The organism is Atopobium sp. BS2 (assembly GCF_000565075.1).
GTDB lineage: Bacteria > Actinomycetota > Coriobacteriia > Coriobacteriales > Atopobiaceae > Lancefieldella.
Genome location: NZ_JDFG01000039.1, coordinates 57,672 through 115,342, shown reverse-complemented (window position 1 = coordinate 115,342; position 57,671 = coordinate 57,672). Strand labels below are relative to the sequence as shown.

48 protein-coding genes, 6 tRNA genes and 1 pseudogene (2 of these 55 cut by a window edge) are annotated in these 57,671 nt (G+C 47.1%); 33 read left to right on the top strand and 22 right to left on the bottom strand.

All coding sequences use genetic code 11. From position 1 onward, the window contains the following. From gyrB to HMPREF1492_RS05175, 6 genes are all read right to left on the bottom strand, one after another. A protein-coding gene (gene gyrB, locus HMPREF1492_RS05200) for a DNA topoisomerase (ATP-hydrolyzing) subunit B (RefSeq protein ID WP_035436625.1) crosses the window boundary here: on the bottom strand, positions 1-87 show its beginning. Its footprint begins 1,857 nt before the window's first position; 87 of the gene's 1,944 nt are visible here — the first part of the coding sequence; the start codon lies at positions 85-87; its stop codon lies off the left edge, out of view. Between the two features lie 160 nt (positions 88-247). Continuing rightward, entirely contained in the window at positions 248-781 is a 534-nt protein-coding gene (locus tag HMPREF1492_RS05195; RefSeq protein WP_051479410.1) for a hypothetical protein, read from the bottom strand. Further along, positions 774-1,865 carry a DNA replication/repair protein RecF gene (gene recF / locus HMPREF1492_RS05190; protein WP_035436622.1) on the bottom strand — a complete coding sequence of 364 codons (1,092 nt, stop codon included), beginning with the start codon at positions 1,863-1,865 and terminating at the stop codon, positions 774-776. Before recF ends, HMPREF1492_RS05195 begins: the two co-directional genes overlap by 8 nt. Positions 1,866-1,880: 15 nt before the next feature. Further along, positions 1,881-2,981, bottom strand: coding sequence for a DNA polymerase III subunit beta (gene dnaN, locus HMPREF1492_RS05185; RefSeq protein ID WP_035436620.1), 1,101 nt, complete (start codon positions 2,979-2,981; stop codon positions 1,881-1,883). Positions 2,982-3,214: 233 nt separating this feature from the next. Next, on the bottom strand, positions 3,215-4,744 hold the full coding sequence (dnaA, locus tag HMPREF1492_RS05180) for a chromosomal replication initiator protein DnaA (RefSeq protein WP_035436618.1): 1,530 nt from the start codon (positions 4,742-4,744) through the stop codon (positions 3,215-3,217). A gap of 83 nt (positions 4,745-4,827) precedes the next feature. Beyond that, positions 4,828-5,694 carry an ATP-binding protein gene (locus HMPREF1492_RS05175; RefSeq protein WP_035436616.1) on the bottom strand — a complete coding sequence of 289 codons (867 nt, stop codon included), beginning with the start codon at positions 5,692-5,694 and terminating at the stop codon, positions 4,828-4,830. A gap of 362 nt (positions 5,695-6,056) precedes the next feature. Between HMPREF1492_RS05175 and rpmH the strand changes: the two genes are divergently transcribed. The 9 genes from rpmH (at position 6,057) to HMPREF1492_RS05135 (ending at position 11,030) form a co-directional block, all read left to right on the top strand. Continuing rightward, on the top strand, positions 6,057-6,191 hold the full coding sequence (gene rpmH / locus HMPREF1492_RS05170) for a 50S ribosomal protein L34 (RefSeq protein ID WP_003148884.1): 135 nt from the start codon (positions 6,057-6,059) through the stop codon (positions 6,189-6,191). A gap of 11 nt (positions 6,192-6,202) precedes the next feature. After that, positions 6,203-6,526, top strand: coding sequence for a ribonuclease P protein component (rnpA, locus tag HMPREF1492_RS05165; RefSeq protein ID WP_035431391.1), 324 nt, complete (start codon positions 6,203-6,205; stop codon positions 6,524-6,526). Next, the gene (gene yidD, locus HMPREF1492_RS07435) at positions 6,523-6,759 is read left to right on the top strand and encodes a membrane protein insertion efficiency factor YidD (protein WP_084054989.1); all 237 of its coding nucleotides are present in this window, start codon (positions 6,523-6,525) and stop codon (positions 6,757-6,759) included. The genes rnpA and yidD overlap by 4 nt, the downstream gene beginning before the upstream one ends. 20 nt (positions 6,760-6,779) lie before the next feature. Further along, complete coding sequence (locus HMPREF1492_RS05160; protein WP_035427133.1) at positions 6,780-7,538, top strand: YidC/Oxa1 family membrane protein insertase; 759 nt, start codon at positions 6,780-6,782, stop codon at positions 7,536-7,538. A gap of 89 nt (positions 7,539-7,627) precedes the next feature. Further along, on the top strand, positions 7,628-8,212 hold the full coding sequence (locus HMPREF1492_RS05155; RefSeq protein ID WP_035427134.1) for a Jag family protein: 585 nt from the start codon (positions 7,628-7,630) through the stop codon (positions 8,210-8,212). A gap of 103 nt (positions 8,213-8,315) precedes the next feature. Continuing rightward, positions 8,316-9,074, top strand: a complete 759-nt coding sequence (gene rsmG, locus HMPREF1492_RS05150; protein WP_035431395.1) for a 16S rRNA (guanine(527)-N(7))-methyltransferase RsmG — start codon at positions 8,316-8,318, stop codon at positions 9,072-9,074. 63 nt (positions 9,075-9,137) lie between these two features. Further along, positions 9,138-9,938, top strand: a complete 801-nt coding sequence (locus tag HMPREF1492_RS05145) for a ParA family protein (protein WP_035431397.1) — start codon at positions 9,138-9,140, stop codon at positions 9,936-9,938. Beyond that, positions 9,931-10,791, top strand: coding sequence for a ParB/RepB/Spo0J family partition protein (locus tag HMPREF1492_RS05140; protein ID WP_035436614.1), 861 nt, complete (start codon positions 9,931-9,933; stop codon positions 10,789-10,791). Before HMPREF1492_RS05145 ends, HMPREF1492_RS05140 begins: the two co-directional genes overlap by 8 nt. After that, on the top strand, positions 10,791-11,030 hold the full coding sequence (locus tag HMPREF1492_RS05135; protein WP_035436612.1) for a hypothetical protein: 240 nt from the start codon (positions 10,791-10,793) through the stop codon (positions 11,028-11,030). The genes HMPREF1492_RS05140 and HMPREF1492_RS05135 overlap by 1 nt, the downstream gene beginning before the upstream one ends. 83 nt (positions 11,031-11,113) lie before the next feature. On the opposite strand, the gene rlmN is transcribed toward HMPREF1492_RS05135, so the two are convergent. Beyond that, the gene (gene rlmN, locus HMPREF1492_RS05130; protein ID WP_035436610.1) at positions 11,114-12,232 is read right to left on the bottom strand and encodes a dual-specificity RNA methyltransferase RlmN; all 1,119 of its coding nucleotides are present in this window, start codon (positions 12,230-12,232) and stop codon (positions 11,114-11,116) included. Positions 12,233-12,331: 99 nt separating this feature from the next. Between rlmN and HMPREF1492_RS05125 the strand changes: the two genes are divergently transcribed. Next, positions 12,332-13,291, top strand: a complete 960-nt coding sequence (locus tag HMPREF1492_RS05125; protein ID WP_035436608.1) for a D-alanine--D-alanine ligase family protein — start codon at positions 12,332-12,334, stop codon at positions 13,289-13,291. Positions 13,292-13,302: 11 nt separating this feature from the next. Continuing rightward, positions 13,303-16,320 (top strand): helicase C-terminal domain-containing protein, encoded by a 3,018-nt coding sequence (locus HMPREF1492_RS05120; RefSeq protein WP_035436605.1) that lies wholly within the window; start codon positions 13,303-13,305, stop codon positions 16,318-16,320. A gap of 24 nt (positions 16,321-16,344) precedes the next feature. Here HMPREF1492_RS05120 and HMPREF1492_RS05115 read toward each other — a convergent pair whose 3' ends face one another. Beyond that, complete coding sequence (locus tag HMPREF1492_RS05115; RefSeq protein ID WP_035436603.1) at positions 16,345-17,331, bottom strand: helix-turn-helix transcriptional regulator; 987 nt, start codon at positions 17,329-17,331, stop codon at positions 16,345-16,347. Beyond that, positions 17,321-18,301 carry a helix-turn-helix transcriptional regulator gene (locus tag HMPREF1492_RS05110; RefSeq protein WP_035436601.1) on the bottom strand — a complete coding sequence of 327 codons (981 nt, stop codon included), beginning with the start codon at positions 18,299-18,301 and terminating at the stop codon, positions 17,321-17,323. The genes HMPREF1492_RS05115 and HMPREF1492_RS05110 overlap by 11 nt, the downstream gene beginning before the upstream one ends. Before the next feature lie 189 nt (positions 18,302-18,490). Between HMPREF1492_RS05110 and HMPREF1492_RS05105 the strand changes: the two genes are divergently transcribed. Beyond that, on the top strand, positions 18,491-20,416 hold the full coding sequence (locus HMPREF1492_RS05105; RefSeq protein WP_035436599.1) for a prolipoprotein diacylglyceryl transferase: 1,926 nt from the start codon (positions 18,491-18,493) through the stop codon (positions 20,414-20,416). Positions 20,417-20,499: 83 nt separating this feature from the next. On the opposite strand, the gene HMPREF1492_RS05100 is transcribed toward HMPREF1492_RS05105, so the two are convergent. Next, positions 20,500-22,755, bottom strand: coding sequence for a SpaA isopeptide-forming pilin-related protein (locus HMPREF1492_RS05100; RefSeq protein ID WP_035436596.1), 2,256 nt, complete (start codon positions 22,753-22,755; stop codon positions 20,500-20,502). A gap of 147 nt (positions 22,756-22,902) precedes the next feature. On the opposite strand from HMPREF1492_RS05100, the gene HMPREF1492_RS05095 reads away from it, so the two are divergent. The 11 genes from HMPREF1492_RS05095 to HMPREF1492_RS05045 all read left to right on the top strand — a co-directional run bounded on the left by HMPREF1492_RS05095 (position 22,903) and on the right by HMPREF1492_RS05045 (position 32,117). Continuing rightward, positions 22,903-23,304 carry a Fur family transcriptional regulator gene (locus HMPREF1492_RS05095; RefSeq protein ID WP_084054988.1) on the top strand — a complete coding sequence of 134 codons (402 nt, stop codon included), beginning with the start codon at positions 22,903-22,905 and terminating at the stop codon, positions 23,302-23,304. 471 nt (positions 23,305-23,775) lie between these two features. Continuing rightward, a tRNA-Gly gene (locus tag HMPREF1492_RS05090) sits at positions 23,776-23,850 on the top strand. Between the two features lie 166 nt (positions 23,851-24,016). After that, on the top strand, positions 24,017-25,294 hold the full coding sequence (locus tag HMPREF1492_RS05085; protein WP_035436590.1) for an aminopeptidase: 1,278 nt from the start codon (positions 24,017-24,019) through the stop codon (positions 25,292-25,294). A 48-nt stretch (positions 25,295-25,342) separates the two neighbouring features. Further along, a tRNA-Lys gene (locus tag HMPREF1492_RS05080) sits at positions 25,343-25,418 on the top strand. A gap of 68 nt (positions 25,419-25,486) precedes the next feature. Then, complete coding sequence (gene purB, locus HMPREF1492_RS05075) at positions 25,487-26,833, top strand: adenylosuccinate lyase (protein ID WP_035436587.1); 1,347 nt, start codon at positions 25,487-25,489, stop codon at positions 26,831-26,833. Positions 26,834-26,836: 3 nt separating this feature from the next. Then, on the top strand, positions 26,837-28,048 hold the full coding sequence (locus HMPREF1492_RS05070; protein WP_051479409.1) for a hypothetical protein: 1,212 nt from the start codon (positions 26,837-26,839) through the stop codon (positions 28,046-28,048). Positions 28,049-28,148: 100 nt separating this feature from the next. Next, positions 28,149-28,862, top strand: a complete 714-nt coding sequence (locus HMPREF1492_RS05065) for a response regulator (RefSeq protein WP_035427161.1) — start codon at positions 28,149-28,151, stop codon at positions 28,860-28,862. Between the two features lie 11 nt (positions 28,863-28,873). Continuing rightward, positions 28,874-30,379 carry a sensor histidine kinase gene (locus tag HMPREF1492_RS05060; protein WP_035436585.1) on the top strand — a complete coding sequence of 502 codons (1,506 nt, stop codon included), beginning with the start codon at positions 28,874-28,876 and terminating at the stop codon, positions 30,377-30,379. Between the two features lie 75 nt (positions 30,380-30,454). Further along, positions 30,455-31,351: a phosphoribosylaminoimidazolesuccinocarboxamide synthase gene (locus HMPREF1492_RS05055; RefSeq protein ID WP_035427165.1), complete on the top strand. Its 897-nt coding sequence runs from the start codon at positions 30,455-30,457 to the stop codon at positions 31,349-31,351. Then, on the top strand, positions 31,338-31,964 hold the full coding sequence (locus HMPREF1492_RS05050; RefSeq protein ID WP_035427167.1) for a hypothetical protein: 627 nt from the start codon (positions 31,338-31,340) through the stop codon (positions 31,962-31,964). Before HMPREF1492_RS05055 ends, HMPREF1492_RS05050 begins: the two co-directional genes overlap by 14 nt. A 77-nt stretch (positions 31,965-32,041) precedes the next feature. Beyond that, positions 32,042-32,117 (top strand) — tRNA-Arg (locus HMPREF1492_RS05045). Between the two features lie 674 nt (positions 32,118-32,791). On the opposite strand, the gene pknB is transcribed toward HMPREF1492_RS05045, so the two are convergent. From pknB to HMPREF1492_RS05015, 6 genes are all read right to left on the bottom strand, one after another. Then, positions 32,792-34,717 carry a Stk1 family PASTA domain-containing Ser/Thr kinase gene (pknB, locus tag HMPREF1492_RS05040; RefSeq protein WP_035436583.1) on the bottom strand — a complete coding sequence of 642 codons (1,926 nt, stop codon included), beginning with the start codon at positions 34,715-34,717 and terminating at the stop codon, positions 32,792-32,794. Between the two features lie 100 nt (positions 34,718-34,817). Then, positions 34,818-37,682: an FtsW/RodA/SpoVE family cell cycle protein gene (locus HMPREF1492_RS05035; protein ID WP_035436581.1), complete on the bottom strand. Its 2,865-nt coding sequence runs from the start codon at positions 37,680-37,682 to the stop codon at positions 34,818-34,820. 2 nt (positions 37,683-37,684) lie between these two features. Further along, on the bottom strand, positions 37,685-38,944 hold the full coding sequence (locus HMPREF1492_RS05030) for a Stp1/IreP family PP2C-type Ser/Thr phosphatase (RefSeq protein ID WP_051479408.1): 1,260 nt from the start codon (positions 38,942-38,944) through the stop codon (positions 37,685-37,687). A gap of 7 nt (positions 38,945-38,951) precedes the next feature. Next, a complete protein-coding gene (locus tag HMPREF1492_RS05025; RefSeq protein ID WP_012809422.1) occupies positions 38,952-39,365 on the bottom strand; it encodes an FHA domain-containing protein in 414 nt (137 codons plus the stop codon). Then, positions 39,365-40,489: an FHA domain-containing protein gene (locus HMPREF1492_RS05020; RefSeq protein ID WP_035436579.1), complete on the bottom strand. Its 1,125-nt coding sequence runs from the start codon at positions 40,487-40,489 to the stop codon at positions 39,365-39,367. Before HMPREF1492_RS05020 ends, HMPREF1492_RS05025 begins: the two co-directional genes overlap by 1 nt. Further along, on the bottom strand, positions 40,476-42,272 hold the full coding sequence (locus tag HMPREF1492_RS05015; RefSeq protein WP_035436576.1) for a serine/threonine-protein kinase: 1,797 nt from the start codon (positions 42,270-42,272) through the stop codon (positions 40,476-40,478). The genes HMPREF1492_RS05020 and HMPREF1492_RS05015 overlap by 14 nt, the downstream gene beginning before the upstream one ends. Before the next feature lie 133 nt (positions 42,273-42,405). Between HMPREF1492_RS05015 and HMPREF1492_RS05010 the strand changes: the two genes are divergently transcribed. Continuing rightward, a tRNA-Leu gene (locus HMPREF1492_RS05010) sits at positions 42,406-42,492 on the top strand. 97 nt (positions 42,493-42,589) lie between these two features. Here the strand turns inward: HMPREF1492_RS05010 and HMPREF1492_RS07430 are convergent. Then, a pseudogene (locus HMPREF1492_RS07430) lies at positions 42,590-44,009 on the bottom strand (IS3 family transposase). A 66-nt stretch (positions 44,010-44,075) separates the two neighbouring features. Continuing rightward, positions 44,076-44,294 carry a DUF6724 family protein gene (locus HMPREF1492_RS04990; RefSeq protein ID WP_035436565.1) on the bottom strand — a complete coding sequence of 73 codons (219 nt, stop codon included), beginning with the start codon at positions 44,292-44,294 and terminating at the stop codon, positions 44,076-44,078. Between the two features lie 110 nt (positions 44,295-44,404). On the opposite strand from HMPREF1492_RS04990, the gene serS reads away from it, so the two are divergent. Then, on the top strand, positions 44,405-45,688 hold the full coding sequence (gene serS, locus HMPREF1492_RS04985) for a serine--tRNA ligase (RefSeq protein ID WP_035436563.1): 1,284 nt from the start codon (positions 44,405-44,407) through the stop codon (positions 45,686-45,688). Positions 45,689-45,823: 135 nt separating this feature from the next. Next, on the top strand, positions 45,824-46,150 hold the full coding sequence (locus HMPREF1492_RS04980; protein ID WP_156924106.1) for a hypothetical protein: 327 nt from the start codon (positions 45,824-45,826) through the stop codon (positions 46,148-46,150). 37 nt (positions 46,151-46,187) lie between these two features. Here the strand turns inward: HMPREF1492_RS04980 and HMPREF1492_RS04975 are convergent. From HMPREF1492_RS04975 to HMPREF1492_RS04960, 4 genes are all read right to left on the bottom strand, one after another. Continuing rightward, a tRNA-Arg gene (locus tag HMPREF1492_RS04975) sits at positions 46,188-46,264 on the bottom strand. Between the two features lie 112 nt (positions 46,265-46,376). Next, positions 46,377-46,467, bottom strand: a tRNA-Ser gene (locus HMPREF1492_RS04970). A 55-nt stretch (positions 46,468-46,522) separates the two neighbouring features. Continuing rightward, positions 46,523-47,458 carry a tRNA glutamyl-Q(34) synthetase GluQRS gene (gene gluQRS / locus HMPREF1492_RS04965; RefSeq protein WP_035436557.1) on the bottom strand — a complete coding sequence of 312 codons (936 nt, stop codon included), beginning with the start codon at positions 47,456-47,458 and terminating at the stop codon, positions 46,523-46,525. Positions 47,459-47,460: 2 nt separating this feature from the next. After that, positions 47,461-48,090, bottom strand: coding sequence for a GNAT family N-acetyltransferase (locus HMPREF1492_RS04960; RefSeq protein ID WP_035436555.1), 630 nt, complete (start codon positions 48,088-48,090; stop codon positions 47,461-47,463). Positions 48,091-48,230: 140 nt separating this feature from the next. On the opposite strand from HMPREF1492_RS04960, the gene purH reads away from it, so the two are divergent. The 7 genes from purH to HMPREF1492_RS04925 all read left to right on the top strand — a co-directional run. Beyond that, positions 48,231-49,820 carry a bifunctional phosphoribosylaminoimidazolecarboxamide formyltransferase/IMP cyclohydrolase gene (gene purH, locus HMPREF1492_RS04955; protein ID WP_035436552.1) on the top strand — a complete coding sequence of 530 codons (1,590 nt, stop codon included), beginning with the start codon at positions 48,231-48,233 and terminating at the stop codon, positions 49,818-49,820. 51 nt (positions 49,821-49,871) lie between these two features. Continuing rightward, a complete protein-coding gene (locus HMPREF1492_RS04950) occupies positions 49,872-50,534 on the top strand; it encodes an aminotransferase class IV (protein WP_035436550.1) in 663 nt (220 codons plus the stop codon). A 395-nt stretch (positions 50,535-50,929) separates the two neighbouring features. Then, positions 50,930-54,484 carry a pyruvate:ferredoxin (flavodoxin) oxidoreductase gene (nifJ, locus tag HMPREF1492_RS04945; protein WP_035436546.1) on the top strand — a complete coding sequence of 1,185 codons (3,555 nt, stop codon included), beginning with the start codon at positions 50,930-50,932 and terminating at the stop codon, positions 54,482-54,484. A 148-nt stretch (positions 54,485-54,632) separates the two neighbouring features. Further along, positions 54,633-56,045, top strand: a complete 1,413-nt coding sequence (locus HMPREF1492_RS04940; protein ID WP_084054987.1) for a MurT ligase domain-containing protein — start codon at positions 54,633-54,635, stop codon at positions 56,043-56,045. Then, positions 56,038-56,784, top strand: a complete 747-nt coding sequence (locus tag HMPREF1492_RS04935) for a glutamine amidotransferase (protein ID WP_035436541.1) — start codon at positions 56,038-56,040, stop codon at positions 56,782-56,784. Before HMPREF1492_RS04940 ends, HMPREF1492_RS04935 begins: the two co-directional genes overlap by 8 nt. Before the next feature lie 84 nt (positions 56,785-56,868). Beyond that, positions 56,869-57,492, top strand: a complete 624-nt coding sequence (locus HMPREF1492_RS04930; RefSeq protein ID WP_051479406.1) for a QueT transporter family protein — start codon at positions 56,869-56,871, stop codon at positions 57,490-57,492. A 6-nt stretch (positions 57,493-57,498) separates the two neighbouring features. Then, positions 57,499-57,671, top strand: the start of a protein-coding gene (locus HMPREF1492_RS04925) for a GAF domain-containing sensor histidine kinase (RefSeq protein ID WP_035427189.1). It continues 1,165 nt past the right edge of the window; 173 of the gene's 1,338 nt are visible here — the first part of the coding sequence; its start codon is at positions 57,499-57,501; its stop codon lies off the right edge, out of view.

Here is a 57,671-nt window from a genome sequence, read left to right as displayed (position 1 = left end):
AATATACATACCTGGACGCTTACGAACAGCCTCAAGGCCTTCAAGGATCTTAATCTCTGTACCGTCATACTTATTTTCTTTTGCCACGTAAGTCCTCTCTTCAATTGTGAGCGGAATGATATAGGTATTTTACTATGAAATCGCCAAAATCAACTCGGCACAGAGAAATTTCATTGTTTAAAAAGTAATATTTGGTATCTGAGAGGCTCTGTAAAGAGATTTAAGGACAGATTAGTGACAGATTAGACTAAAGACTCTTTTTTTGTCTAAAACTTGCTTCAATCGCTTTATAAGCCGTTGACTTAAGTGGCTCAGAAAGTCCAGAAACTAACTCAGAAATTTGTAATTTCTCTTCTGGTGTGAGTTCTGGAAGATCTTTTTTCTCTTCTTTTTGGCCCTGTGCTTGCTTTTCTGATGAGTTGGCTTCTTTATCAGCATGTCTATTGTATTTGTCCAGCTTAAATTCAAGGTCTGAGAACTCCAGGCCTTGCTCTGAGAGCCTGGCTCTATAAATTTCTCTTTGTGCAAGAAAATCAATCATACACATACGATTATCTACATAGACTGTAAGCACAGGGAACTCTCTACCAGCAACTTCTCTAACAAATACGCCGGTTGTATGTTCTGTTTCTCTTTCACCATTTGCTTCAACCCACGCAAGATAAGCACGACGATTTTTTGACATGCTTTTAGAATCTCTGAAAGTTCCAAGCAGAGAACTCATTAAATCTTTTGCATTTTCATTGCCACCGCGCGCAGGTGTTTCTTGTTGATTATTCATCACTAAACCTAACTATCTGCGCTTTTTCTAAAACCTCTTCAGAGAAATACCCAAGGTTTGTAGTGGTAATTACTGTCTGAATGTCATGGAATGCAAATTCCATAATGGCTTTTCTGCGGTCTTCATCAAGCTCACTCATAACATCATCTAAAAGCAGCAAGGGTTTCTCACCAAGTATTTCTTCTGAAAGGAGAACTTCTGCCATCTTAAGTGCTAAAACGACAGTTCTAATTTGACCTTGAGAACCAAAATTTCTAGCGTCTTTACCCTCAATTAAAAACTCAACGTCGTCTCGATGAGGTCCTTTTGTACTTTGCTGACGACGAATATCATCCGTGCGAGCTTCACTTAAAGCCTTCAAGAATTGATCAGTAATTTCTTCTCTAGTGGCCTCAAGAGATACCTCTCCAATTGAAGAAATATAGTTCATTTCTAGGTGTTCTCCACCAGAGAGTTCCTGGTAGATCTCACATGTCTTCTTTGACAGGCGCTCAAACAAATGAATTCGTGCATGAAGAAGCGTAGCCCCTCCTCTTGCAAGTGAAAAATCCCAAGCATCAAGCAAGTTTTCATCTGGCCAATCAGATTTAAGCAGCTTATTTCTTTGCCCAACTGTCTTGGTATATGCCGAGAAGACCTTGAAGTAGCTTTTATTTGCCTGGCGGCCAAAGTCATCAAATTCTTCTCGGCGATACGATGCACCACCTTTAATCATTGAAAGGTCATCGGGATTAAAAAGTACCGACATCAGTGTTCCAGAAATATCTGCAGCCTGACATTTCTTGCCATTCTTTAAAAATTGACGGCGGCGTTCTGTAATGGTGCAGGCATTTTCTAGCTTTCTTCCATCTCCTGTAAGAGAAATTTCTATCTTTGCCTCAGAAGTACCTGTAAGAAGGAGTTGTGAAGGTGTGGGCTTTCTAAATGAATATCCAGCAGTAAGGAGTTGTAGTGCTTCAACAGTATTTGTCTTACCTGCAGCGTTCTTTCCTACAAAAATAGTAGTTTGTGCAGATAAATCTATTTCTTTCGAAGAAAAACAACGAAAGTCATACAGCGAAACATGTTCAACTTTAAGTCCCACACAACCCCTATCAAATTAGAGGCGAACAGGCATCAGAAGATACAAGTAGTTAACCCTGCCGTTTGATTTGAAAATAGCTGGCTGAGAAGGACCTTGAAGCTCAAGACGCAGAAGATCCTTAGAAGGAGCAGCATTTACACAATCAAAGACATAGTGATAATTCAAAGCAATTGAAAGAGAATCTCCCTCAATCTGAGCTTCAATGTGCTCGGAAGATTCACCCTGATCTGGTGAGGATGCAGAGAGCTTAACTTCTTTACCATCGGCGTCAACATCAAAACGAACTGAAGGATTTGCTAGTGCAATAACAGAGACACGCTTCAGGGCTGCAGAGAAATCTTCAACGTTGATATCAACTGACGCGGTGCAAGACGTAGGAAGTAGCTGCTTATAGTCAGGGAAATGACCTTCAATCTTACGAGAGATGTGAGTGGTGTTTCCAAACTGGAAGACTACCTGATTATCTGTAGTACCAATCAAGACCTTCTCAGTCATGCTACGCATGGAAAGAACATCATGGAACACTTCACCAGAGATAATTGCAGTAAAAGACTCACCTGCTGGAGTATCTGTGTTGGAATCACAAACAGCAAGACGGAATGAGTCAGTAGCAACAAGACGAATAGTGTTGTCCTCAACAGTAAGAGAAATTCCCTGAAGAATAGGACGAGAAGCTTCCTTAGAAGTTACGCGATACACCTTATCGACCATAGTTGATAGAAGCTGGCTTGGGAGCTCACAGGTTTTCTCAAGATCAAACTCTGGGAACTGAGCCCAGTCGTGAGCAGAAAGAGTATTAAGTCTAAAAGACGAACGCTGACATGTTACAGAAAGTGTGCGCTCTCCACCTTCAAAAGTAATTGCAGCATCAGGAAGATTTTTAACAATGTTCTGGATAACCTTTCCAGAAACAACTGTCTCTCCTTCTTCCTCTACGTTTGCTGCAATTTGATGCTTAATAGAAATAGTTAAGTCGCTGGATTGTAACTCAAGCATGCCATTAAATGCTTTGAGGTAAATACCAGAGAGAATAGGAAGTGTTGTATTAGAACCAATACCCTTAGAAACAATATCAAGTGCCGTCTGGAGAGCGGATTGACTTACGGTAAATTTCATGACGACCCTTTCTATTATTTCTTAGATAAGAATAAAAATATCGTAGTAATAATAAGCTATGTTGAAAAGAAGAAAGCTTTACATTTCTAGAGGTAGAAATATGTTTCTAGAGGTCAGATTTGTTTGCTTATTTTTGACATTCATAAACAAAGTAAAACTCCCCCTCTTAAACTCTCAACAACAAACCACTACTTCTCTTCACCAATTAACATCTTACTAACAGGTTTTAAACACTAACTTTGTTCAAGAATAGTCTTCTTGAGTTGAGAAATTTGATCATAGAAACTTTTGTCTTCTTTGATTCTTTCTTCTATTACCTCAATGCTGTGCAAAATAGTTGCGTGTTTTCTTCCACCAAAATGCTTACCAATATTTACCAGTGTGTATTGGCAAAGGTCGTGAGCAAGATAAATTGCAACGTGACGAGGTTCTGCAATCTCTTTATTTCTTTTGTTACCAACAATATCGCGATGACTAATGCCATAGATATTTTCTACAACTTCTTGGACCTTCTCGATATTTACGGTCTTTGAAACGCGACGCCAGAGCGTGTCTGCAATCTTATCGATTTCTTCCTGTTTAATATTTGTGCCAGATTCTTTTGCTTTAATCTGACCAGTTACACAGCGATTACAGAAGCCCTCAAGTGTTCTAATACTTTGACCGGCCTTGTCAGCCATGTAGCGACGGATGTCCTCTGGCAAATCGTCTGCAGAAAGAGAAGAATTTCTTTCTTTAAACGCACGGTCGCAGAAGACATGAATAAGATTGAGCTTCATCTCGTAGCTTGGAGACTCAATACCAATAACGATGCCACCACTCATACGAGAAGTAATACGATCATCAAAGCCGTCAGATCCCATACCAAGCTGAGCAGGTGTTCTATCTGCGGCAAGAATAATCTGCTTACCTCTATCAATAAGAGAGTTAAAAATATTGAAGAAGAAATTAATAGTACCTGCTTTACCAGCAAGTTTTTGGACGTCATCGATGATAAGAACATCAATGTTTTGGTAGTTATTACTAAGCTCTGTTGCGGCGTTTCCTGACGCGTTTTTACGAACTGCATTTACGTAGTCATCAACAAAGGCATCTGCATCTTTGTAAACACAAACGCGTTCGATATCTTCAGAGTTGATGTAGTTTTGAACCGCGCGTAGAAGGTGAGTTTTTCCAAGACCACTTGCACCGTAAATAAACAGCGGGTTTGCCTTACCTTTTGCGTCGTTTGCAACATTTAATGCATGTTGATGCGCAAGCTCATTCTCGTCACCAACAACAAAGCGATCAAACGTGAGGTTTGAATTGAAAGATGTCTCTTCATAAAGAGGATTACTCTTACGACGTTTTAAGGTCTGTTGTTTTAATTCTTCAAGGCTTTGCTCCTGGGATTCAAAATCTTGAATCTGCTCTGGAACAACTGCTCGTATAGGAGCAGTTGTTTGCTTCCAAGCATTGAACTCTTGAGGAGTCATTGTGGAAGTAGTGGTAACAGGGGTAGAAGACTTTGTAAGAGTAAGGCTCAAAATAATGTCTTCAAAGGCTGCTGCTGAAAGGCATCTCTCAACAATCGGTAGATTTTTAAGGATACGGTTATATGCCAAGCGCATTGGTGTTTCAGCACACAGTGCGTTATCTTCAACTTTAATTGGAGTGCAGGTTCTCAACATAGCGATAAAAGCCTCTGGCTGATTTTCTTCAACCAAGAGGTCAATTGCGTCTTGCCACAGAGCTACTGCGTCTGAATCAATTGATGCATCCATACGTGTCCAATCAAAATGTTGAAAATTGGGACACCTAGTATAGAGGAATGTTGATAACTTTCATCGAATAATGTTGAGAAACTCTATGAAAGGAGAGTTTCTCCAATAGTAGTGAGCTTATATTTCTGCCCAAATTTTCCGATTATTCCTATGTTTAACAGCGATTTTAATTCTCTTGACCACGTTGGTGTTGAAAGTCCATAGGTACTTGTTAACTCTGTTGCTCCAACCCATTCATGTTCAGAAAGGTATTGAAGAACTTGTTTTGCTCGATCTGTAAGTATCAGATTAGGAAGCTGTGCAGCTGGCTGTTGAGATACGGCCTGCTGAGCATGCAAAACTGCCTGTTGGTTCTGATTTACAGGTAATTCTTCAGCTTCTTCTTGAGTTGGAAGCGTCTGAATGTGTGCATCTTTAGAGCGGCGTGTTGACAAAGTAACAATGGTTCCGCCAGAGATATTGTCTTCGAGGGTAAGACTTCCACCCTTCTCAACCATGTATTGTTGAGCATAAGGAAGGCCAAAACCAACGCCTCTAATAAACGATTTCATCTCTTCTGTTGCAGAAGAAGTACCAAACTCAAGAGCTCGATTTTTCTCTTTAATACCAGGTCCCTGGTCTGAAAACCTAATGGTATTTCCATTATCCATGATTGAAATTGTAGGCGCTACAAAACGGGCGTGAATGAAATTTTCCACAATCTCACGCATAACCATAAAAGGAATTTTTCCACCCTGCTCGTGAGCAAGCTGGTTAACGGTAGCTGCAATTTCATCAAGATAAGATCGAACGTTTTTTGGTTCTACGAGAACAACACGAGGTGCTGCGGCTTTATCGTCATACACTGCAATACGTGCAGCATAACGGACGGTGAGAGAATTATCAGAACCAGCGTCTTTTTCATTCTGGTTTGTGTTTTCCTCAACAAAAGGAAAGAAATCTCTTGCCATGACACCTCCTTTTCAACAATTGTTAAACAAATGAAGAAAACTTTTCGTTTTCTTTCACGATAAATGAAAGTTTTCAACAAGTGTTAAACATCTGTAGATAACTTTATATCTTTGTGAAAGACGTACTGAATGATAGTAGCATTTAACGGACATATTTCAGCTTGCAGAAATATTCCTTTCAACAAATTTCTTCACTTATCACAAGTGAAATTTTCAAAATGAAAGGTTTTCTCGCTAGATTTTTGAATAAAAAAGAGAAAAAGTTGAGGTATTTGCGTAGAAAATTTGACAGGTAACCATAAACGCGAGTACAATCTGTAGGCTTTTTAATCGATACTGTACCCGTTCGGGAGGAAATAGCTATGAAGCGTACCTACCAGCCAAATAAGCGCAAGCGCGCAACTACCCACGGTTTCCGTGCACGTATGGCAACTAAGAATGGTCGTGCCGTTCTCGCTCGTCGCCGCCTTAAGGGCCGTAAGCGCCTCACCGTCTAAGGAATGTTTCTGTGAAGACCATTAAATCTCGTTCAGAGTTTGAAAGGGTCTTCTCTGCGGGGAAGAGGGCTCAAAGTTCTGTTCTTCGTATACGAGTAGCACCATCCACTGAGGCACATCCTTCCGAGGTAGCCTTTGTAGCTCCAAAAAGATTAGGTAACGCCGTATTTAGAAACAGGTGTAAACGCGTTCTGCGCGAAGCAGCTCGAAAGAGCGGTTTACCTGTTGAGGGATACGGCATTATTCTCTTTGCGACTAAAGATACACACAGCACTAATCCTGCTGATATAAGCGTTTCTTTGGATGCTTTGTTAAGAAAGACAGGGGTCAAATGAGCGAGAAAAGACATGATTCTTTTTTCGCAAACTTGTTCCTAGGTGCTATTCGTTTCTATCAAAGAAACATTTCTCCCCTTTTTAAGCCTCACTGTATTTATCGGCCCACTTGCTCCGAATATGCAGTTCAGGCCATACAAAAGTATGGTGTTAAAAAGGGAAGTTGGCTTGCTCTTAAGCGTATTGCTCGCTGTCACCCTTTTCATAAGGGAGGATACGATCCCGTTCCGTAAAGGAACGCACCGGAGGAAATATGTGGGATTGGATTGTTAACTTTCTATACACAGTCTTAGCGGGACTTCAATCATTCTCGGGAGACTGGGGTATGGCAGTTATCCTGCTTACCATCATCATCCGTATTATCCTGGTTCCAATGACCAACAAGCAGACGGCCTCTATGGCTCGTATGAGCGTTGTTCAGCCAAAGCTCAAAGAAATCCAGGAGCGCTATGCTGATGATCCAGTAAGACAGAACGAAGAAATGCGCAAGCTTTACGCAGAGATTAACTTCAATCCACTCGGTGGTTGTCTTCCTCTGCTTCTGCAGTCCCCTATCTTTATTGCACTCTTTACCGTTGCAAAGATGGTTCCGGTAGACTCTCGTTTCTACAACATTCTTCCTTCTATCGCACGAGCAACGTCAGACATTTTTGCTGTTGATGGCCTTGTTGCTGCTATCCCTTACATAATTTTTGTTCTTCTATTTGGTCTTACAACCTTCCTTTCTATGGCAGTAAATGCTCGTACAAGCTCTGGTGAGCAGCGAACCCAGCAGTACATGATGGGTGGCATGATGACCCTCATGATGCTCTGGTTTGGTTGGACTGTGCCAGCAGCTGTTCTTCTCTACTACGTTACTTCTGGTATTTGGCAGCTTGCTCAGCAGCAGCTTATTACCAAGCGCATTATGGAAAAAGAGAAGCTTAAGGCTGAGGCTCAGATGGCTAATAAGCCAATCGAGGTTGACGTGGTGAGAAAAGAAAAGAAGCCACGCCCTCACAAAAAGGCTTAGTAGCTGGGCTTAAACAAAATAACTTTTGTTTACAAAAAATTTTTACGGTAGATTAATAGTTAAACTTTTTATATTGACTGGAGGACGACATGGAGGATGAGACTTTCGTTTCTGAGCCAAACGCTCTTAATGAGTCTCCTGTCGTTGATTCACAAGACGAGTTTGTTTCAATTCGAGAGCATTTTGAAGCTGGAATTCAGCTTACTGATGCTGAGATGAATAAGATTGCTGATACCGCTGTCTTTTATCTAAGAGAGCTTCTCTCCTTCTTTGGCGAGAACAGCTGTGCAATTGATGAGTATGATGGTGAAGATGGAGAGCTTATTCTTGATGTAACCGGCGGCGATCTTGCAATTCTCATTGGTCGTCACGGTAATACGCTTGAGGCTCTTCAGATGGTTCTTTCGTCTTTGATGAGCGCTAAGCTTCACTTCCACTATCCAGTATCTGTTGATGTAGAAAGCTACAAGAGCCGCCGCCGTAATAAGCTTCAGGAGATGGCGCTCTCTGCTGCTGCTCGTGCTAAGAAGACTGGTAAGGTTTCTCTTGCTCCAATGAGTGGCTATGAGCGTCGTATCATTCACATTGCACTTCGAGATAATCTTGAAGTTACAACTCACTCTGAGGGCGATGATCCATACCGTCGCGTTGTTGTTACAGCTATTAACAGCTAAGAATTTTTAACAAGCTTTACTAATTTGATGAGGAAGGTTTACGCCTTCCTCTTTTTTTGTGACAATTCTTCTTGTTACAAGAAGTTTTGTCACAGGAGAAGCAATGTCTGAATCAGAGAAGTCGTTATACGATTCAAAAGAGAATGTACTTAAGGAACTTCTCCTTACCTATGGAATCAATTCAACTGAGACCCAAAGAAGACAACTCCTCAAGCATATTGAATTGCTCATCGAGATTAATAAAAACCTCAATCTCACAAGAATCACTTCAATTGATGATGCACTGGTTCTTCATATTCTTGATTCTTTATTACCACTCAAAGTATGTAATGAGTTTATATCTGAGGCTCAAAACTATATTGATATTGGTACCGGTGGAGGCTTCCCTGGACTGCCTCTTGCAATCATGAGCGATAACAAAACATTGCTTGTTGATTCAATTGGAAAAAAGATCAGTGCCGTACAGTCAATGATTGATGAGATTGGTCTTGGTGTGAGAATAAGAGCTGAAAAGCTTCGAGCTGAAGAAATTCCAAACGACTATAAGCAGAAGTTTGATTTTGTTACTTTCAGAGCAGTTGCAAAGACAAATATTCTTTTGGAGTACGCAGAGCCTTTCTTAGCTCCACAGGGTACCCTCATAGTAATGAAGGCCAACGTTGATGAGATAGAGCTTCAGGACGCCTCTCAGGCAGCCAAAATTTTTGGGTATGAAAATGTTTCACGTGAAACATTTGAATTGCCAAACGATCTTGGTCATCGCGAAATTCTTCTTTATAAAAAAGTTGCAAAAAGCAAAATTAAACTACCGAGAAAAACAGGAATGGCTAAATCAAATCCGTTTGTTGCAAGAAGAGACTAATTGTGGAATGTTTCACGTGAAACATTCTGTATTATTAAATAAACTTGGTCAAACGGAGGATAAATGAGCTACAAAGACCTTTCGAGGGGATTTCAAGATAGAGATCCTAAAGTACTTGCTGTAATTAATCAAAAAGGCGGAGTTGGAAAATCAACTACCGTAATAAATCTTGCAGCAGCACTTGGAGAAACAAAAAAGAAGGTTCTAATTATCGATTTTGACCCACAAGGTAATGCAACAAGTGGATTTGGAATTGATAAAGAGGAACTAGAAGCAGATATCTATGATGTTATCCTCAACGAAACGCCACTTGAAGACGTATTACAACAAACAGTTCAGAAATACGTGACTATTGCTCCTGCTACCATTCAACTTGCTGGTGCAGAAATTGAACTCGTTTCCGTGAAATCAAGAGAAAACATATTAAAGCAGGCAATTGACCAGGTTAAAGACTATTTTGACTACATTTTGATTGATTGCCCACCATCACTAGGTCTTTTAACAATTAATGCTTTAGTCGCAGCAAACAGCATTCTTATCCCAATTCAGTGCGAATATTATGCACTAGAGGGCGTAACTAAGATTGTTGAATCAATGAAGATGGTTCAAAAACAGCTCAATCCGGATCTTGATATCTTTGGTGTAGTAATGACCATGTTTGATAGCAGAACTTCCCTTTCTAAGCAGGTAGTTAATGAAGTATCTAACTACTTTGGTAACAAGGTATTCAAGACACTTATTCCAAGAAACGTCAAAATTGCTGAGGCACCAAGTCATGGTTTGCCGGTAACCATGTATGCACGAATAAGTATGGGCGCACTTGCATATAACAAACTTGCAAAGGAAGTGAATCGTCGTGGTTAAAAAATCAGGACTTGGTAAAGGCCTTAATTCGCTCTTTAGTGAGGTGGATGCAGAGGTCGGTAATAAAAAAGAAACTACCACGCTGCCTTTGAAGAAGATTAAGCCGAATAAAGACCAGCCTCGCAAGCATTTTGACGAAGCTGAGCTCACTGAACTCAGTGATTCTATTAAGCAAAACGGTATTCTTCAGCCACTTCTTGTTCGCGAGAAGGGCGACCACTACGAAATTGTTGCTGGTGAGAGACGTTTCCAGGCTGCAAAACTTGCAAAATTAGAGGAAGTACCTGTTGTAATCAAAGCAATTTCTGACGAGGAAGTATTCAAGCTTGCTCTTATTGAGAATTTGCAGAGATCTGACTTAAGCCCAATCGAAGAAGCACAAGGTTATAAGCAGTTAATTAAACAGGAGAACTTAACTCAAGACGATTTGGCCAAGGTTCTCTCAAAATCAAGATCTGCAATCACAAATACCCTACGCCTTCTTGACCTTCCAACTGAGGTGCAGACTTTGATGGTAGAAGGACGTATTAGTGCTGGACATGCTCGTGCAATTCTTTCCGTTAGTGGCAAAGAAGGAAGAATTAAACTTGCTCAGAAAGTGATTGAAGAGAACTTGTCTGTCCGCCAGACAGAAAACCTTGCTCCACTATTTTCTGTCACTACTGTAGAGAAACCAAAAAGACAACCAACTCCACAGGCATATAAGCGTGCGGCAAGGCAATTAAGAATTGCTTTGGATACTCCAGTCAAAGTGCGAAATGTTCGCGGCAAGAATAAAATCGAAATCGAATTCAATGATGAGGAAGAGCTTGCTGCTTTAGTTGAAAAACTATCAAACGGTAAAGAAGCATAATGAAGATAAAATTTGCAATTATATCCACAGTTTCATTGATTGGAATAGCTTTTCTCGCTAAGCACACCTTGTTGACTAAAGAAGCACAAAGAAGTTTTCTCCACGCAATGAGAAGGTCGAGAAGGGCACTTGATGCAATTCTCGACGATTATTCAGGTGGTATTGATAGAAAAACTTCAAAAAACATTCTCTCTCATCAAGCGAGAGTAGAAAAAGAATGGCTCAAAGCAATTAATTAGAACAAATGTTCTATATATGAACTAAAAAAGAAGGGACTCGAGAGGGTCCCTTCTTTACCTGTAATGTGTAGGGTATATCGCGTTTAACGTGCGTTTCTCTTCTGGAAGAGCTGTCCACAAGCAGCATCAATGTCAGATCCACGAGAAAGACGGATGGTTGCTTCAACGCCAACAGAGTTGAGGCTGTTTACAAACTCCTGTGCGCGGGCAGGGGATGTTGGATGGAACTTAGAGCCCTCAATCTCGTTAAGCTGAATGATGTTAACGTGGCAGAGCGTTCCTCGACAGAAGTCTCTCAAAGCTCCAAGCTCATTGTCAGAATCGTTAACGCCTTTGATCAGCGCATATTCATACGTTGGACGACGACCGGTCTTATCGACATACTCACCCATAATGTCATACAGGTGAATCAGTGAGTATTTACGAACTCCTGGCATGAGGGCGTCTCGCGTCTTTTGTACCGCAGAGTGAAGCGAAACAGCAAGTGTAAATTGCTCTGGTTCAGAGGCAAAACGCTTAATCATAGGTATAACACCGCAGGTAGAAACCGTAATATGGCGTGCACCAATGCCAGCTCCGTCAGGGGAGTTAAGACGTCTCATTGCCGCAAGAGTAGCGTCGTAGTTCATGAAGGGCTCGCCCTGTCCCATAAGAACAACGCTGGTAACGCGCGCGTCAAAATCGTCGCGGACGTGCATAACCTGCTCGTAAATCTCGCTCGCAGAAAGAGAACGGGTGAGACCAGCAGCGCCTGTTGCACAGAAAGCACAGCCCATGGCGCAGCCAGCCTGTGTAGAAGCACAGACCGAAAGCTTATTGCCGGTTGGCATGCCAACGCACTCGACAGAAGTACCATCAGGGTAGCGAAGCAGGTATTTACGGCTTCCGTCTTCAGAGACCTGGCGAACAATTTGTTCAGCACCAGCAAGCGATACCTGCTTAGATAGCTCTTCTCGCAGCGTTTTTGGAAGATTACTCATCTGATCAAAAGAGGTAGCGCCTTTAGACCAGATCCACTCCTCAATCTGCTTTGCGCGGAATTTTGGCTGGCCAAGGGAGGCCACCAGTTCAAGAATTTGCTCTGATGAAAGGCTTCTGAGGTCAGATTTGACGGCAGCCTTCTGTGGGCGAGAATCAAGCGCGGAGATGTCTGCGCCGTCAGCCGTGGTGTTTGTGCCGTCAAGAGTATTATTTGATTGCATTTTTGTCCTTCTCCAACTCTTCTAAGCTATCTGCGGTATCTTAGAAGAAATACGTTTACTAGAGTTTACCCTATGGGAGACTTATCTGAAGGAGCGGAAATGACACGTGAAGAGCTAAAAAAGCTTCATGTAGCAGTTGTTTCAGGTGGCTGGTCAGACGAGCATGAGATTGCAATGGAGTCTGGCAAGCAGTGTGCAGCAGCACTTAAAGAAGCTGGCTTTACCAGTGTTGACCTGCTTGATGTTGCAGAAAAAGACTTTGTAGTTACCCTTGCTCAGGGCGGTTATGATGTCGTGTACGTTGCTATGCACGGCCGCTTTGGTGAGGATGGTTGCATCCAGGGTCTTCTCGAGATTCTGCACATTCCTTACACGTTTTCTGGCGTCCTTGCGTCTGCTATGGGAACCGAAAAAGAGCTGTCGAAGCTCATGTATAGGCAGGCAGGCGTTCCAACTCCTAAGGGAATTGACGTTGCTGCAGGTACCGTCTTCACAGATGAACAGGTAGACAAGCTTATTGAGGACCTCGGACTCCCTATGTTTGTAAAGCCTTCTGGCAACGGCTCCAGCTACGGCGTTACGCGCGTTACTTCGCGAGAAGAGCTTCCCGCTGCACTTGAACTTGCAGGCGAGCAGGGCGAGCGCATCCTAATCGAGGAGAGCATTGAGGGAACGGAGATTACCGTTCCTGTTATTGGCAACGAGGACCCAACAGCTCTGCCAATCGTTGAGATTGTTACGGGCGATGAGTTCTACAGCATTAAGACAAAATATGAGCCAGCATCCCTGCACCATGTGATTCCAGCTCGTCTTGAGCCTGCAGTATATGCACGTGCTCAGGAGCTAGCTATCAAGGCTCACAATGCACTTGGTTGCCGCGGCGTTTCTCGTAGTGACTTTATTGTTACGAAGGACGGCGTCCCAGTGGTACTGGAGACAAATACCATTCCTGGTATGACTGCCCGTTCTTTGCTGCCTGATTCTGCACGTACCGGCGGCATTGATTTCCCTGAGCTCTGCACTCGCTTTATTGAGTTTGCACTTGAGGATCGCCAGTAGATTTGTAGGTTATGACCAGCACTAAAAGCGCTACGCAAAAACTAGAAGAACTCATTCTTCCAGGTACCCCCTCTGCGGTTTGCAAGAAGTATTTAGAACTTGCAGAGAGGGCGGAGCATGAGTCGTTTGATGTCTTAGAGGACGACATTGTTGTTTTGGATACCGAGACAACAGGTTTGTCCTTTAAGAAATGCTCCCTTATTGAGATTTCTGCTGTTAAATTGAGTGGCAGAGAGATTGTGGAGCGCTTTCAGACTTTTGTTGATCCAGGGTGTCCAATTCCAGAAGAGATTACAGCTCTCACTTCAATCACCGATGAAGACGTTAAGGGCGCACCAAGCGCAAAGGAAGCCGTTGCTGCACTTGCAGAATTTGTCGGCGGTCTTCCGGTTTTGGCTCACAACGCCACCTTTGACCGTACGTTTATTGAACGGGTGCCCGGCGGAACTTCTGTCTCCGATACCTGGATCGATACGCTGTCGCTCTCACGCATAGCGCTACCTCGACTTTCTTCACACAAGCTTTCCAGCATGGCAGAAGCGTTTGGCACTATGAAGGTTACGCACCGCGCAAGTGACGACGTAGATGCTCTTTGTGGCATGTGGCGCATCTTGCTTTTGGGACTTATGAATCTGCCTCGCGGTCTTCTCGCCAAACTGGCGTCAATGCACGACGGAGTGGAGTGGACGTTTAGGCCAATCTTCTCGTATTTGTCGCAAATGAAGGAAGAAGAAGCAGTTCAGCGCGGTGTCGCAAAGAAAGATGCAACAGGTGCCGAACTTGCAGATGCAGAGATCTCGGGCACGTTTTTCTCGCTCAAGGACATTCGCAGCCAGCTTGTCGCTGACATAAAAGCAAAGGCGAGAAGAGACGCGGATGACCCAGAGACGCCTGCCATGCTGCCTATTTCCAAAGACGAGATTCACAGAGCGTTTGCTAAACCGGGCATTGTCTCGCAGATGTATGACAAATTTGAGGCACGCAACGAGCAGGTTAGCATGTCCGTTGAGGTCAGAAACGCGCTGGTAACTTCTTCGCATAGAGAGCTTGAGGCGGGGACTGGTATTGGCAAGTCGATTGCATACCTGCTGCCTGAGGTGCTTTTTGCGCAGAAAAATGACGTTACCGTAGGCATTGCCACAAAGACAAACGCCTTGACTGACCAGCTAGTTGCTCATGACCTTCCGGCTCTTGCACGAGCGTTGCCAAACGGATTGAGCTTCTGCAGCTTAAAAGGATACGAGCACTATCCGTGCCTGCATCGCGTTGATAGGGCCGCTCTTGAGGAACTTCCACTGACGCTGCTTGATCAGGAAGGGCGCTCGAGCAATAGTGTTGCGTCTGACATGCTGACCGCAATTGCGGTGATTTATGCCTACGCGTGCCAGTCGGCTGATGGCGATTTGGATGCGTTGGGGATTCGCTGGCGCTCGGTTCCACGAGAGATGGTAACTATCAAAGCAGCGGAGTGCCTGCGCTCTAAGTGTCCGTATTACCCTCATGAGTGCTTTGTTCATGGAGCTCGTAAACGTGCGGGATCTTCGGATGTTGTGGTAACCAATCACTCTCTGTTACTGAGAAACGTTGCTGCTGACGGAAAAATTCTGCCACCTATCAGACATTGGGTGATTGACGAGGCTCATGGCTTTGAGGCTGAAGCTCGCCATCAGTGGGCAGTAGAAATTTCTGCCAAAGAGATGAGAAACGGCTTTGAGCTGCTTGGTGGAATTAAGTCCGGAGCCATTCATGCTGCTATGGTAGGCGCCGCTAATCTTGAGGACTCTACGCTGCTCACCGGTCTTCTCACGCGCTCTGCTGCCGCAGTTCAGCGAGCCATGGCAGCAATGGGCAACCTTATGGCCACCGTGCATGAGCTGGCTCCATTGGCCAAAAGCGACGGCGGCTATAACTCCCTTCAGCTTTGGATTAACGATGAGGTAAGAGAGACAGAGGAATGGAAAGAGGTCTTGGAGACCGCTTCCGTTGCTCTTTCTGCTCTTGAAGAAGCAACGCTTCGTATAGGAAAAACCACCGAGGCACTCATTGCATCAGCTCCAAACCTTGCAAGCAACTTGAGCGAGGCGGGGGTGTTCTTGAGCACCCTTTTGGAGTCTCTGAAGCTCATTTGCGAGGGAACGGACAAGAGTTATGTCTATTCAGCAAAGTTGACTCGACTGAAGCGTGATATTGGCTCTGAGGCTCTTGTGGCTGAGAAGCTTGATATTGGTGCAGAGCTGGCAGAGAAGTGGCTTCCTGAGACGCACTCCGTTGTGTTTACCTCGGCGACCATTGCTGTTGGAGATGATTTCTCGCATTTTGAGCACGCTGTTGGCCTGGATAGAGGCGCCTTTGAACACAAGAGTCTGCACTTAGAGTCAAGCTTTGACTACGAGAATCATATGGCTGCCTTTGTGGCCGAAGACATGCCTGCACCAACTGATCCAGGTTACCTAGACGCTCTGGAAAAGCTGCTATACGACGTTCATGTTCAGATGGGTGGCTCAGTGCTGACGCTCTTTACCAACAGACGCGATATGGAGCGCCTCTATGAAGCGTTGGAGCCACGCTTGAGTGAGCAGGGCCTTAATCTTGTCTGCCAGGAGCGCTCTTCTTCTGCACGTCGTGTTCGTGAAAAGTTCCTAGCCGAAAAGAACCTCTCGCTGTTTGCTCTTAAATCGTTCTGGGAAGGCTTTGATGCTGCGGGAGACACGCTTAGGTGCGTAGTAATTCCTAAGCTTCCGTTTGCAAGCCCTAATGAACCGCTGGTCAAAGAGCGTGAAGCGCGAGAAGATCGTGCGTGGTGGCGTTATTCTCTGCCAGAGGCGGTAATTGCAACAAAGCAGGCTGCTGGTCGCCTTATTAGAAGCGCTGAGGATAAGGGCGTTTTGGTGCTTGCCGATTCCAGACTGGTGTCCAAGCGATATGGCAGCTCGTTCTTAAAATCGCTGCCTAACAAGAACTACCAGCGTGTTTGCACAAAGGACATCTCCGAGCAAATTGCCAAGTGGCGAGAAGAACACGACGCGTAGCAGGGCTGCAATCACCTGATTGGCTTAGAGCTGCTCTTCTGCAGCAAGCAAAGACGCAGCGTAAGTGCGCATTGCGTGCATCACGGCCTTGTCTTTGGTTGTTACTTTTCCCTTAAGGGCAAGCAACCGCTGTAGCAGCCATGTTCCGCCGTAGTAGGGGATAGTTGCTTTAATTTCTACAGCATTGCGCTGGCTTCCAACTGTTTTAAGTCCCGGCCACGAATAGTGCGTAAGAGCGGTTTTATCAAAGAAGGTAAGCTCTACCAGCTGAGACTTTTCTTGCATAGCAGAATCTTGCACGCGTTCCGCAAGCTTTCTGTGCTCAAATGAAGCGGATTGCGTTTCAATGCAGCTCATTCGATTGACCCTAAAGACCCTTTGCTGCTCTAGGTTTAAATCAACCCCCTCGATAAGCCACCCATTTTCTCCGTATGACAGCTTATAGGGAAGAACCTCTCTCTGGCTAATTGCAGTATCTCTATCACCGCGAGCTTCTGCAACAGACGCCTCAGAGCGATAGTCGAATGAAATAACTTGTGATTCTGCAATTGCATTTGAGCAGGTGAGGAACGCATCTACTTCTTTAGAGTGACTTTTGGAGACAAGAGAGACCGAAGACCCGTCCGGTGAAGAGCTTTTTGTATATGGAGGCTTCAAGAGGCTCCAAAATACACTTTCTTGGGGCAAAGCGAGAGCGGTAAAAGCCTCTTTAAGTGCCAAGGTTTCTTCATCCGTTAAGACAAGCCTGCGAGCAGTAAAGGGAGACTCTCCAACAAGTGTCAGAGTATCTTGGTCTCCCGTAAGGGGGAGGGGAAGATAGCCATTCTCGTCCGTGAGCTGCAAAAGCTCCATCAGAATAGCAGCCTCTTCAGAGGAGATGGCAAATCGTGACTGAACCGCGCTTAGCTCAACTGCGTCAAAAGACTCCCTCAATGCAGAAGCAAGCAGTATGAGCTTATAGACAGCTGACGATATGTTTTTTCTTCCAAAAGAGGTGTTTTTAACAGCCATTGGCAACCTCGCTTAAAGACTCTTTCCACTTTGCGAGAAGAGACTCTGGAGACCTTGGAATTAATCCATGAGCAAGAATCCAAGATAAAGCGGTGTCTTCATGAGCGTAAGTAACGGTCCACAAAGCGCCATTAGAGAGGAGCTCAACATCCCCTTGACCTTGCGAGAAATGTTCAAAAGCAGCGAGTATATTTTTGGGGACAAACGCGGTAAGCGTGTCTGCTTGCAATCCGAGCTGGAAATCAAGGAGTTTATAGTCTTTTGAATCAAACTCTTCTGGTATGGAGAAGGACTCATTTTTAAGAATCGCGGCATCTAAAACACGGTCAACGCGAAAAGTTTTGATGGAAGCGCTCTCAGTACCGGATGAAAAATCTTGGGCCACAAAGTATAGAAGTCCCTGTGAAACAAAGAAGTCCAGCACGCCCAGATGTTTTTGCTTAACTAGGTCCTGTGAGTTTGTGTAGGTGATGTTTACCAGTTGTTTAGAGCTGAGTGATTCGTATAGAACAGGAAAGACTTTGTTTTGGGAAGAAGCGCTGAGTTTTTGGCTGTCTGACTTACCTGAGTCCAAGGAATAAAAGTTACCCACAATTTTAGAGAGCGCGTTTCTCAATTCCTCTTGGTATACAAACGTTGCGTCAGTGAGAATTGCACTGCAGATTACAAGCAGCTGATTGGCATCTTCAGGGCTTAAGTCGTACGAGGAATTAAAGAAATTCGAGTCCGAAAGATAGAATGACTTTTCTTTTCCCGTTTTTACCTCTGTAATTGCAAATCCAAGCTGTTTCAAAACAGTGCGATCTCTTGAAAAAGTTCTTAAAGCAGAATCGGTAGATAAATCTGAGTAAATCGCTGCATATATTTCTGCCGAGGGTAGAGGTCCCTTTTGAATTAGCAGCATAAATAGCGAGAAAATCCTCCAGGCACCAAGTTCATTATTACCTAGAGTTTGATTGTTTGGAGCCATATCCACCTCCCGCTTTTTGCTAGTTGAACTCAAATCTCTCTAAACATATACGAAAGTTTTTGATATTTAGTGCAGAATTTCTAAATTTGGACGTAAAAATACACTTTAACCGCTATATTTCGATATAAGACGTATACTAATGACGTATATATGAAACCTGTCAGAAGACATGCCAACGAAGGACGTAGTATGGCCATCACACATGACTATGTTGACTATCTAGACGAGCAGATTGATATTGCTCCTGCCGGTAGCCAAGAGGAGCTTCAGGCTGCTCAAACCATTGCTGAAGAAATGAAACTTCACGGGCTTGAGGCAACCATTGAAGAATTTGACGCTAAGTCTATTAAGAGTCTTGGCTACTCAATCTATCTAATCCTCCTCTTCATTGGCGTTATTTTTGCAGGCACTGGTAATGCAGCACTCATTGCTTTTGGCGTTCTGCTTGTCGCTGGTTTTGGCGCACTTACGTGTCTCAAGTATTTTGGTAATGACATTCTTGGCTCATTTGGATCTTCTATTAGAAGCCAGAACGTTGTTGCTAAACACGAAGCCACTGGTGAGCTTGTCGCAAAAGGCAATCGTCCAATCGTAATTGTTGCTCACTATGACTCTCCACATACAAACTTCCTTGTTGAGTCTCCTGTAGCAAAGTACGTACCACTTGTACAGAGGTATGCGCGTTGGTGTGTAGTTGCCGTGTTTGTTGCTACGTTTGTTCAGATTCTTCGTTTCCTTCCTGATCCAGTTCGTGTCCTTTTCTGGATTGTTGGTATTCTTGCAGCTCTTCCACTTGTTGCTCTTTCTGTCGCAACTATTGCAGAGCGTTTTGCACCTTGCACTATTGGCGCAAACAACAACAAGTCTTCAGTTGCAGCACTTCTTGGTATTCTCGAGAATGTCCGTCCTACTGGTCATCGACCCGAGGTTGTTCATCATTTTGCAGGAGATGCAGCTGCACTTATCCCAGAGCCTGATGAGGTGGAAGGCGTCCGCCACGGCGAGGAAGTTCTTAATTCACTGGGCATTCTTCCTGAGGATTGCGAAGTAAGCTACGTTGCTTATGACACTACTGGTGCAAGCCAGACTGCATCTCTCGAGGATGTTGCAGAGGCTGTAAATGCAACAACAGAAGAAGAGCAGACTGAGGATGCCTCTGCTGACAACACCGTTGCGTATGATTCTGTTGACGATGAGCTCAATGCAACTATGAAGCAGGTTCACGAGTCCGCTGATGCAGATGCAACGCAGGTACAGCCTGAAGCAACACATGAGCTCCATGCTAAGAACGATTTTGCTCGTCGGGCATCCCTCTTTGATCTCCCTGATCCTTCTGGCGACGCCGTTGATCCACTGGCTCCATCTTCTGAGCCAGCTCCTCACTATGTTCCAGCTCCAACATCTGCACCTTCTCCAGAGGTAGAAGACGAAGAGAGCCCATTCGACACCATTTCGGCTGATGAGGGTCTCACAGAGGCACAGGACGCAAAGACTCCTGAGGCAAAGCGCCGTTCCTTTAGACTCTTCGGTCGTAACGACGGACCATCAGATGACTGGAAGGGCGGAGCAGCTCCATCTGCAGAGAATCGTGAAGATGCTGACTCTGAGGATGCATCTGTTGTCTCTGAGGATGATCTTCGTAATGCTGTTCTATCTCTCTCTGATGACGAACTCATTGCACATGACATTTGGTTTGTTGCGCTTGGAGCATCTGACTTTGATCACGCAGGCATGAGGGAGTTCCTCGCAAAGCATAGAACTGATATTCGCGGTGCTTTTCTCATTAACCTTGATTGTGTTGGTGCTGGTACGCTCTCCATTCTTAAGAATGAGGGAATTGGCAACGTTCGCCGCGCTGACCGTAGAATGACTCGACTCCTTTCTACTATTGCAACTGATCTTCATATTGATGTTGAGCAGCGTGCATTTGACTGGGACACCACTGATGCAACTCCTGCAATGCAGAATTCAGTTCGTTCTGTTACCTTGATGGGCTTGAATGAGGATGGACTTCCTACGCTTAGCCGCACCGCTGCCGATATTCGCGAGAACGTTAATGCTGGTCAGTGTGCTGATGCTGCAGCTCTTGTTACTGAGCTTATTAGACGCTCATAAACGAACAAGAAACTAGTACAAATTTTTAAGAAAGGGCAGAGAGTTCTGCCCTTTCTTTTTTGCGCCAAGACAAGGTTGCTCAACTAAAAGGAGCGTCTTATTTTTGCTGCAAATAAGTGGACACATCCAATAAGTACCGATCCTGCCAAGGCGAGTAAAAGGGGAACTGCGTAGGCATTGTCTGCCGTGCCCGGAAGATGGGGCCTAGGCGTCACACGAATAGTTTGTGCTTTAGAGTGACTATCGGTGTGCGAAGCAACTTTCTCACCATCTTTTGAGATGGTTTCGTAGGCGGTAACTTCTTTACCTTCAAGTGAGGCAGTCCTTACAGAAAAAGGAACCGCAGCTTCTCCCGATGAGGTAGGAGCTTTGAAGCGGACAGTTCCGCGAGCAACAGGTTCTGCCGTACCTTCTTGGAGCTGCTTTGTTTCATAGAGCTCTCCGGTAATTTCGTACTCTTCTCCTGGGGTAAGACCCTCGTATTTAATGTGATCAACAAGATTGAGTTTCTCGGCATATTCAGGATTTTTTGACCCTTCAGCATCCACAAGCATTGTTTGTAAAGAAATTCTTTCATCAATGAGCTTGGGTGCTTCTACAGTCTCTTCAGAAGTAAGAGTGACCGTTGGGTTCCATTCTTTGTTAAGAGAGTATCCCGCTGGAGCCGTAACCTCTTTAAGTGAATAGGAGCCAAAGGGAAGGTCTTTAACCGCCGCTTCTCCAGATTCGTCTGTTTCTACTGTGGTGACAACTTCGTGAGGAGCAATCCATTTTCCCTGGTAGAAGATAGGTTGAGCAGAGCTATTAGTTAGCTCAATTTTGGCGCCCTTAAGACTTGGCATTTCACCTACTTCAGAATAACCATCAGGTGAACTTAGAGAAGTATGCCCGATTTTCTTAACTCTAAGATTTCCTCTTATTACCTCGTCTTTGAAGGTAAAGGAGTGCTCAGACGAGGAATTCTCTTTTCCGCTAGAAAGATTTGTCCAGATAAGATTGCCGTCTTGGCTTGATAGCTTCCAGGTTTGAAGTGAATGTTCTGGAAGTTTATAGCCTTCAGGTGCTTGAATTTCTTCGATTTGGTAATACCCCAGAGGAAGCCAGGGTTTCTCGCCAAGAGTAAAAAGATCATCTCCAGAAACCTTATGCTCTGCGTCAAAAGAAACAAAACCGTGAGCATCTGTCGAGAAAACCCATGTTCTTATTATTGTTTCAGCAGAGCCGCTATAGGTCACTTTAAAAAGTGCACCCTGTAGCGTTGCGTTTCCTTGGGGAGAAGCGCTTTGCTGCTCAGAACGAGCGTCTTCGTCGAGGCTAGTGCTGTGGTCAAAGTCTTGTTTTGAAATGCGTAGATCAAACTCTCCAATAGGAGTATCGGTAACCGTGAGAGTGCTCTCTTCCTGGTTTGTTATTTTTACAGCATGAACCGATTGGTCAAGAAGAAAGCCCTTTGGTGCAGCGGTTTCTTTTACATACACCGTTCCAACAGGAAGATTGTCGAGCGTTGCAGACCCAGATTTATCAAGGGTGAGACTGCCAAGAAGATTGGTACAACTCTCATCGGAATATACTCCGTAGACAGCGCCTTTTAGGGTGTAGTGCTCGTTATTGGAGGTGACATCAGGCAATAAGGAACTTTTGGTAATTTTGAGTGAGCCAGATTGCTGTCCAAAGAAAAACAGAACCTGTTTGTCTCCTGTGGGTACAAAGAGCTTGGCAACTCCGTTTTCTGGACTGCCGCCGTTGGTTTGAGCATAGTTCATAGCATCGGAATAGAACTGCTCAATAGGCTGATGAAGTTCTGCCTGAGGAACACTTACCGCAAGTGCATGGGCTTCACCGCGCATAACAGCCCACAGTGTAAACTGCGTGATGGCTCGTGCCTTCCATCCCGTATATCCATACACGTCCTTTTCTTGGGACGCAGTAGCTCCGTGATAGATGATGTAATCAATAGCTCGAAGCTGTTCATTTGTATACGTTCCACCGCGAGCGCCGTTGGCTGAGGTGAGCTTTGTATAAGATTGCGGGTCAACCACACTTCCCGTTGCTCCTGGCCATGCACCATAATGGTTAAATTCATCTCCACAGTAAAGATAGGTACCATCGCTAGCAGTCCACATGGGAATTTGCTGTCCACCAGGAAAATCTTCTCTTTGTGCAACGGTAAATGAGGGTTCTTGTGCAAAAGCAAGCCTATGGGCAGGCTTTAGGAAAAAATGGCTGAGGAGAAGTGCTCCAAGTAACAGAGGAATAAACCAGAAGTGAAAGACAGAAGAAGGGGTTTGTCTTCGTGCAGCTGTTTCCTTCTTAGGTTTTGAGGATTTTGTGATAAACATGCGTGCCTCCAAACTGAAAAATCAGAGGTAGATTGTGTATATAGAGATATTTGGTAATGCATAAATGTGAGCTTTTGTTGCAACATATAGACAATTAGTGTTAACGTATTCAGTAATCAGTAACACTTACTAATTAATGAGGTTATCGTGCGTTACAGCAAGCAACGTGAGGCAATTCGTACTTATATGGAAGGTCGCCATGACCATCCAACAGCAGATAGTGTGTATGCAGCAGTAAGAGAGGAGTTACCAAACATCTCTCTTGGAACTGTTTACCGTAACCTTATGCAGCTTGTTGACGCAGGCGAGCTCCAGGTTGTTAATACCGGCGATAATATCTCTCGTTTTGATCCAACCACAACCGAGCATGCACACTTCCAGTGTCATGAGTGTGGCCGTGTCTTTGATGTTGACGGACCAGTTCTGAGGGACCTTACCAATCTCACCAAGGATTCTTGCGGCGAGGTTGACTCTTACGCTCTGTGCTTTACGGGTATTTGCAACGAGTGCCTAGCTAAGAACCCAGCGCTCCATCACAGCGTTAACTAATGTGTTGCAACAAAACAGCCTTCTTTAAGACCGGTGTTTCACCGGTCTTTTTCTTTATGGGGGAGCCTCAGGTTTGCGAGAAAACCTGTCTGCTAGACGCGCCCGCAGGCCCGCATGTCCTACGGAAGGGAAGCTGCTTGGCATGACGGGATCTCCGCCAAGCAGCTTTGCCCGAGGAAGGCGGAGTTGTCGGGTGGAGAGCAGGCGCCTATAAGAGGCGGGATAGTGGTGTGCGGGGGTTTCTCGCCAGAAGTACTTTTGCATAGCGCTCCTTTCGTTGGAGAGCATGCTAAAGAGTGACTTTGTGCCTATTCTGGCCAGCGCCTGTCCAGTTTCTGACGGAGAAAATTTGTGTGGGTGCATATTTGTTGTATATGCGCAGCTAGGCAGAAAACAACTCATCAAACTTTTATCTAGTTGCTGAGCAAGCGATTAAAAGGCAAAAAATACTGTGATAAAATCTACACAATTGCGGGTATCGCCAAGTGGTAAGGCAATGGCTTCCCAAGCCATCATCCGCGGGTTCGAATCCCGTTGCCCGCTCCAAAGACATACAAGAGCCCTTCGGGGCTCTTTTTATGGACAAGATTGAAATTTGGCGTTGTGAAGAAGGTTGTTCGGGTAGAAGTTGAGCGGAAATATTTTGGATATATCTTTGATAGAGCGTGCTTAAGTACTCGAATTACGCGGACTGATGGTTGAAGGGAACAACATGGCACAAATTCCTATGACAGATCAAGAGGTAAAGATTGCTCTTGATGCGCTGTCTGATCAGATTGATAAATACGCAGAGCTTCTTGTTAAGAAGGGATGCGCAATTTCTGAGGGAAGTCAGCTGGTAATTAACGCTTCAATTGAGATTGCTGATTTTGCCCGTAGGGTTCAGCGAGCAGCTTATGCGGCTGGCGCAGAATTTGTCACAGTTATTTGGGGCGATCAAGAGTCCTCAAGAATTATGTACGAAAACGTTGACCTAGCGCGTCTCTCTAAGACACCAAGCTGGAAGATTGAGCAGCTTAACTCCCTTGCAGAGCAGGGTGCAGCATTTTTGTTCCTCTCGTCTGATGATCCAAATGGTCTAAAGGGAATTGATCCAGAAAAGCCAGCTGCTGTTTCTCGCGCAAGAAACTTAGAGTGCGACGTCTTTAGAAACGGTATGGACTTTGGTAAAAACGTTTGGTGTATTGCTGGTGTTCCTGCAGCTGAATGGGCAAAGGTAATTTTCCCAGAGCTTTCTGAGGCTGAGGCAATCTACAGGCTTTGGATTGCAATTTTGGACGTTGCTCATGCAAGTGGAGAAGATCCTCAGAGTGCTTGGGAGACCCACAATGCAACATTTGAGAAAACCAAGCGCTTCATGAATTCTCATCAGTTTGAAGAGCTTCGCTATGAATCTTCAAATGGAACTAATCTGACTGTTGGTATGAACCCAGGGCATCTTTGGGAGGGCGGCGCTGGAAAGACTCAGGATGGAACGTTGTTCTTCCCTAACATTCCTACCGAGGAAGTCTTTACAACGCCAAACTATCGCAAGGTAAACGGCACTGTTCACTCTGCGTTGCCTCTGATTCATGCCGGCCAGATTGTTAAAAACTTCTGGTTTACCTTCAAAGACGGCGAGGTTGTTGACTACGGCGCTGAACAGGGCAAAGACGTTCTGACTTCTATTGTTTCTCAGAAGGGCGGCAAGTACCTGGGAGAATGCGCTTTAATCTCTAAAAACACACCTATTCGCCAGAGCGGCATTCTGTTCTACGATACCCTGTATGACGAGAATGCTAGCTGCCATTTAGCACTTGGAATGGGCTTCCCAGAGTGCCTGAAGGGCGGCCTTGAAATGAGTCCAGAAGAGCTTTTGGCCCACGGCGTTAATCAGAGCACTACACACGTTGATTTTATGATTGGTGCAGACGATTTGAACATTTGGGGAATTTCTGCCGATGGAAAAGAAACACCAATTTTCGTAAATGGACAATGGGCATGGGAGTAAACTGCTACACTATCCTAGTTGCGTGGTAAAATTGCCACGCCCGATAATGGGCCGTTAGCTCAGTTGGTAGAGCAGGGGACTTTTAATCCCAAGGTCTAGGGTTCGAACCCCTAACGGCCCACCAGGTAATTCAAAGGTCGGGTACCATAGTGGTACTCGACCTTTTCTTTTACGAGCAGAAGGAGTCTCATCGTGGTAGATCGCTACACCGGCAAAGAAATGGGCCACATCTTTTCTTTGGAGAACAAGTACACCGTTTGGCAGGAAATTGAAGTCCTTGCGTGCGAAGCACAGGCTGAGCTTGGTGTTATTGGCATTTCTCGCGAAGAGGCAGCTTGGATTCGAGAGCACGCTGCGTTTAACCGCGCTGAGGTAGACGAGATTGAGGCCGTTACCAACCACGACGTCATTGCCTTCCTGACCAATATGGGCTCCTACATTGATGCCAAGGTTCCAGAGGGTGAGCTTAAGCCAAGTCGCTGGGTTCACTACGGCATGACCTCAACGGACCTGGGCGACACCGCCCTTTGCTATCAGCTCACCCAGGCGTGTGACCTGCTTATTGCTGCGGTTCGTCGCTGCGCTGCTATCTGCAAGCGTCGCGCGTTTGAGGAGCGCGATACCCTCTGCGTTGGTCGTACTCACGGCATTCACGCCGAGCCTATGACCTTTGGCATGAAGTTTGGTAGCTGGGCATGGGAGTTTAAGCGCGACCTTGACCGCTTGAAGGATGCTCGCAAAAACGTTGCCTATGGTGCTATTTCTGGTGCTGTTGGAACTTACTCTTCCATTGATCCTTTTGTAGAGGAGTATGTTTGCGAGAAACTCGGTCTTGTCCACGACCCACTTTCAACCCAGGTAATTTCTCGCGATCACCACGCGTACCTTGCTGGTGTTCTGGCAACCGTTGCTGCTACCTGCGAGCGTATTGCAACTGAGATGCGTGCGCTGCAGAAGACCGATACCCTCGAGGCTGAGGAGCCATTCCGCAAGGGCCAGAAGGGCTCTTCCGCTATGCCTCACAAGCGCAATCCTATTACTGCCGAGAAGATCTGTGGTTTGTCCCGCGTAGTTAAGGCAAACGCACAGGTTGCTTTTGATAACGTTGCTCTTTGGCACGAGCGCGATATCAGCCACTCTTCCGCTGAGCGCGTTGCCCAGGCAGACAGCTTTATTGCTCTTGACCACATGCTGTCAAAGCTTGAGTTCCTGCTTGATGGCATGGTCCTGTATCCAGAGCAGATGATGGCCAACCTCAATAAGACCCGTGGCATGCTCTTCTCGTCAAAGGTTCTTCTTGCCCTGGTCAACACTGGTATTACTCGTGAAGAGGCATACAAGATTGTTCAGTCCAACGCTATGAAGGTCTGGGCAGATATTCAGCAATGCAAGGAAGGACCATCCTACCAGGAGCTTCTTGAGGCAGACCCAGCCTGTACGCTGAGCCATGAGGAGCTTGAGAAAATCTTTGACCCTCGCGCATTCCTTACCCGTTCAAACGTTTTGTTTGACCGTCTTGAGCATCTTGAATTGGACTAAATCGTGTCACTGTTTGGGAACATTTCTCGCCGAAACTTCTTTAAGACGGGAGCGGCTGGTGTCGTAGTTGCGGGTGCAATTAGCATCGCGTCTGGCTGCTCTCATCAAGAAGGCTCGGGAGATGCAGGAAAACCGCTGGTACTTGACGAGTCCTCTGGCACAAATGTGCTGGACTCCTATAGCTCAGCGGAGTATTCTGCCCAACCTAGCCAGACTTGGACTCTTCCTTTGGGAAGCGTGCTGCATCCAGCCGATGGAAATTGGATTCCCGTTACCACGGCCGGAGCGTCTGCTACGCCAATGGTAAAGGGCTCTGCTCTTTCGCTGACGTCTGGCCAGGTTGTTGACGTTGTTCCTGCGGCTCAGATGAACAATACCACCGCCGTAATTTACGACGTTCGCTGCTCCGACTCCGTTTATGCATGGGTTGAGGTGGATACCACAACCTTTGACTGGGAGCTTCTTGCCGCACCATTTTCCGACGGCAAGCTTACTGGAGATGCAAAGGTCCTCTACAAGGCCGATAAAAACTGGGATCCGGCTCCGTTTGCCTGCGGAGACGATAAGGTGGTTTGGCTAGTCCAACCAGCTTCTTCTGGCGAGAAAACCCGTGAATCTTCGCACTGCTACGTGTGGCGTGTGGGGGATTCTGAGGGAACGGACGCCGTTGAATCTCCAGGTAGATTTGCTACTGCACCGTCTATCTCAAAGGGCGTAGTTACCCTTACTCCTCGAGTTCGCGCCTCCGAAGGCACTTTCTATGGCGTTACAGCATACCTGCTGGGAGACAACCTTAAAACCAAGGTTGACCAGCTTGTTATGCCTCAATCTGTTAAACCTTTTGCAGCAAGTCGCGTAGACGATAAGTTTATTGTGTCAGTTGAAGCAAGTTATGACTCGGGCGGTCTGTTGGGCAAGATGGGAACATATATCCTGCCTGCTTCAGGCGAAAACCCTTACGTCATAGAGCGTGAACCTTATGCAATATCGGCAGGTAAAGGTAGTCTTTACATAGTTAAGAGCCGTGCCTCTTACGTGCTTGTTGATACGCAAAATCAAACGGCAAACTGGCTCTATTCAATGGATAGAAGCGTTGATTACGGAGAGTTTCCCGCTCGAGAAGGCAACTGTGATTCTTTTGTAACCTACTCAACTGTTAAGGATCCTACCAGCGGATATCCGGCTTCCGTGACAGTTCGTGTTTTTTCTTTGTAGATTATTTGTAGGTATAGAGATAGAATGAATACAAATAATTAATGAATAATCGTAATGTGCCATACGCACATACATGCAGGGCAAAAGAAAAGGGGAGACAATGGCTTCCGACGAGAAGAAAATTCTGATTGTCGAAGATGAGAAAGTCATCCGTGACGCCGTCTCAGCATATCTTGAGCGCGAAAATTACGTTGTTAAGGGCGTTGGCGACGGTCAAAGTGCAGTTGAAGAGTTTGAAAAGCACGCATTTGACCTGGTGATTCTCGATCTTATGCTCCCAAAACTTTCTGGAGAGCGCGTTTGCCGTGCAATTAGAGATACCTCTAACGTGCCTATCATCATGCTTACCGCAAAAGGTGAGGTAGAAGACAGAATTATTGGTCTTGAGCTTGGTGCTGATGACTATCTTGTTAAGCCTTTCTCGCCGCGCGAGCTGGTGGCACGCGTTCGCGCATTGTTCCGCCGCACGTATTCTGAGCCAGATACTGCTGTTGACGTGCTTGATTACGGCACTCTTACTATTGATATTTCTGGTCACAAGATTCTCATCAACAACGAGGAAGTTGACCTGACCGCTTCAGAGTTTAAGCTGCTCACCACCCTTGCTCGCTATCCTGGTCGCGTGTACACACGTATGGAGCTTGTCGAGAAGGTCCTGGGTTATGACTTTGAGGGCTATGAGCGTACTATTGATTCGCACGTCAAGAACTTGCGCGCAAAGCTCGGCGATGATCCTCGTAATCCTCGCTGGCTGTTCACCGTTCACGGTGTTGGCTATCGCTTTGAGGCTGGCAACGCTAGCCACGAGTCCTAAGCTTTAGAGCTTTGGCGCTCTTCAAGAAACATCACTCAAATTCTCTTAAGAACCCTCCGGAAACTGAGGGTTCTTATAAAACTATTAAGCCCGATCCCGTGGGCACTCAAAGCTTTACCACCCGCATGGCGGCGTTCTTTGCGCTGACTGCGGTCATGACGGTTTTGGTGCTTATTTCTGTCTTGGGTATTGTGTGGGAGAGTCGCTTTACTGCTTATACCAGGGAGAACCTACAAAACACCGTTGATACTACCGCGCTCAATATGTCTCAGGCGTACGCGCGCGCAGAAGGCTGGAATGCCGACGTTCTCTCTATTGCACGTCAGGCCTCTGCAACCAATTCCGATATTGGTATCCAGGTCTTAGATGTTTCTGGCGTGGTTCTGTATGACGACTCGGCACCAAATGCTCGCCGACCTGGTGGAAATAGTGCATTATCTGGCCCTCAGACGGGTGACGCCGTGGTTTATGCAGTTGTCCAAAACCTGCAAGGTGAGCCTGTGGGCAGCATTAGAATTTGGACGTTTGGTTCTGAGCCGTTTCTGACCCAGCGAGACATTGCGTTCCGTAATGGTTCTTACCAGGCAATTAGTCTTGCTGCAGCCATTGCAATTTCGCTTTCTGGACTGATTGGTATTTTGGCTTCACGTTCGCTTACCAAGCCGGTGCGTCGTATTACCGAGACAGCTGTTCAGATCAGAAGCGGCAATCTTGCGGCTCGTTCAGGCATCCGTGGCGAGAATGAACTGGGGCGTCTGGGAGAAACCTTCGACGATATGGCGTCTTCACTCGAAAGAGACATTAAGCTTGAACGCCGTCTGACCAGTGACGTTGCACATGAGCTCAGAACTCCACTTATGGCTATCATGGCCACCGTTGAAGCAATCCAAGACGGTATCTTACCCGCAGATGAAGAGCGCTTGGAAAACATTGTGTCTGAGAGTAGACGTCTTTCTCGCCTGGTAGACGCCATGCTCCACCTCTCAAGGCTTGAGAATGGAAAGACAAAGTTCAACCCAGAAAGCGTCAATGTTGTGGCTATGGTGGCGAGTCTCGTTGCGGTACAAGAAACACTCTTTAAGGAGAATAACCGCACGTTGACCTTTGTGGATAAGACACCCGAGGGTAATTGTTTTGTTGATATTGATTCGGACATGATTCGAGAAGCCCTGACCAATTTGCTGAGCAACGCTATCCGCTACACCAATGATGGAGGCCATGTAGCCATAACCGTATCGATTGATAATACCGATGCGGTTATCTCCGTGACTGATGATGGTATGGGAATTGCTCCTGAGGACATTCCACAGACCTTCTCGCGATTCTGGCGCGCTGAAGAAAGCCGCGAGCGCGCTTCAGGTGGTCTTGGTGTAGGTTTGGCAATTACAAAAGAGATTATGGACCGTCATAACGGCACTATCTCGGTAGAATCCGAGCTTGGAAAGGGCACGACCTTCTCGCTGCACCTTCCTCTGCTTGCCCAAAATAATATCTCTGTAACAGATACTTTGTTGTAGGTCGATTTTTGGACATTTTGCCGTACAATCAAAAGTCCTGCAATACAACGCGCTTTGCGCAGAAGTGAGGTCATTGTGGCTGGAGCTGAGCTTCGTCCCGATTCGCACGGTAAGGTTCGCGATATCTACGATTGTGGCGACAAACTTTTGATGGTTGCGAGCGATCGCATTAGTGCTTTTGACTTTATTCTTCCTGACGAGATTCCTTTTAAGGGAGAAATTCTGACACGTATCAGCGCTTTCTGGTTTAATCGCTTCAAGGACCTTCTGCCTAACCACATGATTTCTGTTCTGCCAGATCAGACTCCTGAGCAGTTTGCAGATTACACTGAGTATCTTGCTGGTCGCGCAATGCTGGTAAAGAAAGCACAGACCGTGCCAATTGAGTGCATTGTCCGTGGTTATCTTACTGGTTCTGGCAAAAAGACCTATGACCAGGACGGTACCGTCTGCGGCATTAAGCTGCCTGATGGTCTGACTGAGGCATCTAAACTTCCTGAGCCCATCTTTACTCCTTCCACTAAGGCTGAGCTTGGCGATCATGACGAGAATATCTCGTTTGAGCGTTGCTGCGAGATTGTTGGTGAGGATGTTGCTACTCAGCTGAAGGAAGCCTCGCTTGCAATTTATAAGGCTGCTGCAGAATATGCTGCAACTCGTGGAATTATTATTGCGGATACCAAATTTGAGTTTGGTTTTATCGACGGAAAACTTACACTTATTGATGAGTGCCTTACACCCGATTCAAGTCGTTTTTGGCCTGCTGAGGGTTATTCTGAGGGACATGTTCAGCCAAGCTACGACAAACAGTATGTACGCGATTGGCTGAAAGCCCACTGGGACATGCAAGGAGAGCCACCTCATCTTCCAGAAGAGGTTATTGAGGGTACGTCCGAGCGTTATCGTACGGCATTCCAGATTATTACGGGAACTGAGTTTGTACCACTGAAGGAGACCAATGTCACTGCGTGACACCATTACAGGCGCAACCAAAGAAGCGCGTGAGGCCACCGCAAGCCTTTCAAAGAAAGAAACCTCTGAGGAGACTGAGCGTCCTTCGTATTCCGCTTTTGGTCGCAAATCTGCTGCTACTGCTAAACCAGTACGAGAGGCAGCTGCATCTGTACGTGTGAGTGGCTCTGGCTCTGGCTCCAGCGCTCCAAAGAGCAAAGAGGAGAAGCGTGCTGCACGTGCTCGCCAGCGCGAGCGCGAGGATATTCGCAGCCGTGGATTTGAGGCTATGCTGCGCGCGGATCCAGACTATCATCGTGCCGAGCGCGTTTGGTGGGTCTTCCTAGGTCTTGGCTTTGTTGCAACCATCATTACACTGGTGCTTTCGTATATGGTTCCTGAGTCCAGGGACCTGAACACCGGCGTTGGTATGATTTCTGCCATCATGCTGGTCTTTGCTTACTTCTGCATCTTTGGCTCGGTTGTCTACAGCTTCTTTAAGATGCGTCCTCTTCGCAAGAAGATCGAGGCTAAGGTTGCTGGCATGACCGATAAGAAGCTCAACGATTTCTACCTCGAGCGTCAGGCTGAGTACGACAGAAAGAGGGCCGAGCGCAAGGCTCGTCGCAAGTAGCAGCGGCTCTGCTGCCGGCGCCGCAAGCCTTGGTGAGATTTGCGTACGCGAGCCTACGTGAGTAGAATATCCCACATGCCTTCGTAGCTCAGGGGATAGAGCACCGCTCTCCTAAAGCGGGTGTCGGCCGTTCGAATCGGCCCGGGGGCACCATTGATTTCAAACCGGCGGCTTCGTGCTGCCGGTTTTCTTTGTTACGGCGTGTCAGCGTCGGCTTCTTAGGTTTGGTGCACAAAAAGTGCAGCTTAGCCGCGCCCCGCTGAAGAATCGACTGGCTTTTAATCAAGATAACCGGACATCTGGGCTCAATGTCTGACATTTAGAGAGCCTCAATACCTGATATACATTTCTATGCATAAACTTCAATTAATATGCTGAATAATGAATAGATATATATAAGAAATTTAACTATAGGTAAATTCCGTATCTATGGAACACACCTATGTCAGATAATCTGTCCAATTGCGAGCATATTACACACCTAATGAAGATATTCTGCATGTCTTAGCTATTTTCAGCGTCATGTATACGTCTTTTTGACAGATTATCCGACATAGGTGTGTTCGGCCATCAGCAAATGGATCCGATCGGCCGTATTCCGAAAAATGATGCAAGTAAGCCTTGGTCATTCGAAGATGTTTTATTGCTGGAAACAGTCGTGATAATCGCGGCAATAAAACGCTCGCAGCGCTGAAGCGCTTGCGTCACCGGTTCCGGCGACGACACGTGCCGCTGTCGAACTATTTCCGTGGCAGCAAAAAGCCCTGCAACCGCATTCGGTTACAGGGCCTGAACGTACCGGTTAAGCACATTGTACGCCGCAGCGATTACGCTGATGGGCGAGGTCCGCTAGAGACGCGGATGGTGATAGTAGCGCCAGCTGCAGCGCTTGATGGTGTCTGACCAACTACGTTTCCAGTTGCAACGTTATCATCGTAGACCCAAACCGTGTTGACCTGGAAGCCCGCGTTTTCCAGCGTGGACTGAGCGGTTTCAAAGTCCTTGCCAACAACGTTTGGAACAGATCCGCTCTGAGCACCGGAAGAAACAACGATGGTTACCGTGGAACCCTTATCTGCCTTGCCGTTAGCTGGAGACTGGGAGATGACACGGCCCTCAGGAACGCTCGACGAAGGCTGTTTCTGAGTATCTACCTTGAAGCCTGCATCTTTCAAAACATCGGACGCACGCTCGGCAGTCATCTCGGTGACGTCTGGAACATCTGCCTTACCCTTGCCAGTAGACAGGTGATAGGTGATGGTGTCGCCAGCTTTAGCATCGCTACCTGCGGCTGGTTCCTGTGTTGCAACATAACCAACGGTTACGTCGTCCGACTCAACCGAGTCACCATTTCTTGCTTTGAGGCCAACAGCAGCAAGAGCAGACTCAGCCTCTGATGGACTCTTGTTGGTAAGATCAGGCACCTTAACTGCAGCAGCAGGTTTAGCGCCCTTAGAAATGACAAGGTTAACCGCGGTTCCTTCAGAAGCCTGTTTGTTAGCGCTTGGTGTCTGATCAATGACCTGACCTTCAGGAGCAGAATCACTGTAGCTTTCTGTAACAGTTCCCAGCTTAAAGTGGCTATCAGAAGCATTTAGTGCCTGAGTAGCCTGGTCTTTTGTCTGACCAACAAACTGTGGAACCAGATACTGCTGGGAAGAGTTGCCGAGCATCTGTGCAATAGCAAAGCCCGCAAGAGCCAGGACAACCAAAGCGCCTAAAACGCCGAGAATAACGTTGCGCTTGTGACGCTTATTCTCGCGCTTGTCCAGCTCATCAGCCTCTTCGCGAGAATGGACGCGGTTCAAGCGACCAGTGTCGCCACCGCGCGTAATGTAGGTGTTGGAGCCGTCGATGCCGCGACGATCCAACCTGGAAGTTGGCTGAGGTGGCGTCACAATGCGGGGGCTCACGGTGGTGTTGCTTGGAATAGTGGCGCGACCAGCAATAAAATCGCGCAGCGCACGAGCAAGCTCGTCAGCACTCTGATAGCGGTCAGCTGGGTTTTTCTCCATACAGCGAAGAATGATTGCCTCGAGTGCGGGGTCAACGTTGGGGTTGATCAGCGATGGTGGCTGAGGAGCCTCGTTGACCTGCTTCATAGCAACGCTGATAGCGTCGTCACCAACAAAGGGAACGCGGCCAGTTGCAGCCTCGTACATGACAATGCCTAGGGAATAGATATCGGTGGTTGGTCCCAAAGGCTTGCCCGTACTCTGCTCTGGAGAAACGTAATGGGCGGTGCCAAGAACAGAGTTATCGGTGGTTAGACTGCTGTTCTTTGCACGAGCAATGCCAAAGTCCATGACCTTGATGTTGCCATCTGGCTGGACCATGATGTTCTGTGGCTTGATGTCACGGTGAATGATGTCGTGACGATGTGCTACAGAGAGCGCCTGAGCAATCTGAGAGCCAATCTGAGCGACCTTACGGGAATCAAGGGCTCCATGTTTGCGGATGCCACTCTTAAGGTCTGTACCGCGCAGATACTCCATGACAATGTAGTAGGACTCGCCGTCCTTACCCCAGTCGTATATCGAGACAATATAAGGACTGGAGAGCGCCGCTGCGGCTTGTGCCTCCTGCTTGAAGCGGGCAGCAAAGGAAGGATCGTTTGCGTACTGCGGCAGCATCATCTTGATGGCAACAGTACGACCAAGAACCTGGTCCTGTCCGCGGTAAACGGTGGCCATTCCACCGGTACCAATTTTGTCTTGAACCTGGTAACGCCCACTGAGCATTCTACCTGGCATAACTCAACTCCTATCAAGCGTGCGATTTTCTCGCCACGTCACTTACTATCTTAGAACACACCCAACTACTTGGGGAGAAGACCGTGCGGTGTTTTAGGCGCTACGAAGCAGCTCCCAAAGCCTGGATGTTCAGGCACTGCGCAAGAACACGTCCGCCAACTTGAGCACCGTAACCTAAAACGTTCTCACCGTTGCCTTCGATGACAACAGAAACAACAAGGGTTGGATGGTCGTAAGGCGCAAAACCGATGAAGAACGAGTTAAAGTTGCCGTTCTCGACGTCTGCCGTACCTGTTTTTCCTGCAATCTTGACGCCCGGAACGCGAGCTCCCATACCAGTGCCAGATTCAACAACGCCCAACATTGCCTCTCGGACCTGCGCGGCGGTATCCGCAGACACTGCCTGTCCGAGCGATTTTGGTGACGTTGTAGAAACAACAGCTCCCTCTGGCGAGAGAACGCGATCAACGATGTAAGGGTTCATGACCACGCCGCCGTTAGCAATTGCAGCCGCAACAACAGCGTTTTGCATGACGGTAGTCTGAGGACCTGCAGGGCTTGCATGCTCTCCAACAGGAAGGCCGCAAGACGCCCAACCAAGCTCCCAGGTGGTCATCTCGGCAGGATTTGGCATCAGCGATGGTGTAGTGGAGAAGTCCTGGCCAAGCGCTGTGCCATAACCAAAGGCACGTGCATAGCTGACCAGGTTGTCTGCGCCAAGTGCTACGCCAAGCTGCGCCAACGCCGTGTTAGAAGAGCGAGCAAATGCCTCACGCAGAGGAATAGTGCCCATGTCCTCGTTGGCGTAGTTGTGGATGGTTCCACCGCCAAGCTCCATAGTTCCTGGAGCTGAATAGGTGGTGTCCAGCGTGGTGGTATGTGTGTCAATTCCAGCAGAAAGCGTAATGGTTTTAAACGACGAACCTGGGGAGTAGAGCGCCTGGGTAGTTCTGTCAACCAGCTGACTGCCGGTACCAGACTCAATAACAGTGCCCAGATCAGCGTGGGTGTATGAAGGGCTTGAAGCCTTTGCAAGCACGGCTCCGGTGGCTGGATCCATAACAACAATGGAGCCGGAATATCCCTGGAGTGCAGCTTCTGCTACAGCCTGCATCTGGGAATTGATGGTCAAAACAACGCTTGAACCAGCGGTATTAACGCCTGCCATCGAGTACAGAGCGCTTCTCCAGTCGGAATGATCTGCGTGTCCGGTGAGCGTCTCGTTCATGGAGGACTCGATACCTGCAGTTCCGTACTGGGTAGAGATGTAGCCAACGGTGTGAGAAGCCATGCCGTCGTGTGGATAGTTGCGCACGTAGGTGCCGTCGTCTTGCTTGACGCTCTCTGCCAGAGTGACGCCGTCAGAAGTCATGATGGCGCCGCGCTGAACATATGCGCTCTTAGCAATAGTGTGGTTGTTGGTAGGGAGCGCCTGAAGTCTAGGTGCGTCAATGACCATCAAGAAGGTCAAGTTGCCGAGAAGAACGGTGAAGAAGAGGGTAAATACGGTAACCAAATTGGTCAGACGTTTTCCAAGAGCAACACGTCCCAGAACACCGGATTCCTCAGACTGCAGGCCAAAGCCTCCACGGATGTGGCTGCCATGCAAAACGGAAGAGGCGTGAGCTCCACCAGAAGAAATTTCAAGCCTCTGGGAGTCAAGTGTTTTCTTGCTTGGTTCAAGCTCTGTCTCGCGACCAGTTCCCTCGTCACCTGCCCTGAGCAGCAGAGCAATAATGATAAAGCTGGAAAGAAGAGAGCTACCGCCCTGACTCATAAAGGGCAGGGTAACGCCGGTTAGAGGCATGAGCTTAGTAACGCCTGCAACAATGAGGAAGGTTTGGAACGCCAAAACACTGGTAAGACCAGCAGCTGCAAAAGCAGATGAATCGGACTTTGCACGAGCAGCTGTTGCAAGACCGCGCACAGTAAGGAGCAGGAACAGGGTAATAATTGCCGCTCCGCCAAAGAGTCCCAGCTCCTCAGCAATGGCCGAGAAAATAAAGTCAGACTCAACAATAGGGATAAGCGTAGGCATTCCCTTATCAATTCCGGTGCCAGCAAGGCCTCCATCTGCGATGGAATAGAGGGACTGGACAATTTGGTAGCCGTCTCCAGCGGGATCTTTGAAGGGGTTAAGCCAAATGTTGACACGAGTCTGAACGTGACCAAAGAAGTGATAAAGCACCACGCCGCCAATGGCCAAGAGCGCAATACTGACAAAAACGTAGCTTGCGCGACCTGTTGCTACATAGAGCATGATGACAAAGAACACGAAGAAGAGCAGAGCGCTACCAAGGTCGCGTTCAAAAATAACAACAATCAGGCTGATGCCCCACATGACAAACAGAGGAAGCAGCATTTTAAAGCGAGGAATGCGGAAAGGTCCAAAAGAACGCATGGAGACCGATAGGGCTTCTCGATTCAGTGCTAGATAAAATGCCAGGAAGAGCGTAATGGCAATCTTTGCAAGCTCGCCAGGCTGGAAGGTGAATGCGCCAAAAGAAATCCAGAGTTTTGCGCCGTAGCGATCCTGGCCAATAACAATTGGCAGAAGAAGCAGTATGACGCCGAGAATACCAATGGAGTATTTGTAGCGTGCTAACGCGTCAAGATTTCTAATGACCGCCAGTACCACAATCATCACAACAACAGAGATAAAGAGCCAAATGGTCTGGTTGACTGCAAGATTTGGTGCAAGTCTGGTGACCATGGTGATGCCAATTCCCGAGAGCACAAACACAATGGGGAGAATGGCGGGGTCTGCTGCGGGAGCAAGGAACCTAATAGCAATGTGAGCCACGGTAAATGCTGCAAAGAGACCAATAGGAACGGCCATTGTCTCAAGGCTGAGCGTTGAGCGAGCAGTAATCATGTACATGGCGTACAGCAGAAATACAGGGATTGCTCCTACAAATAGTAAGAAGAGCTCTGTATTACGCCTTAGTCCACCTGCTTTTTCCATTCCTACTCACCTCCCGAACTTGTTGTTGACGTTGTTGTTTCTGTTGTGGGTGTTCCGCCAGACTGAACGTCTTCTTTCTTTTTGACCGCTTTAGTGTTGGCGTCGTCAATTTGTTTGCGGTAATTCTCGACGGTGCTATGTGCTTCATCCTCGTTCTTAACGCGAATTCCGTCTGCAAGAGAGTCTTGAACTGCGTCAGGCAAATCTTTTATTTCAATCGACGTAGTTTCAACAAGCGAAGACATGTTTATGCCGGCAATTGTTGTAGGAATACCTCGATAAACGCCAACGGTAGTTCCGTTAATTCCTAAGTACCACTCGCTGCTTACAAACAGGAAGAACACCGCAACAGTGGCTGCAAAGAGCGCAAGGAACGAGACAAACGTGGCAATGACGCCACGAGTAAGGTGTTTTCTGGTTTGATCGGCTATGCCGTCGTCCAAGACATCGATGACAATAACGGTAATGTTGTCTGAGCCGCCATAGGTAAGAGCTGCGGAAACAAGGTTATCGGCAGCCTTTTGTGGCGTGACGTTAGAGACAGCAATGGACTCAATCTCATCGTCGGGCACCATGCCAGAGAGACCATCGGAGCACAAGATGATGCGGTCACCATCAGATACTTCAAGCGAGAAATGATCTGCATACATGTCTGGATCAGAGCCAAGAGCTCGCGTAACTACCGAGCGAGAAGGGTGTGTGCGAGCCTCATCAGCGGTAATCTGACCAGAATCAATGAGCTCCTCAACATAGCTGTGGTCATGAGTAATGCGGACCAGCGTGCCATGATGGAGCAGGTAAATGCGAGAGTCTCCAACATGAGCAACGGCCATCTGATTGCCCTCAATGAGGACAGCAGAGGCAGTGGAGCCCATGCCAGGTTTGCCAATACCCTTTGCAGGGGCATCAATAACTTCCTGGTTAGCAGCCTCAATTGCAGCGCCAAGACGGACATCGTCTGCGGTACTTGGCGCCTGTTCGGCAATAACCTTAACAGCAATGGAGCTTGCCACCTCACCGGCGGCGTGACCTCCCATACCATCGCAGATGGCAAAAAGGGGAGTGCGCAAAAGGAACGAGTCCTCGTTATGCTCGCGAACTAATCCCACGTCAGAGCGGGCGCCCCAAGAAATAAAGGTGTTAGAGCCAGAAGCTGCCTCTGCGTCACAGCGACCATCAAGTGGCAGCTCGCAACGACCAGGAGCACTCACGGGCTCTTGTGTAGGTGTATCAGAAATATGTGTTGTATCAGAAGAAACCATGAGCCTCTTATCGACGTCCAACACGCATAATCACATCGCCGACCTGGACTTCGTCTGTGTCGCGAAGGGTAACAGGCTGCTCGATGATGTGACCATTAACCATGGTTCCGTTTGTGGATCCAAGGTCTTCAAGTACCAGAGCAGGGCCCTGGATAGTAAAGCGGGCGTGTGAAGCAGAAACGTAAGGTTCGTCAATCACAATGTCAGACGAAGGGGAGCGTCCAATAACAACAGGACCCAAGATGTCTACGTGAAGACCACGTAAGGACTTGACGCCCTTCTCGACATCAACGGACCAAATAGCTCCGTCTTTGCGCTGACCGCGGACAAGACCAATGCCCGTGCGCATGACCGAGAACAGGAAGATGTACAACAGGACAACAAGCAGAACACGTCCTGCAAAGAGAATCAAATCAATCATTAGTTCTCCCGGAACTGAAGATCCATAAGACCAATGGTAATGAGGTCTCCGTCGCGCAGAATTACCTCATCTACGTCGATATCGTTGACAAGCGTTCCATTAGTGGAGTGCAAATCAGCAATGTGCCAATCGTGACCGTCATAGGTCATCTCGGCGTGACGTCTTGAAACGTTAGGATCGCGCAGAACAACGTCTGCCTGAGAGCGCTCGCGACCAATGATGGCGCGAGGAGCCTCAACGCGATACGAACGACCGCTCTGGCGATCAATCAAAATGCAGGTAGCATCCATGTTTGCGCGTGGCGTGCCCTGCAGATTGCGAGAAGGACGTCCGCCCACGCCGTTTAACTGGGTATCAAGTGAAGGTGTCACACGACGCTGTGTCATAGGGACAGGAGCCGCTGTTGGGATAGCTCCGTTAACTGGAAGGTCTGGAAGCCCGTTTGAGCTAGGAAGAACAGGCATAGGGGTAGACTCAGCTGCAGAAACAACAGGAATTGCGCCTTGAGCCTCAACAAAATCTGGTGGCATTACCGCAAGACCAGCGTCTGTACCAGCAAGATCGCCCAAAACCTCCGGGGTTGCATTATCTGCAGAAACGGGTCTAACTACGGACAGAGGATCTGGCTCTGGCTGTAGTTCTGGCTGAGCAGCAGCGCGGGAATTGTGCTGCTGAGGCATTTGAGCTGCAGCTCCTCCAACACTGGAGTTTCCACCCAAGAAAGCACGCTCTTCGTTGCGTAGCTGGTCAAGCGTATTGCCGTCAACGTTTTCTGCAAAGACAGCAAATTTTCCAGGCTTCAGAGATGGGTCAACCATAAAACGAACAAGCGGCTGACCAACAAATACATAATCTTTTTGCTGAGCCTGAGCAGCCACGAAGTCAGAAACCTCTGCAGTTAGATCAGCATAAAGAGGACGCATCAGTGAATCGTCTTGAGGAGCAACTAAAACGGTATACAGGGCAGGCGCAGTGTCTACACCATCAATCTCATACGTCTCACGTTCCATCTCTTTAGCTGCGCGTTTGGCAAGCTTCTTAAAAGAGAAAGGCTCTGCGTATCCCTGAGGTGCGGCACCAAAGACCGAACCAATACGGTTTTCAAAGTCACTAAGAAAGCTCATCTAATTCCTCGCCTTCCTGATCCGCGTCAAGTGGACCTATCAGGACAATTGCAATACATACAAGTACACATAAGAATACCGTAATTAGTACCGAAACTATACTTTCAACTACCCAAAAATTGGGATTCTCCATCCAAGCTGCCCATATAAAGCCACTTGAAAGCAATGCAGCACAAATAATTTGTCCAAAAACCATCCACCCACGGCGTCTTTTCTGGCTCATAAGCGAGCCTAAAAGAGCAGATAGGGAGCATGCCCCAAAGCGAATCCAAAAAGGAAGTCCTGAGGTCAGCGAGGTGTAGTCATAAGCAAGAGGCGTTGCCGCAAAGCCTAAAGATATGCCTCTTGCAAACAGTGTCCCAAAAAGATAGCTAAAGGCTCCTGTTAAAACCGCAGGTAGTGGATGCATGGTGGCGGAGACAAGCGCTGGTGCTGAAACAGGAGCAGGTAATAAAGCTCCTAATAAGCAGTTGATGCTGCTGAATTTTGAGACCCTTCCTGCAAAGGCCCACCATATAACGCTTACTAAGGTTACAAGCGTTGCAAATGGGAATGAAGTGCTGGTAGGGCTAATACTTGCCAGGGCATATACCGCGCATGCAATGACAAGCGCAGAACCCAACGGAGTCCAAAGAGCAGCTGCCGCAGCTCCTACAAGAGAACCCACCACAATAAACGTGAACGATTCTGGAGCAATAAGCTGGAATAACTGGGCGAGAAGAATACCGGCGACCAGGGCTGATACGCCACGCACGGTAGCCGAGGGCAGCCAGGGGAAGCGGATTGAGAGCGGAAGATGCTTGACATCCCAGGTCTCGGTTTCCTCTTCTTCTGACTGTTCCACCAGGGATTTGAGGCTTTTCTCGCCCTGCTTTTCGCTGCCAAGAGGAGTCACAATTTCTTGTGCAAACTCCAAGACGCTTCCTTGTCTCATTGACGGCTCAGGGGAAAGTGCCTGCGTCAAGGCGGCGTCTACAGCAAAGGGAACCTCGGGATCTTGTTTGAGCAGAGGAATTTTTGGGCCCTTGTAGATGTGATCAAGGGATTCTTTAGCCGTTCTGCCCGCAAATACATTGACGCCCGTTAGAGCCTGCCTCAGAACAACAGCAAGCGAGAAAATATCAGCGCGCTCGTCAACAAGCATGCCTTCAACCTGCTCGGGAGGCATGTAGCCTACCGTACCACCACGAGCGCCGCCATAACCAGCAGCTGAAGCAAGTGTTGCCATACCAAAGTCGGCAAGTTTTACCGTACCCTGGCGGTCAATCATGATATTTGTTGGCTTGATGTCCAGATGGAGTACGCCGTTTTCATGAGCATAGTGAAGCGCCTTTGCAAGTGAAGACACCATGTGAGCTGCTTCGGCATAGGTGAGGTAGCCACCCTCAACGCGAGCCAAGAGCTCCGATAAATTAAGACCATCAACAAACTCCATGACCAAATAGGCGTAATCGCCTTCAATCTCAAAGTCATGAACAGTCACAATGTTGGGATGAGCCAATAAGCAGGCAGTTCTTGCCTCAGAAAGAGCCTCGTCAACAGTTGAAGCAAACACTCCGGTAGTTTCGGAAGCTCCCAACAGTGGCATACGCTTAATGGCTACGCGTCTCTGCAAACGAGTATCCCAGCAGGTACAAACGGTGCCAAAGCCTCCGTTACCCCTGCGAGCAAGAACGCGATATCGGTCCAGCAAAATTTCTGGCTCAGCCGCAGGTGATGCATGCTGAGCAGAAGGTGAATGTAGATATGCAGTCTGCGTGGTCTGTGACCGCGAGTCACTCACGGCAACCTCCTGTGTTTAAAGTGTGTTTGTCGGCCGTGACTGTCTATATTCTACCGCTGAAAAGAATTTTCTTATATATCTATTGTTTTTCCATTAGAAGAAAACAAAATGTTGTAGTATTATTCCCTAGCACGCGGGTGTGGCGGAATTGGCAGACGCGTACGGTTCAGGTCCGTATGAACGCAAGTTCATGGGGGTTCAAGTCCCTTCGCCCGCACCATTTACATTTAAAAAAGCCCCTTCACGGGGCTTTTTGATGTGACCCCCAAAAGTTAGACTTTTTTAGCGTAGCAGTTTATATGGCTGCTACGTTATTTTTATGCAGCCAAGAGTCTAAGCCTGTATTGCACTGGACTTAACCATCCTAGTCTTTCTTTAATTCTTTGTTCGTTGTAATACTTTATGTATCGTTCGATTTCTGACTTTAGCTCATCATAGCTATAGTAAATAACGCCATAGTAGATTTCTTGTTTAAGCAATCCAAAGAAGTTCTCCATAACGGAGTTATCATGACAGTTTCCCTTACGAGACATACTTTGGAAGATTCTTTCTTCCTTAAGACGGTGGGAGTATGCTTTCATTTGGTAAGCCCAGCCTTGATCCGAATGGAAAGTTCTTCTGTATTTGCAATCGGATGTTATTGCAATAGCCTGTCCCAATGCATCCATAACATTTTTTGCTGAAGGGTGTCTGTCAATTCCATAGCTTATAATTTCACCATTACACATATCCATGAATGGATCTAGATAAAGCTTATGCATTGTCATGTGACCTTTAGCAGTAATCTCATAATACTTAAACTCTGTAGTATCTGTTGTGATCTTCTGGTGTGGTATATAGGTATTAAATCGTCTCCTTATGCGATTAGGAGCAACCGTTCCAACTTTACCTTTGTACGAACTGTATTTACGGCTTTTTCGAATGAAAGAAGTAACCTGTAGACCAAGCTTCTGCATTATACGTTGTACTTTCTTTTTGTTACACAGTAGCCTTGATTTTGTAATTCTCCAACCATTCGACGATAGCCATAATCCTTGTGAGTCTTTCTGATTTGAAGAATCTTCTCATCGATTTCTTTGTCAGGGTTTTCTCTATCGAATCTTTTCTGCCAGTACATATATGTTGCTTTAGGCATACTTATATAAGAGAGAAGGTCTTTTAGTTTGAACTCTCCTCGGAGGCTATTGATGACGAGCGCCTTTCTCTCATTTTTGCCTCGTCCTCTAAACGCAGCCTCCTCAGTTCTTTTAAAAAGGCATTTTCAATTCTTAACTTAAGCAGTTCATCTTCTAATTCTTTAATATGCTCTGCACTGGTATCAACTATTCTTTCTTCTGCTTTTTGAACTTCACTATCTATCTGAGGTTTATCCAATGTTTTCTTTCGACCTTTCCTGCGAGTTTTCAAGGCGTCAGGACCGGCAGCACGAAAGCGATTAACCCAGTTAGCAATCATACTCGGATTGTTTATACCTTCTTGAATTGCCAAGTCTTGATATGAAATTTCACTTGATAGATATAGTTCTACAACAGAAATCTTCTTTTCGAAAGAGTATTTTGTTTGTTTACGAGAACGCATTAATCCTTCATCACCGAACGCATTGTATGCATTAATCCATGTGCGTAGCTGTGAATCAGAACCAAGTCCATATCTTTTAGAAAGATATTTCACTCCACCTTTGCCATCTAAATACTCTAAAACGACTTTCTTCTTGAATTCGAAACTATGTTTTGCCATAAAAATACCGACCTCCTAATCGTTAGATTTTGGTCTAACTTTTGGGGGTCGGTACATTTTTGTTACCTATTTGTTATCTGATTCAAAGTCAGACCAACCCTCTTGGTCGTCGCCAAAGAGATCCCAGTCGTCTTCAGTCTTTTTATGGTTGAAATACATCTTTTTAGTTTTGCGCTCCAGCACAAAGGAAATGACCAAAAAGAGCAGAATTCCACCAAGTACGAGGAACAACACACCGGTCTTATCGCCAAAAAGCCAGCCGACAAATGAGTTAATTGCGTCCATAATCTAGCTCCAGAACATGTGAAGGGTTAAGAATCTGAATACAAGTATATACTTGGTAAGCTATAAGAAAAAATGCACTGCTAAAAAGTGTTGATTCAAGGAGAAGCTGCATGCTTGATATCAAATTTGTGCGCGAGAATCCTGACCTCGTAGATAAGTCTTGCGAGTCCAGGCAAAACGCCCATTGGGATCGCGAGAAATTCTTTGAGCTTGACGAGGAGCGCAGAAGCGTAATTGCCGAGGTTGAGTCTCTTCAGGCAGAGCGTAATGCTGTTTCTAAGCAGATTGGCCTTCTTATGCGTGAGGGCAAGAAGGAAGAGGCTGAGGCAGCTAAAGAGCAGGTAGCAGCTAACAAAGACCGCATCGCAGAGCTTGATCAGCGCCGCGGAGAGGTTGAGGAAGAGCTCACCGCCCTTGTTGCAGCTATTCCAAACATTCCTGACGCATCCGTTCCTTATGGCAAGGATGACTCCGATAACCCTGAGGTTCGCAAGTGGGGAGAGCCAACTCAGTTTGATTTTGAGCCAAAAGCACACTGGGATCTTGGCCCTGAGCTTGGCATGATTGATTTTGATCGTGGCGTAAAACTTGCAGGAACTCGCTTCTATCTTCTTGGCGGCATGGGCGCTCGCATGGAGCGTGCGCTTATCAACTTCATGATTGATACACATAACCAGGCAGGCTTCAAAGAGTGGTGGCCACCAGTTATCACAAATCAGGACTCTCTGTTTGGCACTGGTCAGCTCCCTAAGTTTGAAGAAGATCTCTATCACGTACAGCCTGACCTCTACCTCATTCCAACTGCTGAGGTCCAACTCACAAACATCCATCGTGACGAGATTCTGGACGCATCTCAGCTCCCTCTGCTCTATACCGCATTCACCCCATGCTTCCGCGAGGAGGCAGGTTCAGCTGGTCGAGACACCCGTGGCATCATCCGCGTCCACCAGTTTGACAAGGTAGAGATGGTCAAGTTTGCAAAGCCTGAAGACTCCATGAATCAGCTTGAGTCCATGGTTCAGGAAGCCGAGAAGATCCTTCAGCTTCTGGATCTTCCTTATCACGTGGTTACTCTCTGCACTGGTGACATTGGCTTCTCTGCATGCAAGTGCTATGACATTGAAGTTTGGCTCCCAAGCTATAACGCATACAAGGAGATTTCTTCTTGCTCTAACTGCTGGGATTTCCAGGCTCGTCGTGCAAATATCCGCTATAAGGATCCAGCAGAGTTCAAGGGCACCCGTCTGGTTCACACGCTTAACGGCTCTGGTCTGGCAGTTGGCCGTACCATGGCTGCAATTATGGAGAATTATCAGAACGCAGATGGCTCCGTTACCGTACCTGAGGCGCTCCGTCCTTACATGGGTGGCATCGAGGTTATTCGACCAGAATAGTTTCTCTTTTTAATCAAAATTGATTCAATCTTAGAAATGGTCTTCTACTGAATTGTGAAGACCATTTCTTTTATTGATTTATAGAACATATGTTCTATAAATTTGCTATACTGAGATTAGTAAAGGAAGAAAGAGGTGGCTATGAAAGGTCTGGTAGAGGTACAGAAAGAAATTGTATTAAGGCAGTTTGTTCAGGGTAGTGCGGCAAAAATTGGATTTGGTCACAAGGAGTTTTATTCAGAGATCCATATTGCATCAGAGCAACTTGCAACTTTAAGAAAGTGGATTTCAGACCAAGGTAGAGTGGGTTTAAAAGATTTAAGCCCACAAGAGTATCTGGAGGTTATTATGGCAGAAACATGCATGGCTGAGGTAATGGATGAGCTTGATGAAGCCGGTGTTTCTTATCAGTATTTGTATGCAAATTCGTCTGGTGAAGTAGCTTTAAGACCAGGTAGATAATAAAAAAAGAGCTCCCGAAGGAGCTCCTAAGTTCAAGTGGTGCGGCGTATAGGATTCGAACCTATGACGCCCTGATTCGTAGTCAGGTCCTCTATCCAGCTGAGGTAACGCCGCGTGCAAGTAGATAGAATGCCATTTTCCAGTTGAAAATGCAAGACTAATCTTAGAAAAAGTTCTTCTTGGTAAGAAAAAAGCTCGTTGCAGAGATGCAACGAGCAGAAAATTCTGGCGGAGAGCTGGGGATTCGAACCCCAGATGGGCTTGGGGCCCATACTCGCTTAGCAGGCGAGCACCTTCGGCCTCTCGGTCAGCTCTCCAAAATGGGTGCTTGAGAATGATACCCCGAACTGGCGTCACTCACAATAAGACATTTTACAAAACATGTGAAAAATGCTCAACAACCACGTTTTTTCGGTGAGCGCGAAGTACATCCCATGAAAAGCGATTGGCAACTTGTACTGCAGAAAGAGGCTCTTCTTTTTCTGCAAGACCTATGCAATAAGCCAGAAAGCCAAGAATCTCTTCTGGTGTTTTTCCTTGGTCTCTCAGAACACCAAGATCTAGATCGTGATTGCGTTTAGAAAGTCTCCTGCCATCAGGTGCAACCAGTAAGGGGAGGTGAGCATAGATGGGATGAGAAAAACCAAGCACGTCTTGCAAATAAAGCTGTCTGGGAGTAGATGAAAGAAGATCTGATCCTCTAACTACTTCAGTTACGCCCATGTCAGCATCGTCAACTACTACAGCAAGTTGATAGGCAAAGACGCCATCTGCACGCTGGACAATAAAGTCTCCGCATGATTCAGCAAGGTTTTGTGATGTTTGACCATAGACCTTGTCTTCAAACGCGTAGGTCTTATTAGCAACTCGTATGCGAGTTGCTGGAATTTTATGTTTGGAAAGCTCTTCACGCTCGGATTTGCTCAGGTCGCGGCAGGTTCCCGCATAGACATATGCACCATCGCTGGCATGAGGGGCTTGTGCAGCGTGTAAGTCTGCTCGGGAACAAAAGCAAGGATATAAAAGTTTCTGTTGTTTCAATTTCAATAGAGCGTCCTGATAGAGCTCCGCACGCTTGCTTTGGTAATACGGATCTTTGTCCCAAGTTAGTCCCAACCACTGTAAATCATCAAGGAGGAGGGAGGTGTATTGAGGATTATGAGCACGAATATCCAGGTCTTCGATGCGAAGAATAAAGCTGCCATTTTGGGAACGAACGCTGGCCCAAGCCATAAGCGCTGAGAAAACGTTGCCTAGGTGCATCCTTCCAGAAGGTGTGGGCGCAAATCTTCCAACGCAAGAACTCATTCTTAGAAATCTCCCGCATAGATATAGGCAAATCCATAGTCTTTTGTTGATGACTTAATAGCTGCCTTATCTTTACAGGTGAGGCCTTTGTGCTGATAGAAACCAAAGTCGCAATCGTCATCAGTTGCAAGGAAGTAATGCTTAGCTCCTTGCTCTTTCATAAAGTCCAGAACGTAGGAGAAGAGCATGCCCCCAATACCTTGGCTCTTTATAGCGGGGTTAACGCAGAACAGAGTAATTTCCCATTTGGCATCGTTAGTGTTTGTGTTCCAATAATCATGAACAAGATGAGATTCGACATCACCAAAGATCTCGTAGTCCTTAAAGCGAGCTTCACTTAATAGTTTCTTAGCTTTTGCTGTTGTTTCGTTTTCTAACTTCTGCCATTTTTCAAAATCTGCTGGAGTTTCTCCGTTTGAGCAGAAAATAAGACCAAGTATTTGACCATCTTGCTTTGCTACAAAGCGATGAGTAGAAACGCCAATAAAATAGGCGATATCAATAGTTGCAAGTGAGCGACTTTCATCTTTTGATTCATCGCTGTCCAAGTACCAGACACGTTCAACGATTGATATAAGTTCTGATAAGTCAGTATCTTCGAAGGGGACTATGATTGAAGTATCGGCAGACATATGAAATAGTTCCTTTCAGGTGTTTTACAGCGGAAGATTATAGAATAGTTTCAAGTTTGTTTACATCTAGTACGTAGTGTTTCACAGCTGATAGGCTGTAAGTGTTTCTGATAGTAAGTGTCGAACACAAAGGAGCGGCAATGGCTGAGGCCCCTATCAAACGTGCGCTAATTTCGGTAACAGACAAAACAGGTATTGTTGAATTTGCACAAACGCTTACTAAAGAGTTTGGCGTTGAGGTAATTTCAACAGGCGGAACCGCAAAAATCCTCGAAGAGGCTGGTGTGCCTGTAGTTCCTATTGAGTCTTATACCGGATTTCCAGAGATGATGGACGGCCGCGTTAAGACGCTGCATCCTCGTGTTCATGGTGGTCTTTTATGCCGTAGAGACAATCCCGGTCATGTCGCAGACGCAGAGAATAATGGTATTGGCATGATTGACCTGGTCTGCGTTAATCTCTATGAGTTTGAGAAGACTGTAGCTGATCCATCAGTAACTCTTGAAAATGCAATTGAGCATATCGATATCGGTGGGCCTTCAATGCTCCGCTCTGCTGCAAAGAATAATGATTTTGTTACGGTTGTTGTTGATCCGGCAGATTATGGTCGTGTTCTTGATGAGATGCGTGTCCATGACGGTGCAACTACAAGGGCTTCTCGCCAGCAGCTGGCTTTGAAGGTATTTAAGACAACGGCTGCATACGATGGCGCTATTGCCGCATACCTTTCTGATGTTGTTGAAGCAGAGCAGAGTAAATTCCCAGAGACTTTGCTGGTAAAGGCAACAAAAGAACAAGATCTTCGTTACGGAGAAAATCCTCAGCAGTCCGCAGCGTTTTATAAGATGCCTGGAGCTCCTGCACACTCTCTGGCAAACGCTCAGCAGCTTCAGGGTAAGCCCTTGTCTTACAACAATTTGCTTGATACTGATGCAGCCTGGGCTGCTGTTCGCGAGTTTGATGGGCCATCGGTCATTATTTTGAAGCACCAGAATCCTTGTGGATCTGCTACGGCAGAAAATGTTGTTGAGGCATATGATCGAGCATTTGCTTGCGATCCACTTTCTGCATTTGGTGGAATTATTGCAGTAAACAGAGAAGTTCCGCTGGAGCTTGTTGAGCACTTTGCAGACATCAATAAGCAGTTTGTTGAGGTTCTTATTGCACCAAGCTTTACAGAAGAAGCTCTTGAGCGCCTGTCAAAGAGAACAAACCTTCGTGTATTGGCTACGGGTGGAATTGATAGAAGCCGCGAGCTTGAGATGAGAACTGTTGACGGAGGTCTTTTGGTACAAGACCTTGACCACGCAGACGAGGCTGCAGATAGCTTTGAGGTTGTTACTAAGCGCCAACCAACTCCAGAAGAGCTGAGCGATTTGGTATTTGCTTGGAAAGTTTGCAAGACCGTTAAGTCAAATGCAATTTTGGTTGCAAAAGATCAGGCTGGAATTGGTATGGGACCAGGTCAGCCTAATCGTGTTGACGCCGCTCTTCTTGCGTGTGAGCGTGCAGAGGCAGCTTGTGAGCGCATGGGAATTGATTCAAAGAATCTTGTGGCAGCATCTGATGCCTTCTTCCCATTCCGAGATAACGTTGACACACTAGCAGCTCATGGCGTAACGGCTATCATTCAGCCTGGTGGATCAGTCAGAGATGATGAATCTATTGCTGCTTGTGATGAATATGGCATTGCAATGGTGTTTACAGGCAAGCGTCACTTTAGGCACTGATCTGCTAATTCGGGAGTAGCAGTTCATTTAAAAAAGTTGGGGGAGGACACTGTGGACCAGGAAGAGCTAGAAGCAGCTCAGAAGTTTGAGCTTGATAATCCAGAACTTGTTTGTCGTTGGAGACTGGCTGGAGGTGTCCTCCCTCTTGATAACAGGCACTTACGTGCGCTGAGCAAGCGAGTTGTTGCGCAAAAAGAGGTTTCTCCGCACTTGATTGCTTGGGCTAAGCAGCACATTGAGGGAACACTTAAAGAAGGGTCACAAGAGTTTCCAGATGGCGTTCTTATGATTTTGCTTGAGAGCAATGGACAGGCTGCTATGACTGTTGGACCTTACCAGTCTTTGGAAGAGCGTTCTGTTCTGTCTCTTGCGGGACGCGCAAGGATTTCACAGCGAGAAGAGCAGCAAACTCATTGTGCACCAGAGGTGCTTTGGCTGGTAAAAGACGGAAAGCTTATTGCGGGCGTCTCGGAAGGAAGCGTTCGATCGGGAGTCACAAGTTTAGTGTTAGACCTGGCACAGACTCTTCATGAGCCAACAGAGTTTAATCCAGACGTTATTGCCCAGGTATTTGATGGAACCGCCGAATTTGATGAAGCTTTCCTTACTTCAGATGAACATGGAATCGTATGTGCTTCTGATGCTCAAGGCGAGATAGGAGAGCGTTTCTTATTTGGTTACAAGAAACTTTGTGAAATCAAAGCTGCTAAGTAATCAGATAAGTACGATATTTAAGGCTCGTCCAGCAAAGGGTACGCAATGCACGATAAAGTTGTCGCACGTTGAGCGCCTACGTAAAAATCTGTCTGTTTTTCAGACAGATGGCTGCTTGTGTACTTGAATATTTTGTCGATTTACAAAAAACTTGCACTTTAGTGTTATGTTTATTTTGTAATTCCGCAGGTAGAAATTCCTACTTAAAAATAGGTATTTGTCAGCTTGTATTTCTGATTTGTTTCATTGTTTTTTTGCGCAATAATAAAAGCATTATGCGACCGCTGCCGGCCGAACTATGAAACATGTTTCCGTAGTCACCCAGGGTCTACAGCTTTATTTTGGATCGCACAGACGCATACTGTGAGAAATCACAGATTAGGCAAGGAGAGGAAATGGCAAGAAAGTTTAAGTCCATGGACGGTAACAACGCCGCGGCTTACGTGTCGTATGCGTTTACCGAGGTAGCGGGCATTTACCCAATTACCCCATCAAGTCCAATGGCAGACTATGTTGACCAGTGGTCAGCCCAGGGTGTAAAGAACATCTTTGGTACAACCGTCAAGGTTGTCGAGATGCAGTCCGAGGCTGGCGCAGCTGGTGCTGTTCACGGTTCTCTTGGTTCAGGCGCTCTGACCACTACTTACACCGCTTCTCAGGGCCTCTTGCTCATGCTTCCAAACATGTACAAGATTGCCGGCGAGCAGCTTCCTGGTGTTTTCCACGTCAGCGCACGTACCGTTGCAACCCATGCACTGAACATCTTTGGCGATCACTCTGACGTTATGTCCGCTCGCCAGACTGGCTTTGCACTTCTCGCAGAAGGCAACGTCCAGGAGGTTATGGATCTGGCTCCTGTTGCTCACCTCGCAGCAATCAAGGGCAAGGTTCCATTTGTTAACTTCTTCGACGGCTTCCGTACTTCTCACGAGATTCAGAAGGTTGCTGTTTGGGATTACGCTGATCTGGCTGAGATGTGTGATATGGATGCTGTTCAGGCATTCCGCGATCACGCACTGAACCCAGAGCATCCATCAAGCCGTGGTTCCCACGAGAACGGCGATATCTTCTTCCAGCACCGCGAGGCGTGCAACGAGGTTTATAACCAGCTGCCAGCAGTTGTTGAAGACTACATGAACCAGATCAACGCTAAGCTTGGTACTGACTACGGTCTGTTCAATTACTACGGTGCAGAAGACGCCGACCGCGTTGTTATCTGCATGGGTTCCTTCTGCGATACCCTTGAAGAGGTTATCGATTACCTGAACGCTCATGGCGAGAAGGTCGGTCTGGTTAAGGTCCGTCTCTATCGTCCATTCTCTGTAAAGCACTTTGTTGACGTTCTTCCTGAGTCCGTCAAGAAGATTGCTGTTCTCGACCGCACCAAGGAGCCGGGTTCCGTTGGTGAGCCTCTCTACGAAGACGTTGTTTCTTCCCTCTATGAGGCTGGTCGTACAGGCATTAAGGTTGTTGGCGGTCGTTACGGCCTTGGTTCCAAGGACACCCCACCATCATCCGCATTCGCAATCTTCGAGGAGCTCAAGAAGGATGCTCCTCAGCGTGAGTTCACCGTTGGTATTGTCGACGACGTTACTAACCTGTCTCTCCCAGAGGATCCAGAGGCTCCTAACACTGCAGCTGAGGGCACCATTGAGTGCAAGTTCTGGGGTATCGGCGGTGACGGTACCGTTGGTGCTAACAAGAACTCCATTAAGATTATTGGTGACCACACCGATAAATATGTTCAGGCATACTTCCAGTATGACTCCAAGAAGACCGGCGGTATCACCATCAGCCACCTGCGCTTCGGTGATCACAAGATTCGTTCTCCTTACTATGTCACCAAGGCAGACTTTGTTGCATGCCACGTTCCTGCATACATCATCAAGGGCTACAAGATGGTCCGCGACGTCAAGCCTGGCGGTACCTTCCTGGTCAACTGCCAGTGGGATGCAGAGGAGTTTGCACACCACCTGCCAGCAGAGGCAAAGCGCTACATTGCTAAGAACAACATCAATGTTTATCTGATCAACGCAATTGACCTTGCCAAGGAAATTGGTATGGGCAAGCGCACCAACACCATTCTTCAGTCTGCATTCTTTGCTCTTGCAAAGGTTCTTCCAGAGGCAGACGCACTTCAGTACATGAAGGATGCTGCAACTCACTCTTACCTGAAGAAGGGCCAGAACGTCGTTGATATGAACCACAAGGCAATCGACGCTGGTGCTACTGCATTTACTAAGATTGAGATTCCTGCTGATTGGGCTACTGCAGAGGATGCTCCAAGCACAATCACCCTTGAGGGCCGCGAGGCTCTGCTCAAGCAGGTTCGCGACATCATGACTCCAGTCTCTCGTATGGAGGGTGACGCACTGCCTGTTTCCGCATTTAAGAACCACGTTGATGGACAGTTCGAGCTTGGTGCTGCTGCTTATGAGAAGCGTGGCATTGCTGTTGTTGTTCCTGAGTGGAACGTCGAGAAGTGCATCCAGTGTAACCAGTGCGCTTATGTCTGCCCACACGCAGTCATCCGTCCATTCGTCCTTACCGACGAAGAGGTTGCTGCTGCACCAGCACAGTCTCAGTTCAAGGATGCCGTTGGTCCTAAGGCTAAGGGCTACAAGTTTGAGATTGCTATTTCTCAGCTCGACTGCACCGGTTGCTCCAACTGCGTCTACATCTGCCCTGCAGATGCTCTGACCATGAAGCCAATCGAGGAGCAGGAGTCCAAGCAGGAGATCTTTGACTACGCAGTCAACCACGTCTCCGAGAAGACCGAGCTTGTTGCTAACAACGTCAAGGCATCCCAGTTCAAGAAGCCTCTTCTTGAGTTCTCCGGTTCCTGCGCAGGCTGCGCTGAGACCAGCTACGGCCGCCTGGTCACTCAGCTCTTTGGCGATCGTATGTTCATCTCCAACGCAACTGGTTGCTCCTCCATTTGGGGTAACCCAGCTTCCTGCTCACCATTTACTACTGATGCAAACGGCCACGGTCCAGCATGGAACAACTCCCTCTTCGAGGACAACGCAGAGCACGGTATGGGTCTGATGCTTGGTCACCAGGCACAGCAGAAGCGTCTTCTGGAGCTTGCTCAGCAGCTTGTCGACGAGGATGGCGCATCTCAGGACCTCAAGGATGCTGCTAAGGCATGGATTGATTCCGTCAACGACGCAGCTCTCTCCAAGGAAGCTTCTAAGACTTTTGTAGTTGAGCTTGAGAAGTCTGATCTTGCAGCAGCTAAGGAAATCCTTGCTAACAAGAGCTTCCTCACCAAGAAGTCCTTCTGGATCTTCGGTGGCGACGGTTGGGCATACGACATCGGCTTCGGTGGCCTTGACCACGTTCTTGCTTCCGGCGAGGACATCAACGTCTTTGTCTTCGATACTGAGGTTTACTCCAACACCGGTGGTCAGTCCTCTAAGGCTTCCCGTCTTGGCCAGGTTGCACAGTTCGCTGCAGCTGGTAAGGACATCAAGCAGAAGAACCTTGCTGAGATTGCTATGACCTATGGTTACGTCTATGTTGCTCAGGTCTCCATGGGCGCAAACCTCCAGCAGACTCTCAAGGCAATTGCTGAGGCAGAGGCTTATCCAGGACCATCCCTCATCATCGGTTACTCCCCATGTGAGATGCACTCCATCAAGGGTGGCATGGCTCACGCACAGGAGGAGATGAAGAAGGCAGTCGAGACTGGCTACTGGAACCTCTATCGCTTCAACCCATCTGCACCAGCAGGTAAGAAGTTCACGCTTGACTCCAAGGCACCTAAGGGTGGCTACCAGGAGTTCCTGATGAACGAGGCTCGTTACAGCCGACTCACCCGCGAGTTCCCAGAGCACGCAGAGAAGCTCTTCAAGGAGAACGAGGAAGCCGCAATGGCTCGCTACGATCACCTTGTCCGCCTCTCCGAGCTTTACGCTGCAGAGAAGAAGGAGCAGCCTGAGGAGTAAGGTAACTTACTTTCACGTAGCTTCAGCCGAGCCAGGACATCCTGGCTCGGCTTTTTTATGCGACATTTTTGGCGAGAAGCCCTGTGTTCTTCAAGCCCTTCTCGCGAGGTGATAAACTAGAGAGACTTTGCTCACGATGGGAGTTACTGTGGCACAAAAAAAGAGCAGACTATTTCCTGTAGCTTTTCTCGCTGCTAAAGCAACACTTGCAGCACTTAAATTGACTAACCATGAAGGCGGAACGCTGCCAGGCTTTATTGCTGAAGGCATTGATCCTGCATTTTTGGGCGACATTGCTAAGCCAGAGCAGATTGTCTTTATCACTGGTACAAACGGTAAGACAACCACCAATAACCTGCTTAACGATCTTCTCGCCGATAATGGCTACCAGACCGTTACCAACCGCGTTGGTGGCAATATTTCCAGCGGCTTTGCAAGCTCGTTTGCAAAGAACGCCACGTGGAAGGGTACGTCAAAGACTAAGCTTGCAGTTATGGAGTTTGACGAGCTCTCTGGACCTCGCATTTTCCCGTATCTGCAGCCTGATATTTTGTCTGTTACCAATTTGTTCCGCGATACGTTCTCTCGTAGTGCAACGCCAGACTACGTGTTTGACGTTATGGATAAGGGTATTCCTGCTTCAACTCATCTGATTTTGAACGCAGACGACATGATTAGCTGCAGACTTGCTCCTCAGTGCACACATCGTACGTATTACTCCATTGCAAGGCTGGCAGAAGACACCGCAGAGCCAGTGGGCATTGTTTCAGATCTTACTGCCTGCCCCAAATGCGGTGGCAAGCTCAAGTGGGATTATGCACACCTTAGGCATCTTGGCCACGCAACCTGTGAGGAGTGCGGCTATACCAACCCAACTCCTGATTATGAGGTCATTTCAGTAGAGCCGGAGACTGGCAAGTTTGTGGTCAAGGAGCACTGCCACGAGGGTGCACCAACATACGAGTACAAGCTCAACAGCTACTCTATCGTCAACCTCTACAACTTGTTTGTGGCCATTGTAACCGCGCGTGAGATGGGTCTTGCGCCTGCAACTATCGCAGCATCTTTGCAACGCGTTAACATTGCTTCCTCCAGGTATAACGAGATTGACTACAACGGTCGTCGTCTTATTAGCATGGCTTCTAAGGGCGAGAATGACACGGCAACCTCAGTCACCATCGATATCCTTCGCAAACAGCCAGGTGACAAAGCAATTATCATCATGATTGCTGATGCGTACATGGCAAAAGCAAAAGACCAGACAGAGTATATTGGCTGGTACTACCAGACTGACTTTGAGTTCCTGCAAGATCCAAGCGTTAAGCAGGTCATTATTTACGGCGACACTTCACTTGATCTGCAGCTTAGACTCAGACTTGCCGGTATTGATCCAGCTAAAACTTTTGTGGCAAGCTCTCCTGAAGAGACCGCTGACCTGGTTGACCTTAACGCTTGTCAGCACGTTTTCTATGCACACGGCCTCTATAACGGTGGCATTGCTGACATCAGCAGAAACCGTATCATTGAGCGCTTGAAACAGATGGAGGCCTCCCATGAGTAATCCAGCAACTAAGATTGAGATTCTTTACCCAGAGTACGGTAATCAGGGTGGAGACAACGGAAATGCTCTCTACCTGGAGGCCTGCCTTCCAAAAGAGAACTTTGTGTACACCTCTCACGCCGCAACACCTTACTTTGTGGAGCATACGCCATCGGCAATCATCATGGGTGGCATGACAGAAGCCCAGCAAGAGCTTATTATTTCTCGCCTTATGCCTTACAAGGACAGGCTTGCAGAGCTGGCTGATCAGGGCGTTCCTATGCTGTTTGCGGGCAACGCTTCAGAGCTTTTTGGCGAGAAAATCGTTAATCCTGACGGCTCTGAAATTGAGGCTCTGGGCCTCTTCAAGTTTACGACCACTCGCTATATGCCCCAGCGCTTCCACGATGTCCAGGTGGGAGAGTTTGATCCTGGCAATGGCAAAGAGCCTTTTGTTGTCGTTGGCTTTAAGATGCAGTTCACGCTCACCGAGGGAGATAATTCTAACTGCTACTTCCTTAAAAATAAGGTAGGTTTTGGCATCAATAAAGAAAGCAAGCTGGAAGGTTTCCGTCGCAAGAACGCTATTGCCACCTGGCTGATTGGTCCTCTCCTTCCTTTGAATCCTTATCTCACACGCTGGATTTTGGATATGGCAGGCGAGGAAGACACTCCTCTTGCTTTTGAGGAAGAGGCTGTTGCCGCATATCAAAAGCATGCTCGTGAGATGGTCTATCCAGGAATGCACCTGCATTACTAAATGTATGTCTGCGCTGCTCATTTGCTCATATATACATTTCGTCGTATCATGAACTAAATTTTTAGAGTTAACAAGGGGATTGTTTTGCCACAGGTTTCTTCAGCTTATGCAACAAAACAGCGCGCTCAGCGCCTTGCACGTATTGGTATTATTGCTGCCCTTTATGCAGCGCTTACACTTGCAGCTCTTCTTTTCTTGGGCGGTCTTGCTTGGGGTCCTGTGCAGTTCCGCATTTCTGAGGCGGTTGTGGTTATTGCACTCTTTACCGCTGACGCAATTCCAGGACTGACGCTTGGCTGCGTTATTGCCAACCTTGCAAATATGGTCATTTCTGGCACAGGAGCTTTGGGATTGTTAGACGTAGTCTTTGGTTCTCTGGCAACTGCTCTTGGTGCATGGTTTACCTGGAAGAACAGGAAGAACGTACCGCTTGCGCTTCTGGGGCCAGTGCTTGCAAATGCCGTTATTGTGTCTGCATATCTTCCCATTTTGCTTCAGGGATTGGGATTCTACACAATCCCATTTACCACCATTGAACTTGATGGATCGTATCCTCTTATGTTCTTGTTTGGTTTTATCACCACAGGACTCGGAGAGGCTGTTGTTCTCTATGTGCTAGGAGCTCCTTTGGCTCGTGCGCTTAAGCATTCGCCTTTGCCGCAGCAGCTTGCTTCTGAGGATTCTGCTGCAGAACCAGTCGAGAACTAGACAGCCATGCAAAGACTTGCTCAGTACATACATAGATCAACCAGGATAGTCCTGATTATTCTTGCCTGTGTATTGCTGGGCTTGCTTTCCTGGAGCGTCATGGCAGACAACCTGTTTGCCGCTCTTGTTGCGGGCGGAGGACTTGCCACGGTCATTGTTCTTGGTGGCACTACCCAGCC

What these genes read in the sequence shown, in the direction of transcription:
- HMPREF1492_RS05195 (WP_051479410.1), bottom strand. Translation starts at nt 781, where the DNA reads ATGAATAATCAACAAGAAACACCTGCGCGCGGTGGCAATGAAAATGCA.
- dnaN (WP_035436620.1), bottom strand. Translation starts at nt 2,981, where the DNA reads ATGAAATTTACCGTAAGTCAATCCGCTCTCCAGACGGCACTTGATATT.
- dnaA (WP_035436618.1), bottom strand. Translation starts at nt 4,744, where the DNA reads ATGGATGCATCAATTGATTCAGACGCAGTAGCTCTGTGGCAAGACGCA.
- HMPREF1492_RS05175 (WP_035436616.1), bottom strand. Translation starts at nt 5,694, where the DNA reads ATGGCAAGAGATTTCTTTCCTTTTGTTGAGGAAAACACAAACCAGAAT.
- rpmH (WP_003148884.1), top strand. Translation starts at nt 6,057, where the DNA reads ATGAAGCGTACCTACCAGCCAAATAAGCGCAAGCGCGCAACTACCCAC.
- yidD (WP_084054989.1), top strand. Translation starts at nt 6,523, where the DNA reads ATGAGCGAGAAAAGACATGATTCTTTTTTCGCAAACTTGTTCCTAGGT.
- HMPREF1492_RS05160 (WP_035427133.1), top strand. Translation starts at nt 6,780, where the DNA reads ATGTGGGATTGGATTGTTAACTTTCTATACACAGTCTTAGCGGGACTT.
- HMPREF1492_RS05155 (WP_035427134.1), top strand. Translation starts at nt 7,628, where the DNA reads ATGGAGGATGAGACTTTCGTTTCTGAGCCAAACGCTCTTAATGAGTCT.
- rsmG (WP_035431395.1), top strand. Translation starts at nt 8,316, where the DNA reads ATGTCTGAATCAGAGAAGTCGTTATACGATTCAAAAGAGAATGTACTT.
- HMPREF1492_RS05145 (WP_035431397.1), top strand. Translation starts at nt 9,138, where the DNA reads ATGAGCTACAAAGACCTTTCGAGGGGATTTCAAGATAGAGATCCTAAA.
- HMPREF1492_RS05135 (WP_035436612.1), top strand. Translation starts at nt 10,791, where the DNA reads ATGAAGATAAAATTTGCAATTATATCCACAGTTTCATTGATTGGAATA.
- rlmN (WP_035436610.1), bottom strand. Translation starts at nt 12,232, where the DNA reads ATGCAATCAAATAATACTCTTGACGGCACAAACACCACGGCTGACGGC.
- HMPREF1492_RS05125 (WP_035436608.1), top strand. Translation starts at nt 12,332, where the DNA reads ATGACACGTGAAGAGCTAAAAAAGCTTCATGTAGCAGTTGTTTCAGGT.
- HMPREF1492_RS05120 (WP_035436605.1), top strand. Translation starts at nt 13,303, where the DNA reads ATGACCAGCACTAAAAGCGCTACGCAAAAACTAGAAGAACTCATTCTT.
- HMPREF1492_RS05115 (WP_035436603.1), bottom strand. Translation starts at nt 17,331, where the DNA reads ATGGCTGTTAAAAACACCTCTTTTGGAAGAAAAAACATATCGTCAGCT.
- HMPREF1492_RS05110 (WP_035436601.1), bottom strand. Translation starts at nt 18,301, where the DNA reads ATGGCTCCAAACAATCAAACTCTAGGTAATAATGAACTTGGTGCCTGG.
- HMPREF1492_RS05105 (WP_035436599.1), top strand. Translation starts at nt 18,491, where the DNA reads ATGGCCATCACACATGACTATGTTGACTATCTAGACGAGCAGATTGAT.
- HMPREF1492_RS05100 (WP_035436596.1), bottom strand. Translation starts at nt 22,755, where the DNA reads ATGTTTATCACAAAATCCTCAAAACCTAAGAAGGAAACAGCTGCACGA.
- HMPREF1492_RS05085 (WP_035436590.1), top strand. Translation starts at nt 24,017, where the DNA reads ATGGCACAAATTCCTATGACAGATCAAGAGGTAAAGATTGCTCTTGAT.
- HMPREF1492_RS05065 (WP_035427161.1), top strand. Translation starts at nt 28,149, where the DNA reads ATGGCTTCCGACGAGAAGAAAATTCTGATTGTCGAAGATGAGAAAGTC.
- HMPREF1492_RS05050 (WP_035427167.1), top strand. Translation starts at nt 31,338, where the DNA reads ATGTCACTGCGTGACACCATTACAGGCGCAACCAAAGAAGCGCGTGAG.
- pknB (WP_035436583.1), bottom strand. Translation starts at nt 34,717, where the DNA reads ATGCCAGGTAGAATGCTCAGTGGGCGTTACCAGGTTCAAGACAAAATT.
- HMPREF1492_RS05035 (WP_035436581.1), bottom strand. Translation starts at nt 37,682, where the DNA reads ATGGAAAAAGCAGGTGGACTAAGGCGTAATACAGAGCTCTTCTTACTA.
- HMPREF1492_RS05030 (WP_051479408.1), bottom strand. Translation starts at nt 38,944, where the DNA reads ATGGTTTCTTCTGATACAACACATATTTCTGATACACCTACACAAGAG.
- HMPREF1492_RS05025 (WP_012809422.1), bottom strand. Translation starts at nt 39,365, where the DNA reads ATGATTGATTTGATTCTCTTTGCAGGACGTGTTCTGCTTGTTGTCCTG.
- HMPREF1492_RS05020 (WP_035436579.1), bottom strand. Translation starts at nt 40,489, where the DNA reads ATGAGCTTTCTTAGTGACTTTGAAAACCGTATTGGTTCGGTCTTTGGT.
- HMPREF1492_RS04990 (WP_035436565.1), bottom strand. Translation starts at nt 44,294, where the DNA reads ATGGACGCAATTAACTCATTTGTCGGCTGGCTTTTTGGCGATAAGACC.
- serS (WP_035436563.1), top strand. Translation starts at nt 44,405, where the DNA reads ATGCTTGATATCAAATTTGTGCGCGAGAATCCTGACCTCGTAGATAAG.
- gluQRS (WP_035436557.1), bottom strand. Translation starts at nt 47,458, where the DNA reads ATGAGTTCTTGCGTTGGAAGATTTGCGCCCACACCTTCTGGAAGGATG.
- HMPREF1492_RS04960 (WP_035436555.1), bottom strand. Translation starts at nt 48,090, where the DNA reads ATGTCTGCCGATACTTCAATCATAGTCCCCTTCGAAGATACTGACTTA.
- purH (WP_035436552.1), top strand. Translation starts at nt 48,231, where the DNA reads ATGGCTGAGGCCCCTATCAAACGTGCGCTAATTTCGGTAACAGACAAA.
- nifJ (WP_035436546.1), top strand. Translation starts at nt 50,930, where the DNA reads ATGGCAAGAAAGTTTAAGTCCATGGACGGTAACAACGCCGCGGCTTAC.
- HMPREF1492_RS04935 (WP_035436541.1), top strand. Translation starts at nt 56,038, where the DNA reads ATGAGTAATCCAGCAACTAAGATTGAGATTCTTTACCCAGAGTACGGT.